The following is a 57,671-nucleotide window of genomic DNA, read 5'->3' as shown; positions in this document are numbered from 1 at the left end:
GTACGCTGTTCAAAAGAGATGATAATAAAAGTTTCGGAGTTTGTCCCGTCAACAGCTGGGTTCGCTTTAAAGTCAGGCACAGAAATAACCGTAAACCCTGGATCATGGGATAACATCTCTTCCTCATTCGGACGAATAAATAATTGATGGACAAACAAATTATGCCAGGCATATTCATTTATTACTTGAATCGGAAGCTGAGTCTTTTTATCAGCACCAGCAAACCCTTTAAAAACAAAAATCTCATTTTTATCTTTTAAATAGTCTAGAACTTTATGATAAAGGTTTGTAAAAGCTTCTTCGGAAATGGACTGATTGTTTCCCCAGTCGATTTTATCTTTAGTGGATTCCTCAACAACAATAAATTTGTCTTTTGGTGAACGTCCTGTATATTTTCCTGTGGAAACCCGGATGGCACCGGTTGAGGATAAGGTCCCCTCATTGCGGAGTAAAATTTTTTCAACAAGTTGAGGTACGGATAACTGGGTCTGGACATGGCTTTCACTCAGTAATTGTTTTAACCCGTTTGGAATATGAACTGAATTCATTTTAAGAATCCTTCCTTTTTTAAGTTTTTTAAATGATCTCTTCTTGGTAAAAAGTATAACACATTTATTTTAATAGTCTATACTAATTAATAAAATAATTGACTTCAATACCACAATTATAAAATTAGGCAAAATTAATGATAATTTACATAGGATTATGCTTCTTTTATATGAAACAATGCGAATTTAGTATGAGTGATTGGGCAATTTTTAATTAAGATTCTTTTCAAAAAAATTATTGACATTGTTCGACAGCGTGGGGTAAGATTGAAAATTGAACGGATACTCTCTTATCCCGAGCTGGTGGAGGGACAGGCCCTATGAAACCCAGCAACCTGCAACAACGAAAATGATCAACAACGGAATTGCTTTATTATTCCATCACATTTTCCGAGCAAAGGTGCTAAACCTGAAGCAAGGCTTGACCTTGGACGATAAGAGTGAAAGGCGCGCAAATCTTTTGCTTTCAACCTTTCCTCATAATGGAAAGGTTTTTTGTATTTTGTGCAGTTAATTCGCTAATCATTTATTTCCATTGTGAAAATACACTAGGGATTGTTTTTCATAAAAACCCCCTATTAACTTCATACTACTAAGGGAATGAGTTCCGTATCATATTATTTCATTTTTAGGAGGAATTCAGATGTCAACAAAACGTCGTTTGTTTACTTCTGAATCAGTAACTGAAGGTCATCCTGACAAGATTTGTGACCAAATTTCTGATTCGATTTTAGATGCGATTTTAGCCAAGGATGCGAATGCCCGTGTTGCGGCAGAAACTTCCGTAACCACTGGTTTAGTCCTTGTAGCAGGGGAAATCACAACTTCTACTTATGTGGATATTCCAAAAATTGTCCGTGAAACGATAAAAGAGATCGGATACAATCGTGCTAAATACGGCTTTGATTCTGAGACTTGTGCTGTATTAACCTCTATTGACGAACAATCAGCTGACATTGCGATGGGTGTTGATCAGGCACTTGAAGCTCGTGAAGGTCAAATGTCTGATGAACAAATTGAAGCAATTGGTGCAGGGGACCAAGGTCTAATGTTTGGTTTTGCTTGTAATGAAACAAAAGAGCTTATGCCTCTTCCAATTTCTCTTGCACATAAGCTTGCCCGTCGTTTAACAGAGGTTCGTAAAGAAGAGATTCTTCCTTATCTGCGTCCAGATGGTAAAACCCAAGTAACGGTTGAGTATGATGAAAATGATAAACCTGTACGGATTGACACCATCGTAATCTCTACTCAGCACCATCCTGAAATTGCCTTGGAGCAAATTCAACGCAATCTAAAGGAATATGTTATTAATCCGGTAGTTCCAAGTGAACTAATCGATGAAAACACAAAATATTTCATTAACCCAACAGGCCGTTTCGTTATTGGCGGACCACAAGGGGATGCCGGCTTAACAGGACGTAAGATCATCGTTGATACGTATGGCGGATATGCTCGTCATGGCGGCGGTGCATTCTCTGGTAAGGATCCTACAAAAGTTGACCGTTCTGCGGCATATGCAGCCCGCTACGTTGCAAAAAATATTGTTGCAGCCGGACTTGCAGAAAAGTGTGAAGTACAGCTGGCTTATGCAATCGGTGTCGCTAGACCGGTTTCCATTTCGGTTGATACATTTGGTACAGGGAAAGTAAGTGAAGAGGTATTGGTGGATTTAGTAAGTGAAAACTTTGACCTGCGTCCAGCGGGTATCATCAATATGCTGAACCTTCGCCGCCCAATTTACAAACAAACGGCTGCATATGGTCATTTTGGCCGTATTGATGTTGACCTTCCTTGGGAGCGTACAGATAAAGCAGACAAGTTACGTGAACAAGCTTCTAATCGATAATATAGCAGGGAGTTGCATTTTTTCATGCAGCTCCCTTTTTATTTGACTAAGGATTCTAAAACAGGTGAAAACTGGATAATATCTTAATTATATTGGAATTCCAGATTGGGAGTGTTGGGTAATCATGTGTGGTTTTATTGGCTGCGTTCATGAACAAACGCAAAGCTACCGGGAAAATCAAAAACATCTATTTAAAAATATGAACGATATCATTACCCATCGTGGCCCGGATGATGATGGATTTTATTATGACGAGCATATTCAATTCGGGTTTCGCCGCTTAAGTATTATTGATATTGAGTCCGGACATCAGCCGCTTACCTATGAAAATGAGCGATATTGGATTATTTTTAATGGTGAGGTATATAACTATGTGGAATTGCGAGAAGAGCTTTTAAAAGAAGGACTGCAGTTTGCAACCCATTCTGATACGGAAGTGATCGTAGCTCTTTACAGCCATTTTAAAGAGAGGGCCGTTGAAAAGCTCCGCGGGATGTTCTCGTTTGTCATTTGGGATAAACAGGAGCAACACCTTTTTGGGGCAAGAGATCCCTTCGGCATAAAACCATTTTTTTATTTTGAAGATGATGACAGAACCTTTTTTGCCTCGGAGAAAAAAAGCATCCTGCTAGCACTTCAAAATGATGTGCTAAATTTCCAGGCCTTGCAGCACTATTTTACCTATCAATTTGTGCCGGAGCCCAATACCTTATCCGCCGGAATCAATAAACTTGAGCCCGGGCACTATTTTACAAAAAAAATTGGTTCTCCTATGAAAATCAAGCAATATTGGAAAGCCCGATTTGCACCCGTAAAAGGATCCGAATCAGATTTTGTGAGTGAGATTAAAAGGGTCTTAATGGATTCAGTGAAAATCCATATGCGCAGTGACGTACCTGTTGGCTCCTTTCTTTCAGGCGGTATTGATTCTTCAATCATTGTTTCAATCGCGAAAGAGTTTCATCCATCCATAAAAACATTTTCGGTAGGGTTTGACCGGAATGGATACAGTGAAATTGATGTGGCGAAGGAAACGGCTGAAAAGCTTGGGGTAGAAAATATCAGCTATTGTATCACCCCGGAAGAATACATGAAGGAGCTCCCGAAAATCATCTGGCATATGGATGATCCCTTAGCAGACCCGGCCTGTGTTCCACTGTATTTTGTTGCTCGAGAGGCGAGGAAACACGTGACGGTTGTTCTCTCAGGTGAAGGAGCGGATGAACTGTTTGGCGGCTACAATATTTATCGGGAACCGCAATCGTTGGAAGTATTTAATAAGGTGCCCGGTGCTGTAAAACAATTTCTGTATTGGACGGCAGGAATGCTGCCAGATGGTGTAAAAGGAAAAAACTTTATTATGCGCGGCGTGACCCCAATGGAGAAGCGGTATATTGGAAATGCGAAAATGTTTTCAGAAGAAGAAAAACAGGGATTACTCACTGTTTATCAGGAAGGTCTGAAATATACTGACATCACAAAACCCTTTTATGAGGAATCTCGAGAGTATGACCCTGTGAATCGGATGCAATATATTGATATCCACACTTGGCTGCGAGGTGATATTCTCCTTAAAGCCGACCGAATGACAATGGCTCATTCACTTGAATTACGGGTTCCCTTTCTCGACAAGTCGGTGTTTGAGACGGCTTCAAGAATCCCTGCAAGTCTCAAAACAGCGAATGGAACGACAAAGTATATCCTTAGGAAAGCGGTAGAAGGGATTGTTCCAGATCATGTCCTTAACAGAAAAAAACTCGGGTTCCCTGTCCCCATCCGTCATTGGCTGAAGGAGGAAATGAATGACTGGGCAAAAAAAATAATCCGTGAAAGCAATACGGATTATTTAATCAATAAAAAATATTTATTAAATCTCCTGGAGGACCATTGCCGAGGAAAGGCCGATTACAGCCGGAAAATTTGGACAGGGCTTATGTTCATTATATGGCATCAAGTTTTTGTCGAAGAAAAGTATGCCTTTCAGCGTCAATTTGCAGGTATTCCTCTAACCACGAAAAACTAAGGGAAACACAATCTCCCTTAGTTTTTATTCATTTTTTTGCAGTGATTTATAAAATTGTGCTTTTTCTGCATATTCCCTTGAGATTCTTTCCATGTCCTTTATATCTTCAGGTGTTAGTTCCCTTATAACTTTGGCAGGTCTTCCAAATGCCAATGTATTTGGTGGAATCTTTTTTCCTTGAGGGACAAGACTTCCGGCTCCAATAAATGCCCCTTCGCCAATCTCGGCATTATCAAGGATGATGGAGCCCATGCCGATTAATGCCTTTTTCCTAATGATACAACTATGGAGAATCACTTGATGTCCTACAGTTACTTCATCTTCTAATATAAGCGGATTATTAGGGCTTTGATGAAGAACAGAATTGTCCTGAATATTGACTTTGTTCCCAATGATCGTCGGGGCAACATCGCCGCGGACCACGGAATTAAACCAGACGCTTGATTCTTCCCCGATGGTAACATCGCCTGTTATGGTTACAAAATCAGCAATAAAGGCAGAATCAGCGATCACGGGATCTTTATCTTTATAGGGATAGATCATAAAAATTCGCTCCTTTTAACATGATGAGTTTATTGTAGCGAAATTGTTCTATAGAGTAAAAGTAATTTGCATTTGATTTCTAGAGTCTTTTGATGCGTGACCTTTGCTTTATTTATGGTAATATAAATAATAATTATTCGGTTTTAGGAGGAAAGAAAATGTGGAAATGGGAAGCGGAAGGGGACGCGAAAGCTGTTATTGTGATGGTTCATGGGGCTATGGAGCATCATCGCCGCTATGGCTGGCTAATTGAAATGTGGCGGTTATCAGGCTTTCATGTCATCATGGCAGACCTCCCTGGACAAGGAATGACCACAAGATCCCTTAGAGGCCATATTGATTCCTTTGATGAGTACATATATGAGGTAAAGGACTGGATTCAAGCTGCATATCGCTATAATTTACCGGTTTTTTTACTCGGACACAGTATGGGAGGATTAATTTCTATCCGTCTGCTTCAGGAGGAGAGAATGAATGTAGCAGGGGTAATCCTTTCCTCCCCATGTTTGGGCTTGGTTCAAACACCATCTAAATTTTTAGATTTACTTTCCCATGGATTGAACATTGTCTTTCCTACTTTTCGGATGAATTCCGGTTTGACGGTAGATATGGCGACGAGGAATTTAGATGTTCGTGAAGCAGATGTGAATGATACGCTCTATATCACAAAGGTATCAGTTAGATGGTATCGAGAACTATTATCGGCCATAAAGCTGGCGTTTCAAAACATGGATAAAATTCAAGATGTCCCCATGCTCGTCATGCAAGGCGGGGATGATAAGATCGTTAATAAAATTACCGTAAAAAATTGGTTTAACCATGCTCCATTATCGGAAAAACGATTTAAAGAATGGCAAAAATGTTATCATGAAATTTTTAATGAGCCTGAGCGTGAGGAAATATTTGAGTATGCCAAGGACTTTGTCCTCGGTCAATTAAAATCAATTGGCTATATTGTATAAAGGGGGCGGGATGGATGCCATTTTCAATGATGCCAATTAGCTTAATGTCAAGGGTTTACCGTAAAATCATTCCAGCTGTGCATCAAGAGCTAAAGGTTTGGAAATCTCGTGCCGAAAAAATCCCAAATCCTGAGCTAAGAAGACAGGCGCTTGCCAGCATTGAACATAAAACGTTTCACTGTGAAGGCGGAGCGATACTTGCGCTAATGGCAAAGGAGCATTATAAAACAGCTGTTAAGTTTATCGTCGCCTATCAAACCATAAGTGATTATTTAGATAATCTTTGTGACCGAAGCACCTCCCTTGACCCGAATGATTTTGCCGCACTCCACGAATCGATGTCTGATGCACTGACGCCGGATGCCGTAGAGAAAAACTATTATCGGCTCCGGGATGACCAAGATGATGGAAATTACTTGAATGATTTATCGAATACATGCCGCACCGTTTTAAAGGAAATAACACATTTTACGTTCATTGAAAATCATCTCATGGAACTCTGCCGTTATTATTGCGATTTGCAAATTCATAAACATGTTATTTTTGAAGAAAGAGTGCCGCGTTTGGAAGAATGGTTCAAGCATTATCAAAGTAAATTGCCCGAAATGGAATGGTATGAATTTTCGGCATGCTCCGGGTCAACACTAGGGATTTTTTGCCTTATTTCTTATGCATTGCGTGATGATTTTAAGGCCCAAGATGCTGAGAATATTCGGAAGGGATATTTCCCGTATATTCAAGGATTACATATTTTATTGGATTATTTTATTGATCAGGAGGAAGACCTTGCCGGTGGAGATTTAAATTTTTGCTTTTATTACGAAAATCAGGAAAAGCTGTTTAGCCGATTAAAACATTTTGTAGTGGAAGCCGACCGCCATACGGAATATCTCCCACATAAAAAATTCCACCAACTGATTAACCGCGGGCTGTTAGGGATTTATTTGTCAGACGGAAAAGTCCGTAAACAAAAGAGCGTTCGCAAGCTGGCAAAGGAAATCATAAAGGCTGGCGGCAGCATAAGTTATTTTTTCTATTTAAATGGCCTTGCTTACCGTTCCTTGCAGCGCTGGATGCCAACGTTTGTAACTCGGTTAATTGTAAAATAAAAGGGTCAGACCCTCTTGTTCAACACTCAAATATAGCGCTTTTAAGATAAGTTCAGCCTATATATTGACGTTGTGGGGTCTGACCCTTTGTTTGTGACAGCCTTTATCTTTTTTCAATCGCTACAATAAAAGGCGGATTGTTTTGTTGATTGATAAATTGGTACTGCAGAACATGCGCGGTTTTTTGATCTATTTTTCGACAGTAATTCAGCAGGGTATCTCGTTCCAGAGATCCTCCCTCATGACCATGATAAATAACGAGTACGATGATTCCTTCCGGTGCCATGATCTTCAAAAGCTGTTCGATTGCGGCAATCGTTGTATCAGGTTTCGTTATGATCGTTTTATCGCTTCCCGGTAAGTATCCGAGGTTAAAAATGGCACCGGTTATCTTCCCATGATCTGTGGCAGGAATATGGTCCGCAAGAGTTTCATGCCCTTGATGCACCAAAACAACCCTCTCTAATAAGCCCTCTTTAATGAGTCGTTCTGAGCTTGCTGCAATGGCTTCTTCTTGAACATCAAAGCCGTATACTCTGCCCGATTCACCCGCTAATTTTGCTAAAAATACGGTATCATGCCCGTTTCCTAATGTAGCATCAACGACGATGTCACCACTTTTAACGGATTTTTCAAGTAAAGTTTTTGCATAAGGGAGAATTCGATCCAAGTGCATTAGGCATTCCCCTGTTGATAAAATTTACCCTGCCAGCTGTTTCGTGCTTTTAGCTCTGCATCAATGGCATTTAAAACTTCCCATTTGTTAACACTCCACATTGGTCCTACCATCAGGTCAATAGGACCATCGCCGGTGATTCGATGGACAATCATTTCCGGTGGTAAAATTTCTAATTGATCACATACTAACTTTACATAGCTTTCTTGAGAAAGAAATTCAAGCATGCCCTTTTCATATTGCTTGACCATTGGTGTGCCTTTCAAAAGGTGAAGTAAATGAATTTTAATTCCCTGAACGTCTAATTTTGCAACTTCACGAGCCGTTTCCATCATCATTTCATTTGTTTCAAGCGGCAAACCGTTAATGATATGAGAGCAAATGCGAATTCCATGCTTACGCAGTTTTTCAACGCCTTCTTTATAGCATTGGTAATCGTGCGCACGGTTTATAAGCAATGCAGTTCGTTCATGGACCGTCTGAAGACCAAGCTCCACCCACAGGTAGGTTCTTTTATTTAACTCGGCCAAGTATTCCACAACATCATCCGGCAGGCAATCTGGACGAGTGGCAATCGATAGCCCAACCACACCTTCCTGCTTGAGGACTGTTTCATATTTTTCCCGAAGAACCTCTACTGGCGCATGCGTATTCGTAAAGGCTTGGAAGTAAGCCAAATATTTGCCGTCCTTCCATTTTGTATGCATTTTATCCTTTATATCTTGAAATTGCTTTTCAAGTGAGTCGACTCGGTTACCAGCGAAATCACCTGAACCTGATGCGCTGCAAAAGGTACAACCGCCGTGTGCAACCGTACCATCGCGGTTTGGACAATCAAATCCACCGTCTAAGGCTATTTTAAAAACCTTATGACCGAATTGCTCTCGAAGGTGGTAATTCCATGTGTGGTATCGTTTATCATCTGTTGCATATCGAAAAGGCTTGGTCTGAAGCATATCAGATGCCTCCTTTTATTAAAAAGTTTTAATCACATAAATTCAATTTTAACATGAAGCCAGAGGCTAATCCAATTGAACAAATTGGCAGCAAATATCTCGGTTCCTTTTGTTTAGGAAAAGGATTGGGGAACAAAATAATAAATGAAGCAGTGTGCTTCAAGAAATAGCAGGTATGAAAGGGGTTTTAAGATGGCTACTCGTGAGTCAATGGAAAATTTAATTCAGCAGTGTGAGGATGCTATTCGATATGCCCAGAACCAATACAAAGAAAGCAGCCTTCAAGAGCACTATAATAATGATGATTACACGCAGGCTTTACAATCTCTTGAAGACACGTATCAGGATATTTGCAAGATGGCGCAATTTGCAAATTCGCAGCAGCGGGAGCAGCTTCACAGAATGAGATTGCAGCTGCAGCAGATCCAAAATACGATGATCCTACAGGGGTATTAAGAGGAGGACAAACTTAGTGAAAAAACGATCAAAACAGCAAAATCCCGAGCAAAAGACACGAAATGGAATCAATAGTAACGATATAGAGCTTGGCCAGGATGTAGATTTAGTCAAGCAATCAAAAAAGAAATACGAACAATCTGGCGGCCAGCCGGTCAAATCGAAAATGCATCAGGAACAAGATCAATCATCGTGATCAAATAAGCCCTCAACATGCTGTTGGGGGTTTTTGTATGTCCTTTAGAAAAAGTATTGCACCCCAATCGAAAACAGGCTAAAATTACCTAGGGAATCGAAATAGTTACTATATAAAGGAGCGATATCATGCCTCGTGCCTTATGGCTCTTAATTATTGGAATGGCAGTGAATTCAACTGGCTCTTCTTTTTTATGGCCGCTAAATACAATCTATATTCATAATCATCTTGGAAAAAGTTTATCTATGGCGGGACTGGTGCTCCTATTCAACTCTGGGGCAAGTGTCATTGGCAATTTGTTCGGGGGAAGTTTATTCGATAAATTCGGTGGCTATAAATCCATTTTACTTGGAATCGCTATTTCCTTGCTCGCCGTGAGCGGACTCTCGATTTGGCATGGCTGGCCCGAATATATTTTCTTTTTAACCATTATTGGACTAGGAACTGGAGTTATTTTCCCATCGATGTATGCTATGGCAGGCTCTGTTTGGACCGAAGGAGGACGGAAGGCCTTTAATGCCATGTACGTTGCTCAAAATGTCGGCGTTGCCATAGGTGCTGCACTAGGAGGCATTGTCGCGGATTACTCCTTCCAATTAATCTTTCTTGCTAACACCCTAATGTATGTGATCTTTTTACTGATTGCCGTTTTTGGCTATAAGGGGATTACAGTGAGTTCTGCAAATCATACGAAAAAACAACAAGAAACCATTGTAAATAACAAAAGAAATGTAAAAGCCCTGTTAATCCTTTGTTCAGGCTATTTGTTATGCTGGGTGGCGTATGTTCAATGGACCACCACCATCGCATCATACACACAGCAGATTCATATTACCTTATCGCAATATAGCTTTTTATGGACTATTAACGGTGCACTAATCGTCCTTGGACAGCCATTATTAAATATGGTATTAAAGCGATTTAATTCCAATTTAAAAGCACAAATGATCATTGGCATTGTCATCTTTATCCTCTCATTTTTGGTAGTAGGGAATTCCAAAGCTTTTACAGGGTTTCTAATTGGGATGATCGTTTTAACAATTGGCGAGATGTTTATTTGGCCGGCAGTACCGACAGTTGCCTTTTCATTGGCCCCTAAGGGACGAGAAGGGTTTTATCAAGGAATTGTCAACAGCACTGCGACTGGAGGAAGGATGATCGGTCCCTTGCTTGGCGGTATGATTGTCGATATGTATAGTATGTCCACTTTGTTTATTGTATTAATTGGTCTATTCATCATTTCGATTATTACAACTTTTATGTACGACCGGGTCCTCAAATCAAAAAAACAAATTGGCGCGAATGCAACAACCGGTTCATTATAAACGAACCGGTTTTTTTATATGTTTAAAATTATTTCCTTCGGCCGATACTGTTTTTAGGCTTTTGTTTTCTTGCAAATCGCAGGAAAATTTAATACAATAACCCTATATCTTTATAATTAAAAACATTGATTAGGATTAGTAATGGTTCATACTCGCAAATAGAGAGTTGACGGCTGGTGGGAGTCAACCGAGTACATCATGAACTCGCCTAGGAGTTGCAGACATGAAATTTGCAGTAATGTTTGCCGTTTTCCGCGTTAAGGATAATGAAGCGAGTGTTTTTGACACTAATGTGGGTGGTACCGCGGGAAGATACATACAATCCTCTCGTCCCTATTTGGGATGAGGGGATTTTTTTATTTTTAGAAGGAGGCAGTACTTATGAGTTTCGATCATCAGCAAATCGAAAAAAAATGGCAAAAGAAATGGGAAGAAGAAAAAACATTTAAAACAAGCGAAGAATTTGAAAAAAGAAAATTCTACGCATTAGATATGTTTCCATATCCATCAGGGGCAGGACTTCATGTTGGCCACCCAGAAGGCTATACCGCAACAGATATCCTTTCTCGTACTAAACGGATGCAGGGCTATAATGTCCTTCACCCAATGGGCTGGGATGCCTTTGGATTACCGGCTGAACAATATGCATTAGACACTGGTAACGACCCGGCTGAATTTACGGAACAAAATATCAACACCTTCCGCAGACAAATTAAATCCTTAGGATTCTCCTATGATTGGGACCGGGAAGTAAACACAACCGATCCCGACTATTATAAATGGACACAATGGATTTTCTTGAAGCTTTGGGAAAAAGGTCTTGCCTATATTGATGAAGTAGCCGTTAACTGGTGCCCGGCACTAGGAACTGTTTTGGCAAATGAAGAGGTGATCGACGGCAAGAGTGAGCGTGGCGGTCATCCCGTTGAACGTCGCCCGATGAAACAATGGATGTTAAAAATTACGGCATATGGCGACCGTTTACTTGAGGATCTTGAGGAGCTTGATTGGCCGGAAAGTTTGAAGGAAATGCAACGAAATTGGATTGGCCGTTCTGAAGGGGCCGAAGTTACCTTCCAAATTGCCGGACATGATGAAACGTTTACGGTATTTACCACTCGACCTGATACATTGTTTGGTGCGACCTACGCAGTGCTTGCTCCTGAACATTCGTTTGTCGACAAGATTACTACAGAAGAACAACGTCCAGCAGTTGATGCCTATTTAGAAAAAGTGAAAAGTAAGAGCGATCTTGAACGAACCGATCTTGCGAAAGAAAAATCCGGAGTATTTACCGGGGCATTTGCGATTAACCCTGCAAATGGCGAGAAGATGCCGATCTGGATTGCCGATTATGTCCTAGTCAGCTATGGAACGGGTGCCATCATGGCCGTTCCTGCACATGATGAACGCGACTATGAATTCGCCCAGCAATTTGCCTTGCCAATTAAGCAGGTGGTTGCAGGCGGTGATATTCAACAAGAGGCTTACACCGGTGATGGTGAACATATAAATTCCGATTTCCTAAATGGGTTGGATAAAGCGGATGCCATTCAAAAAATGATTGCCTGGCTTGAAGAAAAAGGGATTGGGACAAAGAAAGTTACCTTCCGTTTACGTGACTGGTTATTCAGCCGCCAGCGCTATTGGGGTGAACCGATTCCAATTATTCATTGGGAAGATGGCACAATGACAGCTGTATCGGAAGATGAGCTTCCATTGATGTTACCGAAAACGACAGAAATCAGACCATCTGGTACTGGAGAATCACCACTTGCCGTGATTGAGGATTGGGTAAATGTTGTCGACTCGAAGACGGGTAAAAAGGGTCGTCGTGAAACGAATACAATGCCGCAATGGGCCGGCAGCTGCTGGTATTATTTACGCTATATCGATCCAAAGAATGATCAGGCCATTGCGGCTGAGGAAAAATTAAAGCATTGGCTGCCGGTGGATACGTATATTGGCGGTGCCGAGCATGCAGTTCTTCACCTTTTATACGCTCGTTTCTGGCATAAGTTTTTATACGATATCGGCGTTGTGCCTACAAAGGAACCATTCCAAAAGTTATTTAACCAAGGAATGATTTTAGGCGAAAACAATGAAAAAATGAGTAAATCAAAAGGCAATGTAGTGAACCCTGATGATATTGTAAACAGCCATGGTGCTGATACGCTTCGCCTATATGAAATGTTTATGGGACCGCTGGATGCATCGATTGCCTGGTCTACCAATGGTCTTGACGGTTCACGTCGTTTCCTTGATCGGATTTGGCGCTTAATGATAGAAGAAAATGGTGAATTAAATCCAAAAATTCAGCCAAACGAAGAAGCGGCCAATTTGGAAAAAACGTATCATCAAACCGTGAAGAAGGTAACAGAGGATTATGAAGGTTTACGATTCAATACCGCTATTTCGCAAATGATGGTATTTATCAACGAAGCATACAAATCCACTGTTCTTCCTAAAGATTATGTGGAAGGCTTTGTAAAATTACTTTCACCTGTTTGTCCGCATATTGCAGAGGAGCTTTGGGAAAAGTTGGGCCATAGTGGTACAATTTCCTATGAAGCATGGCCTGCATATGATGAAGCAAAACTTGTTGATGAAGAAGTTGAAATTGTCATCCAGGTTAATGGTAAGGTAAAAATGAAGCTATTGGTTCCAACAGATGCAAGTAAAGAAGCATTAGAAGGAATCGCCATGGAAGATGACCGTGTGAAGGAGCAAATCGAAGGAAAAACCGTTCGCAAGGTCATTACCGTTCCGGGTAAACTAGTCAATATCGTAGCAAATTAAAATAACGAGGGGGCTCAAGCAGCCTCCTTTTTTAAAGGGGATGGAATGAATGGAAGAAATTCAAATAATCACACCTGATGAATTGCAAAAAAAGCTCGAGAACGGGGAAAAGCTTGAGCTTGTTGATGTAAGGGAAGATGAAGAAGTAGCTGAAGGCATGATTCCCGGAGCAAAGCATATCCGTATGGGAGACATTCCAGCTAACCTGGATTATTTTGATAAGGATAAAGAATATATCTTTATTTGCCGCTCCAGCCGCCGCAGTGAAAATGTTTGTTATTATCTGCAGGATCAAGGCTATAAAGTCCGTAACATGATTGGCGGCATGCTTAACTGGACAGGAAATGTAAAATAAAAGGATGTCTCAAAGAGGTCTGACCCTTATGTTTGGGGGCAGCCTCTTTATTTTTCTCCACAGCAATCAGTTTTTAGCAGTATTTTCCCCATAATCAGGTTCCACCAGTGGTAGTATCAAAGCTGCGGTGATGCCCAGATGATTGGCTACCATTAGAAAATTGGTCTTGATTCTGCCCAAAGCTATCATTACTATTATCAAAATTCCCGGAATTATCGCTGCCAAATTGGGAGGAATTATCATCACCGAATAAAGAATTAGAATTGGAATTGGCGTCACCCTGCCATTGACCGCTTTGGGAATTGGCATCATTTTGTGATTGCTGATTATTGAACGGCATGTTTTGGCTTGCCGAAGATGGATTGTTTGTCTTATTACCATTTGATAGACCAAGATAGGACATCATCCCTGCGACTAAAGCAAGACTTCCAAAGCTTACGCCCCAAGAAATAAATCGATTTTTTTCCAATTTGAAATGCTCCTTTCTTTCCAAACTAATAGCAGTTTACAAGATAAACCTTAATTTAAACTTAATTTTCCAAAAACTCTATTTTAAAAATTCAGAAAAAAGGAAATGATGATAGAAAAAGGAAAGGGAGAGTAGCTTGATACAGGTTAAGTTGTTTGATCGGGAGCATGAGAAAGATTTGGAGAAGGACATGAATCGATTTTTAAAAGATTTAGATGAAAGAAAATTATTAGATATAAAATATAATGTTGCAGCAATGACAGAGGAAGAAGAGGAAGATCAAATCTACTGTTTTACGGCAATGATTATTTACCGGTCCTGACATGTCAGGACCGGTTTTTTGCTGATAAAGAGGCATTTGTCCCTGCTAATCTGCCGGTAACCAGGGCAGAAGTAATATTATAACCACCGGTATAGCCGTGAATATCAAGAATTTCCCCGCAAAAATAGAGGCCGTTCATTAACTTCGACTTCATGGTTTGCGGCTCGATTTCTTTCACTGATACGCCACCACCGGTCACAAATGCTTTTTCGATTGGAAGTGTGCCATTAACCTTCATCGTAAATTGCTTGCAGCTTTTTGAAAAACTGCGAATCTTTTCATTGGAAATCATCCCGCTCTGTGCACCAGGGTCAATGTCATTTTGAGCAAGCAGAAACAGCAGATATCGCTCCGGAACCAGCCCTTTTAATAGATTTTTGATGCTTTTTTTCGGCTCCGTTTTTATTAGTTTGGAGATTTCCTGAAAAATTTTTTCTTCTGTTCTATCAGGGATAGCATCAAGACTCATCGTCACTTCTGCGAGATTCCATTTTTTCATGGCTTTCACAACAAACTGACTGCATCTCAACACAGCAGGGCCGCTGATCCCAAAATGGGTAAAAATCATATCCATGCGGTGCGAAATAATCGATTTCCCTTTTGGATTTAGGACGCTTAGATTAATATCCCGTAAAGAAAGCCCTTGAAGCGTCTTATTTTGAATAAAAGGTTCATTGGAGGTGACAGGCACCTCCGTTGGAAAAAGATCGGTGATGGTATGGCCCGCTTTTTCCGCCCATGCATAGCCATCACCAGTGGAGCCTGTATGCGGTACAGATTTTCCGCCAACGGCAATGACAATGGATTTCGCGTCAATTTTTCCACCATCCTTCAATAAAACTGACGCTACACGACCATTTTCATAAATAAGATCCTTCACCGAGCAATTCTTAAAGATTCTTACCTTCAGTTTTTCTAACTTAGTCAGCAATGCATCAACAACGGATTGAGCTTTATTGGAAACAGGAAACATCCGACCGTGATCTTCCTCTTTCAAAGCGATTCCGAGATTTTCAAAAAAAGCAATAATATCTTCATTACTAAAAATCGAAAAGGCGCTGTATAAAAATTTACCGTTACCAGGCAAATGCTTAATAATTTCTTCAACAGGCAGGCGATTGGTCACATTGCAGCGGCCACCTCCGGAAATAGCCAATTTCCTGCCCAGCTTGTCCCCTTTGTCAATTAACAGGACACGTGCGCCCTTCTCACCAGCAGCAATCGCAGCCATTAAGCCTGACGGGCCGCCCCCAATGACAATTACATCATAATCCATTATTCCACCATCTTCAGTTAAATTCATTAGAATCGGTTACACTAAGAAATAATTTGACTTATTTACATACAACATCTCATTATAAACATTTCCACTGTAACAGGAAAGCAATCATTCCAACTATGATTTTTTATAAATTTAACAAGATTGTTAGTAGCGTGATAGAGCAAAGAGTTGTAAACTACAATAGTGTGAAAAAAAGTACATGTTGTATTTTTTATGATTTTTCTTCAGGTAGGAAGGGATTCTATGTCATCAAAGCTTTTAAGAGGAACGTTTATACTTACGTTTGGGACTATCTTGTCAAAGGTTCTTGGCTTATTTTATGTCATACCATTTTATCAAATCGTAGGCTCATCAGGGACAGCTCTTTATCAGTATTCCTATGTCCCTTATAATATTTTTCTTAGTATTGCCACGGCTGGTGTACCGCTTGCCGTATCGAAATTCATCTCCAAATATAATGCGCTAGAAGAATATGCCGTCGGTCGAAAGCTATTCAAATCTGGCTTAGTCATCATGATGACAACGGGGTTGGTTTCGTTTTTAGTTCTCTATTTTTCGGCACCTCTTTTCTCTGAGATGATGTTTTCGAAAAATGAGCAGCTCGGATCGAATATAAAAGATATTACAACTGTAATACGGGCAGTTAGTTTTGCCTTGATTGTGGTTCCATTTATGAGTTTAATTCGTGGATTCTTCCAAGGGCATCAATCGATGGGACCATCTGCCGTTTCTCAGGTCATCGAACAAATTGTCCGCATTGCCTTTACACTTGCCGGCGCATATGTTGTCCTTCACTGGTTTCATGGCAGTACCGTCACCGCCGTTAGCGTGGCCACTTTTGCAGCTTTTGTCGGAGCAGTGGGCAGCTTGTTCATGTTATTTTGGTATTGGTATAAGCGGAAGCCCTATTTGGATGAACTTCTTGAGTATGATAAAGGAACACTCAATATTTCCCTAAAAGAAATTTATAAAGAAATCATCCTTTATGCCGCACCGTTCGTGTTTGTAGGGATTAACAACCCGCTGTTTCAAGCGATTGATCAATTTACCTTTTACAGAGCAATGGGCGCCACCGATTTTGCCAAAAATGCATTTTCGATTTTAAACTTTGAGTCACATAAAATTGTTATTATTCCAGTTTCGCTTGCGACAGGCTTTTCATTGGCGCTTGTTCCAAGTATTACGAAATCTTTTATCGCTAAAGATCGTAAAGGATTATATGCGCAGTTAGATCAGGCTCTTCAGATTTTATTGTATTTAACCTTACCGGCGGCAATTGGACTTTCATTATTGGCAGAACCTGTTTATACCGTCTTTTATGCGCATGTTCAGCTTGGAATCGAAGTTTTGAGAGCGTATGCCCCGGTTGCGATTTTGTTTGCCTTATATTTAGTAACCGCATCGATCTTGCAGGGAATCAATGAGCAGCGGTTTACGGTGTTAACTTTGCTTGTTGGGTTATTAATTAAGCTTTCTTTGAATATTCCGTTGATCAAAATGTACGGAACAAGAGGCGCCGTCCTGGCGACCGCTCTTGGCTATATTGCAGCCATTACCATCAATTTTATCGTAATCAAAACCTTTTCCGGTTACAAATATCGATTTGTTTTCCGGAGAAGCTTACTGATTGTCATTTTTGCGGGCATAATGTGGTTAGGGTCCGATCTTGTCTACCGGCTCTTAACATTATTCCTTTCACCGGCCTCAAAGGTTCAAGGTCTTATCATTATCTTAATTACAGGTTTGGTGGGGGGCACGATCTATTTTTATCTCGGTTTGAAGTCAGGACTGATTTCAAAACTATTTGGCGACCGTGTCGATCGTATTAAACAAAAGCTGCGCATTTAGATTTTAGTATATCCTTCCAAAAGGAGGAATTGGAATGAGAATTGATAAACTGCTTGCCAATTTAGGGTATGGAAGCCGTAAGGAAGTTAAGCAGCTTCTAAAAAGCGGAGCAGTGAAAATAGATGATTGTATCGTAAAAGATGCTAAACAGCATGTCGATCCAAATAAACAAACAGTCACTTTAAATGGTGAGGTTATTGAATACAAAGAATTTATCTACCTAATGATGAATAAGCCCCAAGGAGTTATATCAGCTACTGAGGATCATATGGTTGAAACGGTTATTGATTTATTGGAGCTTGAGGATCAGGTTTATGAACCGTTTCCAGTAGGCAGACTGGACAAGGATACTGAGGGATTACTGCTCATTACAAATGACGGACAATTGGCGCATCGTCTGCTTTCACCGAAAAAGCATGTGCCGAAAACCTATTTTGCCGTGATTGACAGAGAAGTGACCGAAGCCGATGTGGCGGCCTTTGAAAAAGGTGTGGTGCTTGACGATGGGTATGAAACAAAACCTGGGGAGTTGAAAATCCTAAAATCCGGAATTCGCTCCGATATTGAGTTGACCATTACTGAAGGCAAGTTTCATCAAGTGAAAAGGATGTTTGAAGCAGTAGGGAAAAAGGTCGTTTACCTGCAGCGGATTACGATGGGGCCATTGGCGTTAGATGAGACCCTGGAGCTCGGCGAATATCGTGAGTTAACGGATGAAGAGATTGAGTTATTGCGGGAGTATCAAGTGAAATAGATTAAAAAAGCAGCCGGGTTCGGCTGCTTTTTTAAATGAAGTTGCTATTGTGAACAAACCATTTAAGAAACAAGTTGTCTGTGCCCTTATGAAGGCTATAAGCGACAAAACAGAAGGGGACGGTCTGTTCACGGACAATACTCGAATGAACAAAAATGCAAAGTGTCCGTAAAGAAGGGGTGTTACGGACAAAACCGAATGAGCAAAAATGCAAAGTGTCCGTAAGAAGGGGTGTTACGGACAAAACTCGAATGAGCAAAAATGCAAAGTGTCCGTAAGAAGAGGTGTTACGGACAAAACCGAGTTAGCAAAAGTACAAAGTGTCCGTAAGAAGGGGTGTTACGGACAAAACCCGAATGAGCAAAAATGCAAAGTGTCCGTAAGAAGGGGTGTTACGGACAAAACCGAGGTAGCAAAAGAGCAAAATGTCCGTAAAAAGAGCTGTTACAGGCATAAGTAAAGAAAAAAGGTGAAAAAGTACGTAACATTTTTTCTGTAAAGTGCAAAAAAACAAAGTATCTAAAGTATTGATACTTTGTTCAAAAAACTATTTTACCAATTCCTGCAGCTCCTCAGTCATTTCCTCCACTAAATCTGGTCTTCCGTGAAACTGGGCTGGCGTGTTTTGAAAAAGTACGATTTCCCATTTGCCATTGTTATTCGCAGCGATAAATGTGTGATGGGTGTTGACATTAGGGTTGATTTTTGACTGCCCCACCGGTACCATGCCTGCGATTGCCCGAAGAATCACTGCATTTTCTCCTAATGAACGAACACTTTTTACTTTTGCGACGAATGGGGCAGTTGCGTGATGGGCAAAGATTGGCTGAAGATTTGCAACAGCTTCTTCTCGCCCAGTATAATGGCTGCCATCGAAACCAATCATTTCTCCATCTTGCGCAAAATGCTCCGTCATTTCCTCCGCATTGCGATTGTTCCAGCCGCTTAATAATTGTTGATAAAGATGCTTGACTACTGACTCAACAGTGAAATCCTGGTTCCCATTTTGGTTCACTTTGTCAACTCCCTCTAATTCCTATTGAAATTATAATGCAGACTCCGTGCATGGACAACTTTAATTTTTACAAATAACAAGCGAATACAATGGGTATTCTAAAAATATTTACTTGAAAGAAAAAGGGGAAGTATAATATGAAGCTAACGCATGAGCAGCGTATTGAATTACATGGTTTTAATAACCTGACAAAATCCCTTAGTTTTAATATGTATGATATTTGTTATACAAGAACGAGAGAAGAACGTGAGGCTTACTTGCATTATATTGATGAACAATATAGTGCCGACCGGTTAACGAAAATCTTAAAGCATGTATCGGATATTATCGGTGCCCATGTATTAAATATTGCCAGTCAGGATTTTGAGCCGGCAGGTGCCAGCGTTACCCTCTTGGTATCAGAAGGTCCTGTTGAGAATAAGCCATCCGAATCATTTGAAGAATCCCCTGGACCACTACCAGAGTCGGTTGTGATGCAGTTAGATAAAAGCCATATAACCGTTCATACATACCCTGAATATCATCCCGATGAAGGCATCAGCACCTTCAGAGCCGATATAGATGTATCGACATGCGGAGAAATTTCACCGCTTAAGGCACTTCATTATTTAATCCGCTCTTTTGAGACAGATGTGATGATTATGGATTACCGTGTTCGTGGATTTACAAGAGATAAAGAAGGGTACAAGCTGTTTATCGATCATGAAATCAGTTCGATCCAGAACTATATTCCAGAGGACGTTGGCGAAATGTTCGATATGATTGATGTCAATGTGTACCAGGAGCATATTTTCCATACGAAATGCAAGCTAAGGGAGTTTGACTTAAATAACTATTTATTTGGCTACACGAAGGAAAAATTACATCCCGAGGAATTAATCGAAATTACTGAAAGATTGAAGACGGAAATGGATGAAATTTTTTATGGGAAAAATATTGTTCAATAAAAAGAGCTCGGTTTCTCCGAGCTTTTTTTGTTGAACTTTATCCATAGAATAAGTGATGTTCGAAACTTTTTCCAAAATAAAACGTAATTGAGATATAAATAGAAATTGGGGGGAGTGAAGAACATGAGCGAACAATCACTTTACTTTAAAGATAATTTTTTTTCAGCAGGCACAACTGAAATTTTTAATAGTTCAAAAGAAAAGGTGGGGGAGCTCGATTTAAAGAGCGCATTTTCTTCGGGGATTGATGTGTTAAATAAAGATGGCAAAAGAGTTGTCAGTGGGAAATTCGCCTTATTTAGTAATAAATGGAAAATATATAATGGAACTGAAGATGAAATAGGGATCCTTAGACAAAAGTTGACTTTCTTTGCAAAGAAATATGAGTATAGCACTTACGGACGTGGGGTATATTTAATTGAGTCTGAGCTGTTTTCGCGGCAATATGAAATTTTCGATGAACAATCAAACCAAATTGCCACCTTTGAAAAAGTAAGCGGCTTCTTCTCTTCTCCCGCTTTTCAATTAATTAATTCTAGTGAAAAGGTTTCAAACGAGGAATTAATTGCAGTTGTCATGGGAGTGAACGCAATTCAAAAAAGAAGAAGAAGCAATGGTGCCCCTGCCGGAGGGACAGGAAATTAATCTTGACATGAAACCAAAAGGTGTTATATAGTCTTAATATGAAACCAAATGGTTTCTTAACATGATTATCTGCAAAATTTTAGGAGGACTATTCAATGACAAATGCAACATTACCAGATATTAAATATACGGAAGTTTACAATGCCCCAATTGAAAAAGTTTGGAACGCAGTTGCGACTTCTGAAGGGATCGCGGCATGGTTTATGCCTGTAATCGATTTTGAACCAGTAGAAGGACACGAGTTTCAGTTAAATGCCGGACAATTTGGCATGTCACCATGTAAAGTAACCCAAATCGATCCTCCTAATCGCTTTTCTTTCAATTGGGGAAAAGATTGGACGCTGACGTTTGAATTAAAGGGTCTTGAAGGAAAAACAGAATTAACGCTTATTCACGGCGGCTGGGATGCGAATAAAGTCACTGAGTTTGGTCAACCGCATACGCCAATCCGCGAACACATGAATCAGGGCTGGGCAGGGCTTGTTAAAAAATTGCAGCAATATGTTGAAGCATAAATGGCAGCTTCCTCGGCTAAACACGATGTCTTTCAAGCCATCGCTGATCCAACCCGTCGAAGGCTGTTAAAACTTCTAAGCCAACAAGAAATGCCAGTAAATGCAATTAGTGAGCAATTCCCAATAAGCCGCACGGCTGTCTCTAAGCACTTAAGAGTATTAGCCGATGCCGGGCTTGTCAAAGAGCGGAAAGTCGGCAGGGAAACAAGGTATAAGCTTGAGGCGGAACCACTTCATGAATTAAAGGATTGGCTCCAATACTTTGAAATCTTTTGGGAAAATAAACTGGCTGCTCTTAGGCGCTTTGTTGAGTCCGACGAACAAGACACCGACCAGCCTACAGGGCCATTGAATGTCATAAAACCAAATAAATAACAAAAAAGTGATACCACATTACATTGTTTGATGAATGGGTATCACTTTTTTTTATTTAATTTTTTTGGGCTTCTTTTTTACAATAAATGAAATGAATATTAAGAAGCTTAAGATTACAAGGCAAACAGTTGTGCCAATCAGGTTGTTTCGATTTAAAAGAAAAGCTAAAAAGATGATGCTTAATAGGAAGATGGCAAAAATAGTTGTGTACGGATACCATTTCACCTGAAAAATTGGTCTGGTTTTGTATTGAGCTCGCAGCTTTAATTGTGCCCCGCAAATGGCAATCCAGATTAACATTACAGTAAAACCAGGGATGGTCATGAGATAACCAATAATCTGTTCAGGAGTTATATAGGCTAAAAATACTCCAGCTAATATACAGAGACTAGTAACCAAAATTCCTTTCAGAGGAATCCCCGTTTTCGTAACTATTAAAAAGCCTTTAGGGGCAACCCCGCTTTGTGCCATGGAATAAAGCGTCCTAGATGTGGCATAAATGCCTGAGTTGGCAGCTGATAGGACGGCTGTTAAAAGGACAAAATTCATTATATGCGCAGCGCCGGGTAATCCAGTGATACCAAACACCTGAACGAACGGACTGTCCGCGCCTGAAACCTTGTTCCAAGGCATCATTCCACAAATAATCAGAATAGGAAACAAGTAAAAGATGATAACACGCCATACAGCGCCTTTAATGATTTTTGGTAATACTCGTCCGGAGTCTTTTGTCTCTGTTACCGCAACGCCAATTAATTCTGCACCGCCATAGGAAAACATGACAACCAAAAATGCGCTCATCATTCCCTTGAAACCATGTGGGAAAAAACCGCCATGTTTCGTATAGTTTGCAATGGGATCGTGGACCGAGCTTGGTATCACACCCACTAAAATGAATAGACCAAGAATAATAAAAGCGGTTAAAGCTAAAATCTTAATGCCTGCGAACCAAAACTCCAATTCGCCATAATACTTTACCTGAAATAAATTGATTCCAATGATGATTACAGCACATAGTAAGCTTAATAACCATAGTGGTGTGGAAGTGAACCAATATTGCAGGAAGCTTCCTCCAGCTAATAATTCAACAATGGTGACAAGAATCCAATTGATCCAATATAGCCAGCCGATGATAAAGGATATTTGGGAGCCAAAGGCTTTGTTTACCAAATGTTGTACATTCAAACCCGGAAATTCAAGAGCAAGCTCACCTAATGCAGCCATAACGATAAATAACAATAAGCCCCCAATTAAATAAGTAATGACGACACCAGGGCCTGCTAAGTTCAGAGTATCAGAGCTCCCTTTAAAAATTCCTGTCCCTATCATCCCAGCTAATGCAATAAATTGGACATGCCTTGGCAGCAATCCCTTTTTTAAATCTTGTTGAGTGTTTTTCATAGTGCTCCTGCCTTTTTCTTTTTCGCTTAAACGCTTTTAAGTGTTAAAGTATTCTATATTAATATAACAAAATTTTAATTCCTGTCAACCTATGAAAAATTAATAGCTTTGTATAGTTTGTTCAAAAATTCCCCAAAGGAATTTTTTTTGGTCAAAGGCAACTTTTTATTGAGAATGAATACTATATAGTAAAATTGGAGGCTGATCGAAATGGGGACAACACCGAGAATCCAAAGAAAAATAATTAAGTATTCCTGTCTTTTTAAAATGCTGGGAATAATAAGCAATCAGGAGTTTAAAGCCATAACTGGTTTCGATAATTTAAACGGGCGGCACTAAAAACAGAAAAAGCACGCAGGGCGCGTGCTTTTTCTGTTTATCGAATGAATTCTAAATGTTAACGATCTTTTATATTATGACGTCATTTTAACTTTCTTTTCTGTAATGGTCCATTTTCCGCGGCTTGGACTTATTACCAAGTCATTGTAGGCTAAGACATTTAAATCTCGTTGTATGGTGCGAGGAGTGATACCAAATTCCTCTACAAGTTCTTGCGTTGTGACTGTGCCGTTATTACGGATAAACATGTAGATACATTTGATTCGGTTTAACATCCGGTTAGTTGAAGGTTTCAAAGAACCACTCCCTATCCTTTTTTCAAACCTATGGCAATATCCTGCTACCGACAGCCTCTTTGAAGAATCATCTTCAAGAATATGTAGTTTTCTTTTCCGCAGACATCTCCTTTTCTTGGATGATTGCAGTGGGATCATTAGATGTCATACATCTACCATTATTGTACCCACAATTTCTGAAAATTTCCACCATTAGGCTAAATTTTACAAAATATTAATGTTTAGCCCGCTATTCTTCTAGGTTTTCCTCCTCCCTTCAACTTCTCTTAATTTAACTTATGGGGAAACAAGCTTTAAATATGATTAATTATTAGAATTTTTAGTAAATTTTTAGAACCAATATAAAATCCAAAATTAAATTGCGCTTTTTTAAAGAAAATTGATAAGATATTTGCCATAATGATATTGTCATCAAAAATATTTTGAGATAGGGAGGACCACCAAAATTGATAGATTGGCTTAATGAAGTGGAGAAAAGAAAAGGCGACCTAATTAAGGATGCACAAGGATTATTACATATAAAAAGTATATTAGACGAAGAAAATAAAACGCCCGATGCTCCCCTCGGCAAAGGTGTGAAAGAAGCGCTCGACTTTATGCTCCATCTAGGGGAACGGGATGGATTCATTCCTAAAAATGTTGGAAATTTAGCGGGTCATCTTGAATTTGGTGAAGGGAAAGAATTAGTAGGGATTCTTTGCCATGTTGATGTTGTACCTGAGGGTGATGGATGGACAAGCGACCCATACGGTGCAGAAATTCGCAATGGAAAACTTTATGCACGCGGCGCCCTCGATGATAAAGGGCCGACGATGGCAGCCTATTATGCGATGAAGATTGTTAAGGAGCTGGGCATGCCATTAAAAAAGCGGGTCAGGATGATTATTGGTACGGACGAAGAAAGTAATTGGCGCTGTGTGGAGCATTATTTTCAACATGAAGAAATGCCGACACTGGGCTTCGCACCTGATGCAGATTTTCCAATCATTAATGCGGAAAAAGGAATATCAGACTTTGATATGGTTCAAAAAACAGTTGGCAAGGGTGAAACAAAGGGAGCTGTTGAAGTAATGAGCTTTGCTTCCGGACTTCGATATAACATGGTCCCTGATTATGCCAGGGCATGTCTCCTCTCAAATGAAAATCAATCAGAACTAATTCAAAGATTTACAGAGTTTATGAATCAACATGAAGTTGAGAGTAACCATAATGTTGAAGATGGGAAGTTGATTTTAGAGGTCAAGGGTGTTTCTGCACATGGGATGGAGCCGCGTAATGGAAAAAATGCAGGCTTATTTTTAGCGGAGTTTCTTTCTAAGTTAAATCTTGACGCTGGTGCCCAACATTTTTTCCAATTCATTTCTCGTTATTTCTTTGATGACTCAAGAGCGGTAAACCTTGGGGTGGCATATGCAGATGAAATCTCAGGCGAGTTAACGATTAATGTCGGTAAGTTTTCTTTTGAAAAAGTAATCGGCGGGAAAATTGGAATGACATGTCGTTATCCTGTAACCAATAAGATGGAGGAAACGAAACAGAAGTTGGATGACTTGTTGGTAACAGAAGGTTTTGCCATCGAAAATTTTTCAGATTCCAAACCCCATCATGTAGATGAACAGGAGTTTCTGATTCAAACCTTGAAAAAGGTTTATGAAGAGCAGACTGGAGAAAAAGCAGAATTGATTGCAATTGGCGGCGGGACATATGCTCGATCTCTTAAAGCCGGCGTTGCATTTGGGCCATTATTCCCCGGCAGACCGGATATTGCCCACCAAAAGGATGAATATATGTTTATCGAGGACTTATTGAAAGCTACCGCCATTTATGCACAGGCCATTTATGAACTGGCTAAAGCAGAATAAAAAACAAAGGAGAATTCGGAGATGGAATTTGCTCTTTTAAACGGGGAAATAATCTCGCGGAATGAAGCGAAGATAGATGTCGAAGACCGCGGTTATCAATTTGGGGATGGCATTTATGAAGTAATCCGGGTTTATAATGGTAAAATGTTTACTGTAAAAGAGCATTTAAGGCGCTTCGAAAAAAGTGCCCAAAGCATGGGAATGACTATTCCATTCAGTGCAGAAGAGATCACAGAAATGCTGAATTGTTTAATTGAAAAAAACAATCTAAAGCTGGGAATTGTTTATATGCAAATGACACGGGGAATCGCACCAAGAAATCATGCCTTTCCAGCAGGCAATGTTACTCCTACTCTTGTTGCGTATACCAGTGAAATAGAACGTCCATTGAACGCACTGCAAAATGGCGTAAAAACAATTTTAACAGAGGATATTCGCTGGCTCCGCTGTGACATCAAAAGCTTAAATTTGCTTGGAAATATTCTTGCAAAACAAAAAGCTGCTGAAAAAGGATGCTTTGAAGTCATTATGCATCGGGGAAATGATGTGACTGAAGGAAGCTCGTCGAATATATTTATCGTGAAAAATGGAGCCGTTTTGACCCATGAGTCAAATAATCTGATATTAAAAGGGATAACAAAGGATGTCATCCTACAGTTGATATCCGAAAATAATCTTCGTTTAGTGGAGCGGACCTTTTCACTTGATGAACTCGATGGAGCAGAGGAAGTTTTTCTTTCAAGTACAACAGCAGAAGTTATGCCGATTATTGAAATCGACGGTAAAAAAGTGGGGAGTGGTGCTCCTGGCCCCATCACCAGAAGGCTCCAAGAATTGTTCTTAAATGAAATCGAAAAACAATGCGGCCCAATTTAATTAAGAAAACACGTGCTCGTTTCGGCACGTGTTTTTTAGAATATTAAAACTGGAAAAGATCGCTTGATAGATATCTTTCTCCGGTATCACAGGCGATACAAACCACTACATCATCCGGTGAAAGACTCTTTGCTAATTCCAAGGCCGCAAAGCAAGCTGCTCCGGATGATGGACCAACCAGAATTCCTTCCTCACTAGATAACCTGCGAGTAACATCATAAGCATCTTCATCGGAAATCTGCTGAATTTCATCGTATACATGTTGATTTAATATGGCAGGGATAAAACCGGGACTTGTCCCAACAAGCTTGTGCTTTCCGGGTTTTCCGCCAGATAATACCGGGGAGCCCTTTGGTTCGACAACGTGCACGATTAAATTTGGATAATGCTCTTTTAATGATTCTCCTGTACCAGTAATCGTCCCGCCTGTTCCGGCCGTTGCAACAAAAGCAGTGAGAGGTTTGTCAATCTGTTTCATGGCTTCAATAATTTCAAGGGCGGTTGTATGACGGTGGGCATCAGGGTTTGCTTTGTTTTCAAACTGCATCGGTATAAAGCTATTTGGGATTTCATTCGCCAGCTCCTGCGCCTTTTTTATGGCCCCTGGCATTTTTTCATCCCCTGGTGTTAAAACAACTTTCGCACCATAAGCCTTTAAAATATTGATACGCTCTTGTGTCATTGTATCGGGCATCACGATAATTGATTTGTAGCCTCTTGCGGCTGCATTCATCGCAATCCCAATCCCAGTGTTTCCACTCGTTGGCTCAATAATGGTAGAATCCTTTGTGAGTTTTCCTGCTTTTTCTGCTTCAAGTATCATATTTAATGCAGCCCGGTCTTTCACACTTCGGCTAGGATTATAAAATTCAAGCTTTAAGTAAACATTAGCGCCATTTTTTGGAGCTAAGCGATTTAGCCTTACAAGCGGAGTCTCACCGATTAATTCAGCTATATTGTTCACAACTTTCATGGTAGTCATCCTTTCAAGGTTCCTCAATATTTTCTTTGTCCCTTTAATCATAAATAATTTTTTTGCTGAAGTAAAAAATATCGGATAATTGTCCAATTGCCAATAGATACAATTCATCGGAAATAGTCTAAAATTGAGAAAAGGAATGATTCATTTCATGGAACCTCAAACTCATTTTTTCTTTGCCGTCCGTATTTCTGAAGGGCCAAAGATCATCATGAAGGAACATTGTGTCAAATTGAAAAATTTACTTCCCTTTGGGCGCTGGGTACATTTTGAAGATTTACATATTACCTTGGCATTTCTTGGTTTTGCCCCCTTGGAAAAACTCGAGGACGCGAAAGGAAGGGTTAAGAAAGCTCTATTCGATTCAAATTCCTTCCCATTAAAAATCAATCAATTAGGAATTTTTGGGGATCGGAAATCTCCCCGTATTTTATGGGCGGATACACTGGAAAGCAAGGAGCTGCAATTGGTAAGAAGTAAAGTGTATTCAGCCTGTGTCGAAGCTGGTTTTCAGCTTGAAACAAGACCATTTCGGCCGCATATCACGATCGCTAGAAAATGGGTCGGAAATGAACCATTCCATGAAGACTTGCTCCATATTTGGGAAGAGCTGCAGCCAGAGCCGCTTGTATTTGAAGCGAAGGAGATCGTTTTATATCAAACCCATCTACAAAATACTCCTAAATATGAAGCGAAAGCAGTGTTTCCTTTAATCCAATAAAAAGGTTGATTATATTGAAAAAGCTCTATTTTATTATCAATCCAAAGGCCGGAAACGGAAATTGTATGACCATCTGGAGAAAAATCGAAGCTGTTTTAAAGAGTAAACAGCTTTCTTATTTAGCATTTTTTACAGAATACCCTGGACATGCCAAGGTTTTGGCCAATCAAATTGGCAAAAAAACTCTTGAGCAATCGACCATTATCGCCGTTGGCGGTGATGGAACTGTACATGAGGTAATGAACGGAATAATCCATTTGAAGCATATTTCGCTCGGATTTATCCCAGGTGGTTCCGGAAATGATTTTTCAAGAGGGTTCAATATTCCCTCTGACCCGGAAGAAGCACTTAAGGTGATGATCCGCTTGCTGAAAAAGGATGCATCTTTCATAGATATCGGACAAATCCTCTTACAAGACCAACCCGATCATTATTTTATTAATAATATGGGAGCTGGCTTTGATGCATTGATTTCCTATGAAGTCAATCAATCGAGAGTGAAAGTATTATTGAATAAACTTTCGCTTGGAAGATTAGTTTACGTCTATTTTCTTTTAAAAAAGCTTTTTACTTATAAAACCACAACAATTGATTTATCAATTGATGGGCATTCGCATATATTTGAACATACATGGTTTGTTACGGTTTCGAACCAGCCATACTATGGCGGCGGAATGAAAATAGCCCCTTCTGCCGAAACTGACGATGGACTTCTTGATATTACTGTTGTACACAATTTATCAAAGTTAAAGCTATTAATGGTTTTTATCAGCGTTTTCTCAGGGAAACATATCCATTTCAAGGAGGTAGAGACCTTCAAAGGGAAAGATATTTCCATTCAATCATCCGCTTCCTTATTCGTGCATGCAGATGGAGAACATGTCGGGTATACCCCGCTTACGATTAAGCTTCAGCCATATGCTATAAAAGTAATAAAGAGAACATATTCAGAGGAAGAAGTTGATTTGAAAGAGAGGGATTCGTATGATTTCGAATGATCGGAAATTCTTTGCCTATTTGGATGAGATGACTATCATTACGATTCTTCTGCCCCTTTCATATCATCAAGGTTTGTCATCATCATTTACCTTATCAAGCGATCATCAAAAACAATCATTGGAAATTGTTAAGAAAATCCAAATAGAAAACAATTGTAAATATACATGTTTGCTGGCTGATGAAATCAGTTTTGAAGAATCCTATTACATTATCAATGAGCATGGAGACAAAACAGACCTCCAAATGGGAGCCGTAATCCGAACAGAGGCATTTGATGAAAAATTTTATTATCAAGGGAATGACCTGGGGGTGATTTGTGAGGAAGGGCAAACACAATTTAAGCTTTGGGCGCCTACGGCCCTCCAAGTGAAATTGAAATTGCGGCCGCCTAACAATACATTTTCGGAAATCGTAAAAATGAAACGGGAGGATAAAGGGGTATGGTCAGTCAGCTTAAATCGTGATTTAGAATACTTTCATTATAGCTTTCTCATTTTGATTAATCAGGATTGGCGGGAAGCGGTCGATCCATATGCAAACGCTTTATCAGTTAATGGCGAATTAGGGGTAGTCATAAAGCTTGATAAATTGCGAACACCGAAGCCTTCCTTGCCAAAGTTCGTAAATCCCGTTGATGCGATTATCTATGAAACCCATATCAGAGATTTTACCATTCACCCAAATAGTGGGGCATCCCATAAAGGTTTATACCTTGGTTCAGGAGAACTGAATACAAAAGGGAAAGAAGGCGAACAAACCGGTCTATCGTATTTACAGAATTTAGGGATTACCCATATCGAATTCCTTCCTTTTCATGATTTTGCTGGAGTTAATGAATTAGATAGGCTAAAAGAGTATAACTGGGGATATAACCCTATTCATTTTAATGCACCTGATGGCAGCTACGCCACAGACCCAACGGATCCCTATTCACGGATTTATGAACTTAAACAATTAATTGATCAAGTTCATAGTATTGGTATTCGTGTCATTATGGATGTAGTTTATAACCATGTATATAAACGTGAAACCTCTTCTTTTGAAAAAATAGTCCCAGGATATTATTTTCGACATAATGAGTATGGTTTGCCGTCAAACGGAACTGGAGTTGGAAATGATATTGCCTCTGAGAGAAAAATGGTTCGAAAATTTATCATAGACTCGATTCGCTTTTGGATGGAATTTTACCATATTGATGGTTTTCGCTTTGATTTAATGGGGATCTTGGATGTGGATACCATGGTTGAGGTGAAGGCCGCATGTGATCGTATTGCAGAAAATACACTGCTGATTGGTGAAGGCTGGAACTTGAACACACCACTTCCAATCGAAAAAAAAGCGATTATTCGGAACCAGGCAAAAATTCCTTATATCGCCCAATTTAATGATCGCTTCAGGGATACGATTAAAGGGAATACCTTTAATATCTTTGACCGAGGATATGCTTTTGGAAATGATCATTATTATCATGCAGCATGCGAGGTTCTTGCCGGTAGTATCGGTTTCCAAAAGAAAGAAAATGGGCTTTTTAATGAACCCTTTCAATCTGTAAACTATGTGGAATGTCATGATAATCACACCATGTGGGATAAACTGGTCTCGTGTTATCGTGATCATGATGATGCCCTTCGTAGAAAATACCACCTTCTTGCTACAAGTCTTGTGATCTTGGCACAAGGTGTACCATTCCTGCATAGTGGTCAGGAATTCTTCCGCTCAAAACGGGGAGACGGAAATAGTTATCGTTCACCAGACTCCATTAATCAACTTGATTGGGATCAAATGGTTGAATATAAGGATAACGTAAATTATATTAAGGGTTTAATACAGATTCGGAAGTCATTTACTTGTTTCCGATTGAGGTCTGCAGCCGAGATTCGCAGTAAAATGGGGCTTTTACCATTAACTCCTCCACTTATAGGTTTTTCATATCAAAATCAAGGCAGCGATTTTCGCGAAGTTTTGTTGTTGATTAATCCGCTGCCAATCAAACAGAGGATTCCGCTGCCTGAAGGTGATTGGTGGATTCTTGCTGATCACATGGGAACTACTGGAAAAAATCAAAAAGCTAAAAAAGAGATTATGGTAGAATCTGTCTGCCTCAATATTTTGGCAAAAAAATAGTTTCTCCAGATGTACTTGACGAAAAAAGCCTATTGGAGATAAAATTTATTAGGATAGCTATTGTGTGGAATGATATCAATAGCTTTTTTTTATTTTTTTGAATCCAAGCTGTTGAAGAAAAAATGTTATTGCTATACCTTCTTAGCAGCATAGAAAACATAAGCAGAATGAAATGGACTTGAAACCCCATTAGAAGGCATAAATTGAAGGTGAACAATTTTGGAACATTTACTTGGACAAGAGTGGGAAGTTGTCCCTGCTGGAGGCGCAACTGGAGAGGCCTTTTATGCACAATATGAAGATCAAAAGCTTTTTCTCAAGCGCAATTCCTCGCCCTTTCTTGCCGTCTTATCAGCAGAAGGTATTGTCCCTAAGCTTGTTTGGACAAAACGATTGGAAAACGGGGATGTCATATCAGCACAGCAATGGCTTTCCGGTCGAGAGCTTAAACCAGCTGAAATGAATATGGAGCAGGTTGCCAAGCTGTTAAAGAAAATTCATCGGTCAGAGCCAATGCTTGGCATGTTAAGCCGATTAGAAAAAACAGCCGTATCGCCTGAAACGATCTTTCAATCAGTCGTTGATCTATTAGATCGGGAAGTCCTCAGCTTGCATGTGGTACAAAAGACTTTGAATTTTCTTAAGAAAGAAGTTACGAATGTTTACTCTGAGGAAAAGGTCGTATGCCATGGAGATGTCAACCATAACAACTGGCTGCTTGCCGAAGACAACCAGTTGTATTTAATTGATTGGGACGGTGCAAGTATTGCAGACCCGGCAATTGATTTGGGGCTACTACTTTATTGGTATATTCCCGAGGAAAACTGGGATCAATGGTTAGGTATGTACGGAAAAAAACTAACGGATCGTCTCAGGCTCAGAATGAAATGGTATGTCGCCCTTCAAACGTTATCCTCCATCCAATGGCATAAAGATAAGAATCGGCTGGAGGAAATGGATAAATGGGTAAAGTTTTTAAATGAAATTCTTTGATTAAGAAAATTGATCAATATTGCTGACCCATTCAGAAAGGTTTTCCTGATTAGAAAGGATATGCTGATTTAAATCCGCTGTCCCTGCTCCGTGCTGGCTGTATTGATAAACTTCCTGTAAAATGTTTTTTACGTTTTGATCAACTTGTCCATTGACCATGAGGGATTTCACTAACCGTTCCAATTGTTCACATTCTGAAACAGAACCGCAGCAATCCGTTTGATGGTTGGTTAATATATCTTTAAGTAAGGTAACTTGGTCTTGATGACTTAATGGCATAAAGGAACACCCTTTCAAGTGAAAAATAAAAAGAATTCACAGTTAGGTTGTGAATTCTTTTTTTGTTTATACACCGTTTCCTTATTTTCCAATAAGATTAACTTGAAAGAAGACAAGCACCATGTTATCGTTTGAACGAAATTATTTTTAGGAGTGTATGTATGAGACTTAGACATAAACCATGGGCTAAGGAGAAAATAGAACAATATCCACAATTTATTGTCCCCAATCCGGAATTGCATAAAGGCAAATGGCATGAAGCCTTTGAAAATAGACAACCGCTTCATATTGAAGTGGGAACTGGAAGAGGCCGTTTTATTACAGAAATGGCCAAAGCGAATCCAAGCATTAACTATATGGGAATTGAATTATACGATAGTGTAATCGTGGATGCATTGGATCGGTTAATTGAAGCCGATTTGCCCAATTTAAAGCTTTTAAAAGTAAATGCAAATGATTTAGGAAAGTACTTCGAAAAAAATGACGTAGACAGAGTCTACCTGAATTTTTCCGATCCATGGCCAAAAGTTCGTCATGAAAAAAGACGTTTAACCTATAAAGACTTTTTAAAGCTTTATGAAAATATTTTAGTGGATGGCGGCGAAATTCATTTTAAGACAGATAATCAAGGATTATTTGAGTATTCCTTAATGAGTTTTTCTGCATACGGTCTTTTATTGAAATTTTTGAGTCTTGATCTTCATAAGAGTGAATTTGAAGGAAATATCATGACAGAATATGAACAGAAATTTTCCGAAAAAGGGAATCGTATTTATCGCTGTGAAGTAAAATATCAAAATGAACCAGTGGACAGTTCTTTATAAGAGCTGTCTTTTTTGTTTTTCCTAATTATCAGACAATGCTAAAATAATAGATGAGGAGGAGTGAGAAATGGATACATTAAAAATTGGAAAGGTTTCATTAACATGGTTATCTGGCGGGGTTACGAACTTAGATGGTGGAGCGATGTTTGGTGTTGTGCCGAAAATGCTTTGGGCAAAAAAATACCCGCCTAATGATAAAAACCAAATTGAATGTCCCACTGATCCAATCTTAATTCAAGTCGATGGAATGAATATTTTAGTTGAATCCGGAATAGGCAAGGGCAAGTTAACGGAAAAACAATTACGAAATTTTGGGGTAACAATGGAATCCGAACTGGAAGATTCACTAGGCAAATTAGGAATAAATCCGGAAATGATTGATTATGTTTTAATGACCCATCTCCATTTTGATCATGCCTGCGGTTTGACAACACTTTTAGATGGCGAATATGTTTCTACTTTCCCGAATGCCAAAATCATTACCTCCCAAGTAGAATGGGACGAAATGAGAAACCCAAATATTCGTTCAAAAAATACATACTGGAAAGAAAATTGGCAGGCAATAGAATCACAAGTAATCCCTTTTTCGGAAAAGTGGAATATGGGACCAATCACGATGATTCATACAGGCGGTCACAGTAATGGTCATTCCATCATTATGATTGAAGATGGCGGAGAAATAGCTGTTCACATGGCAGATCTCATGGCAACACATGCCCACCAACATGTATTGTGGGTAATGGCTTACGATGACTATCCAATGGACTCAATCACAGCTAAAGAAAAATGGATGCCATATGGAATAGAAAAAAATTCCTGGTTTACGTTTTATCATGATGCATTTTATCGGGCGGTAAAGTGGGGACCGGATGGGCAAATCGCAGAAAGTCTAAAAAGAAGCCGTTAACGGCTTCTTTTTAGAGATCATTTGATAAAGAACGGATGTCAATTAAGGTTCCCGTTGCGGCATCAGCAATAAATTCGTACTGTTCCGTTTTTCCATGGTTATTTTTTGAAATACCGCCCTTATAAACACGAAATTGAACCTGATGTTTTTCGTATGGCTCAGCTTCCATATGTATCCATGATCCGCTTAAAGGACCACTTTGTTTAAACTTTTTTTTCACATTCTCTAATACTTTATCAGCTGAGAGCGTTGCCTTTTGAGAAATGATTTCTTTTGCTGCAATACCGCCAATTGCACCAAAGACAACACCAAGAAAGAAAGATTTCCAATTCATAACGGGCACCTCCCCTAAGTTTTATCTTGCTATTAGTATATCGTATTAGAAGATAAGAACATAATATTACCATTCTGATTTGAAATATTGGTCAGCGCTTTGATGTTTCTGTAAAATAAACCCTATACATAAATATGAATTGAAGGAGCCTGAACATGAACGAACAAACATTAAAGCTTTTCCAAACCTTAACAGAGCTGCCCGGAGCCCCCGGCAATGAACATTTAGTAAGAAAATTCATGAAAGAACAATTAGCCCAATACACAGATGAAATCGTTCAGGATAATTTGGGAAGTGTTTTTGGTGTGAAAAAAGGAACGGGACAAGGTCCAACAGTGATGGTGGCTGGTCATATGGATGAGGTCGGTTTTATGGTCACGTCTATTACAGATAATGGAATGATCCGTTTCCAGACCCTCGGTGGCTGGTGGAGTCAGGTTCTTTTAGCACAGCGAGTACAAATTATGACCAAAAGCGGCCCCGTCATCGGGGTAGTCGGATCGATTCCTCCCCATTTACTTGATGAGTCAAAGCGAAACAAACCAATGGACATCAAAAATATGCTTATTGACATTGGTGCAGATGATAAAGCGGATGCTGAAAGAATTGGTGTGAAGCCCGGCCAGGCTATCCTGCCAATTTGTCCGTTTACTCCAATGGCCAATGAAAAAAAGGTTTTAGCAAAAGCCTGGGATAATCGCTATGGCTGTGGACTTGCGATTGAATTACTTCAAGAGCTTAAGGAAGACACACTGCCAAATATTCTTTATTCCGGGGCGACTGTCCAAGAAGAGGTCGGCCTCCGCGGGGCACAAACGGCAGCATCGATGATTAACCCGGATATCTTTTTTGCCCTGGATGCCAGTCCGGCAAATGATATGACAGGTGATAAAAATGAATTTGGCCAATTAGGAAAAGGAACACTATTACGGATCCTCGACAAATCGATGGTAACACACCGGGGAATGCGCGAGTTTGTTCTTGATATGGCAGAAACCCATCAGATTCCATATCAATATTTTGTTTCCCAAGGCGGTACAGATGCTGGAAGAGTACATCTTTCGAATGAAGGTGTGCCAAGTGCGGTAATCGGTATTTGTTCAAGGTATATTCATACGCATGCTTCCATCGTGCACGTTGATGATTACGCCGCTGCCAAAGAATTATTAGTTAAACTGGTTAAGGCTTGTGACCAAACAACAGTGGATACAATTAAAGCAAACAGCTGATTTGAAAAGGGGGGCATGGAAACATGTCTTCTTTTTTGGGGAAAAATGTATTTTGGAAAAAAACCCCTAAGTGTCCATGAAGAAAGAGCTCGAGGACACTTTGGGTAAAAATTAAAATCGAAGTGTCCTTGAACAAGACGCTCGAGGACACTTCGGGTGAAAATTTGAGCCAAATGTGTCCTTGAACAAGGCGCTCGAAGACACTTCGAGTAAAAATATGAGCCAAAGTGTCCTTGAACAAGGCGCTCGAGGACACTTTGGGTAAAAATATGAGCCAAAGTGTCCTTGAACAAGGCGCTCGAAGACACTTCGAGTAAAAATTAAAGCCAAAGTGTCCTCGAAGAAAGAACTCGAGGACACTTCGGGTAAAAATTAAAGTCCAAGTGTCCTCGAACACGATAAAAATTGATAATCATTAAATGGAGCTTTTAAAAAAAGAGGTTTAAAATATGAAAATTATTATTGGCACAAAGAATCCTGCTAAAATTACGGCAGTTAAAAATGCTTTTGCTCAAACAAACGCTGAGTTCATTTCCTTGGATATTCCCTCAGGGGTAAGTGCACAGCCGTTTTCGGATAAAGAAACAATACAAGGGGCGATTAATCGTGCTGTAGGTGCTTTACAGCAAGGAAATGGGGATATCGGTATTGGCCTTGAAGGTGGAGTGCAGGAATCTGAACAAGGCTTAATGATTTGTAACTGGGGGGCTCTTGCCGTTAACAGAATGGAACCAATTATAGCTGGTGGTGCCAGACTCCTTCTTCCCGAGGAAGTGGCCGTCCGATTAAGAGCGGGTGAAGAGCTTGGCCCGGTTATGGATGACTATGCCAAAAAGAAAAATGTACGGAAGCATGAAGGGGCAATCGGTATTTTTACGGACGGATTAATTAATCGAGATGACATGTTTACCCATCTCATGAAGCTGTTAATTGGACAATATAACTATAAAATGATTCAAAATGGGCAATCTATTCAAGGCAAATATTTGGACTAACAAATATTTGGATTGATATGATGGATGTAACAAACTACAATTATTTTCGGGGGCGTTGAATTTGAAGCATCTAGAATCAATGGAACAATTTGAACAACTTCGCGATAATGGAAAAACCATTTTTATGTTTTCTGCAGGCTGGTGTCCGGATTGCCGAGTCATTGAGCCGGTACTTCCTGAAATTGAAGAAAAGTTTAAAGAATATACTTTTCTTCATGTGGACCGAGATGAATTTATCGAATTATGTCAGCAATTAGATGTTTATGGCATTCCAAGCTTTATCGGTTTTGAAAATGGAAAAGAGCTGGGGCGTTTTGTCAGCAAAGATCGAAAAACACAGGAAGAAATTGAAGGCTTCATTTCCAGCCTATAAAAATGCAGCAAAAAACCTCCATCTCCTTTTGAGGCGGAGGTTTTTCATGTTAAAATAAATACCGCATCCTTTTTCCTGGAGGGATAGAGATGAAAATGGATAGTAACAAAATGAAAAAAGAACTGGAGTTGCGCTTATCGTCGGGCGATAGACAGATTACCTTTGACCGTAAAAAAGATGAACTAAGGATCGAAAGTTATACGAGCGGCAAGGGGATTACAATTTCCTTAGGGGGAATTGTAGCCAAATGGCATGTAGAAAAAGAAAAAGCCATCGATGAAGTAGTATACTATGTCGAAGAGGGCTTGCGTGCCATGGAGAACACCATCCAGTTAACGGACCTTGAGAAAAACATCTTCCCTGTTATTCGTTCCGCTTCTTTTCCAGCTGAAGCAGAAGAGGGAGTTCCATTATTAATAGATGAACATACGGCGGAAACCAAGATTTACTATGCCGTGGATATGGGAAAAGCTTTCCGATTAATCGATTCCCGTTTAATTGAACAAGAAAGCTGGGATCCCAGCCGGATAAAGGAAATTGCCCTCTTTAATGCAAGGTCACTTCCTACTCCATTAAAAGAGGATATCGTTGCTGGAAACGTTTTTTATTTTCTAAACACCAATGATGGTTACGACGCAAGCCGTATTTTAAATAAAGGCTTTTTAAATGACATGCAGAAAAAAATGGTGGGAACAATGGTGTTAGCCATTCCTCATCAGGATGTCCTGATTATTGCCGATATCCGAAATAATACCGGCTATGATATATTAGCCCAAATGGCGATGAGCTTCTTTGCAAATGGACGTGTCCCAATTACGGCATTGTCATTTTTGTATGAAGAGGGTGAATTAGAGCCAATATTTATTTTAGGGAAAAACAGGTAATAAGGATGAGAAGGGATCACATCTTTTAGTGGTCTTTTTTCATTTGTATTTTCAAATTCTATTATATTTCGACTGATTTTGAGAATTTATGTCGATATGTAATCAAATACTGCTAAAATAGAATCATAGATGAAAGTAGAAAGAGTGATAGTTTTGAGTTGGATCCAAAACCTTTTACAAAGGCTTAAAAATGATGATGAAGACGAATGGATTGAGTCTGACATACATAGTGAAACTAGAGAAAAACAGACGGTCATTAGAAATTTTGAATATGCAAGGGATATTGAAGCTCGAATCTCGTACCAATATCCAAAGACTGCCTTTCGCCTCCCTGTAAAGACAGAAGAAAAATCAAACCCAAAATTAACACCAAAACCAAAATCAACACCAACACCAAACCAAAAACCTGTAAAAGAACCCTACAACTATAGAAGAACTGAAACACATATAAATCGAAAAAAGCCGGAACAAACAGAAGAACCATCGATTAAAACTGAAATGGCAATAACCAGAAGAGAACAGCCGAAAGTAAAGAGCAGCCCGTTTCATCCAACAGATATTCCTTCCCCTATTTTTGGATTCGAACGGCCAAAGAAGAATAAGCCGGAATTAATTGAGCATGAGCTTAGTCATTTTTATAATGAAAAGGAAGAACCGGTCTTTTCGAAAGATGAAAAGGAGGTTAAGGCTGAGTCAATTCCAATCATGATAAATTTGGTCAACCATGAGTCTAACCAGAATGTGATTGAGGAGCCTCCTCAAGAGGAAAAAGTCGAGATTCTTCCTGTTCCTCAAGTGGATACACCTGCCTTACATACACCAGAGGAATCAGAAGCAACGCCTGTCTTACATACACCTGAAGAACCAGAAGCACCGCCTGTCTTAGATGAACCGGCCCAAGAACTTGTAATGGAAGAATCCCGGTCCAAGAGATCTCATCTGCCTTTTAATGTCATGATGTTAAAGCAGGATAAGCTTAAATGGGAAGAGAAAAAAAGAAATAGAAAAGTAGAACAGTCTGCTAGTAAACCTGTGGAAATGAAACAGGTGGAAATGAAACAGGTGGAAATGAAACAGGTGGAAATGCCACAACAACTTTCGCCTGTAGAGGAAGTGCATAAAGAAGAACGGGAGATTCCTTCCTATAATGGAGATTACGAGTTCCCAGTGGCAGAGCTTTTAAATCCGCCGATTTCGGAAGGAATAGATACTGAATGGATCCAATTGCAAGAGGAATTGCTCAATCAAACATTAAAAAACTTTAATGTTGGGGCTAAGGTGGTAAATGTGACCCAAGGTCCTTCTGTAACGCGTTTTGAAGTGCAGCCTGAGCCAGGGGTAAAGGTTAACAAGATAACAAACTTAAGTGATGATATAAAGCTTAGTCTAGCTGCAAGAGATATTCGGATTGAGGCACCTATTCCTGGAAAGCATACCATTGGGATTGAGGTTCCAAACCAAAAATCCCGTCCAGTGTTAATCAATGAAATTATTCAAAGTGAAGTTTTTAAAGAATCGCTTTCCCCGTTAACAGCTGTATTGGGTCTTGATATTTCCGGCAAGCCCATTGTGACAGATTTAAAGAAAATGCCCCATGGCTTGATTGCCGGGGCCACAGGTTCAGGAAAAAGCGTATGTATTAACTCAATTCTTGTCAGCCTATTATATAAAGCAAGTCCTGAGGATTTACGCCTTTTATTGATTGATCCAAAAGTGGTGGAGCTTGCACCGTATAATAGGATTCCACATCTTGTAAGCCCCGTCATTACGGATGTAAAGGCGGCAACAGCTTCATTAAAATGGGCTGTGGATGAAATGGAGAGACGCTATGAGCTTTTTGCTCATACAGGTGTCAGGGATATTAACCGCTTTAATGAAGTAGCAATAAAGCATAAGCGATATTCTGATAAGCTTCCGTTTATAGTGATCATTATAGATGAATTGGCGGATTTAATGATGATGTCGCCGGCAGATGTAGAGGAAGCAATCTGCAGAATTGCCCAAAAAGCCAGAGCCTGTGGCATTCATTTGATTGTCGCAACGCAAAGACCTTCTGTCGATGTTATAACCGGCTTGATTAAAGCGAATATTCCGACACGGATTGCCTTTTCCGTTTCATCGCAAATTGACTCACGAACAATTATTGATATTAGCGGGGCTGAGAAGTTACTTGGTCGTGGCGATATGCTCTTCTTGGAGAACGGTTCATCAAAACCGGTACGTCTCCAGGGAACGTTTGTGTCAGATGAAGAAATTGATCTGGTTGTCGAGCATGTAAGAGAACAACAGGAGCCGCAATATTTATTTGAGCAGGATGAACTTTTAAAGAAGGCTCAAATTACTGAAGAAGAGGATGAACTTTTTTATGAAGCCTGTGAGTTTATTATCAGCCAGGGAGGAGCATCGACTTCAAGCCTGCAGCGCCGCTTTAAAATTGGTTATAATCGGGCGGCCAGATTAATGGATATGCTTGAATCTAACGGTTTTATTTCCGGAGCAAACGGCAGTAAGCCACGTGAAGTGCTCATTACAGAAACCGAATTAGAATCATTACTGGATGCCAGTATGGTTTTTTAACATTTGTTTTCCAGATGTCTGCGAAAAAAATCTATGAAATACAAGTGAAAAAAATTGGGTTAGTTTTTATGTTTGGACAGTGTTATAATTATCTAATGTGATTCTAATATTATTGTCTAGCTGCAGCGCCTAGGGGCTCGAGGTCAAAAGCCAATCCGTCAAGAAGGTTAAAGAACAACCTTCCCGCCGGCTCGTCTTTTGCTTGTCGCCCCTGGACAAGGCGCTTCCGCTTTTCTAATAGCAATTATTGCGAGATGTCATATACTGTTTTACAGATAGACGTTGTTGGAGGTTCTTTATATGACTATTTACCATTTTGTAGGTATAAAGGGGTCTGGAATGAGTGCGCTGGCTCAGGTTCTGCATGATATGAATTTTAGTGTGCAAGGCTCCGATGTCGAGAAGCGCTTTTTTACTCAACTTGCCCTTGAGCAATCAGGAATAAAGATCCTTCCCTTTCAAAAAGAAAATATTAAGCCGGGAATGACCATTATTGCGGGAAATGCTTTTCCAGATACCCATGAAGAAATACAAGAGGCTATGAAGCTTGGGCTTCCGATTGTTCGCTACCATCGTTTTTTAGGTGATTTTATGCAAAATTTCACCAGTGTAGCGATAACAGGTGCACATGGGAAAACGTCCACGACGGGTTTATTAGCCCATGTTATGGAAGGGGCAAAACCTACATCCTTTTTAATTGGCGATGGTACTGGAAAAGGCCAAAAGGGCGCTGAATATTTTGTTTTCGAAGCCTGTGAATATAGAAGACATTTTCTGTCTTACTTTCCTGACTATGCCATCATGACGAATATTGATTTTGACCATCCTGATTATTTTGCCAATATTGATGATGTTTTTTCAGCATTTCAAGAAATGGCCCTGCAAGTAAAGAAGGGCATTTTTGCTTATGGTGATGATGAGCAGCTTCAAAAAATCCAAGCAAAGGTACCAGTATTATTTTACGGCTTTGGCGATGAAAACGATTATCAGGCTAAAAACATTGTAAAAACAACAGAAGGAACAAGCTTTGATGTATTTATCCGCAATACGTTCTATGATAGTTTTACCATACCAACATTTGGAGATCATAGCGTGTTAAATTCACTTGCAGTTATCGCTCTATGCCATTATGAGGAAATAGATACTGCAGTAGTGAAGGAGCAATTAACGTCGTTCCGAGGTGTAAAGAGAAGATTCTCTGAAAAAAGAATCGGCTCCCAAATCCTGATTGATGACTATGCCCATCATCCGACTGAAATTAAAGCAACGATTGATGCGGCTAAGCAGAAATATCCGGATAAAAATATTATCGCAGTTTTTCAGCCCCATACTTTTACAAGGACACAAGCCTTTTTAGAAGATTTTGCAGAAAGCTTGCGTAAAGCGGATAAATCGTTTTTATGTGAAATTTTTGGCTCGGCTCGTGAAAATCATGGAAAGCTTTCCATTAAGGATTTACAGGATAAAATTGCCGGAGCAGAAATTTTATCAGAAGATCATACATCAGTTCTTCAACAATATGACGACAGTGTGATAATTTTTATGGGTGCGGGAGACATTCAAAAGTTCCAGGACTCATATGAAAAGCAATTATCATAGAAAAAGGATGCCGACGCCGGCATCCTTTTCTTACTTATTTAAGATTTTCTGGGTTCAAGCCTTCTAATTCCGGAATGACAAATAATCCATCCTTGCGAATGAGTACATCATCGAAATAGATTTCACCGCCGCCGTACTCTGGGCGCTGTATATTTACCATATCCCAATGGATATTGGAATGGTTTCCGTTAAAGGCATCATCATAACATTGTCCTGGAGTGAAGTGAAAGCTGCCGGCTATTTTCTCATCGAAGAGAATGTCCTGCATTGGGTTTAAAATAAATGGATTTACTCCAATCGCAAATTCTCCAATATAACGAGCTCCCTCATCCGTATCGAAGATTTTATTAATGCGTGCAGAGTCATTTGCCTCAGCTTCGACAATTTTTCCATCCCTAAAGGTAAGTTTCACATTTTCAAATGTAAAGCCCTGGTATGGTGATGGAGTATTGTAAGTAACAACACCGTTAACCGAATCACGAACAGGAGCGGTATAAACCTCGCCATCAGGAATATTTAATCTTCCTGCGCATTTAATTGCCGGAATATCTTTAATGGAGAAAGTAAGATCCGTACCAGGACCAGTAATCCGGACTTTGTCCGTTCTATTCATAAGTTGCTCAAGGCTGTTCATGGCTTGATCCATTTTTCCGTAATCCAAGTTACAGACATCAAAATAGAAGTTTTCAAAGCCTTCTGTGCTCAATTTTGCCAATTGCGCCATTGAAGTGGTTGGGTAACGAAGAACAACCCATTTTGTTTTAGGAACACGGATGCTAGTATGAACTTTTTTCCCAATAGTATTGCCATGAATCTTCATTTTGTCATCTGGAACATCGGCAAGTTCATTGATGTTATCCCCGGAACGTAATCCTATGTATGCATCCATTTTGCTCATCACATTTGCTTCAAATTCTGCCATCATATCAAATTGCTCTTCCTCAGCACCTAAAAGAAGCGAACGATCGACTTGCTGATCTTTTAATAAAACAAATGGATATCCCCCGGCAAGATATGCTTCTTTCACAAGTGCCGTAACGAGCTCTCTCTGTAGGCCGAAGTTTTCAATTAAGACTTTTTCGCCCTTTTGGAGCTGTACAGAATAGTTAATCAGATTTTTAGCCAGCTTCTCAATTCGTGGATCTTTCAAGTAAAACGCCTCCAACTATATTAAGTAACACACATTTCTATTGTAACCGATTTCTTATGAGAATGTTGAAGAATTACTATATTAAGAAAAGAGTAATTATTTTTAACAAATGGCAGGAAAACAAGACAAAATTATTGAAGTAGTATAAGATTATTAGCGAGGTTTATACCCTATTGTCTTGGGTAATACATATTGATAGAGGTACGGAGGTGCAAGATGATAATCATTTTATATTTGAGTGTTGCTTTGATAGCGGTGGCATTTTTAATCCTGGTTATATATGTGTCCAAAATGCTAAAATCCCTTCAAAAAACGCTTACAGATGTCTCAAAAACGCTCACAGGATTAGAAAATCAGCTGCAAGGGGTTACGTCAGAAACGACGGTGCTTTTGCGTAAAACGAATGCAATTGCAGATGATTTCCAACAGAAAGCGGAGAGTTTGAACAGTGTGGTTGAGGCCGTTAAAGAGGTGGGAACAACGGTTAATAAATTTAATGGATCCTTACAGAACATGGCAAATTCTTTTGATAGACAAGTAGAGCAAAGTAAAGAAAAAATCACGCAAATTGTCCAATGGAGCAATGTAATTCTTGAATTAAAAGATAAGTGGAAAGCTAAAAAAGAGACCGGTGATGAAGCACCAACTGATGAAAGAAAAAGGGTAAGAGCAAGATAGATATTGGATGGGAGTGATGTTTATGTCAAGCAGAGATTTTGAATCCAGAGAAAATACTCAAATTAGAAAAGAGAAATCACAAAATAATTTTTTGCTTGGAGCATTAATTGGAGGATTGGCCGGTGCTGCGGCAGCACTATTATTTTCTCCGAAATCGGGAAAAGAACTTCGAAATTCAATCAATCATCAAACAGGCTCAATAAAGGATAAAACGGTTCAGCTTCGAGAAAATGTGATCATCAAAAGTAATCAAATTTCAACTAAGACATCATCACTTACCCAAGGTCTAGTAAATCAATCAAATGATATTTTGAAAAAGCTGAAACCAACGAAAAGTGATGAAGATGAAGAAAAAGAGATCAATTATATTCCTCTTCAAACTCCTGCTGAAAAAATAACGACCAAAAACGTAATGATCCCAATTGATTCTGATGATATTAGAAGAAAATTGGAAGAGGCTCAAAGAGCATTTGATGAAGAAGAAAACAAAGTAAAGCACTAAGTTTTTTCGGTGTTTTTAAATCTGAATATTTGTTATAGGAACGGTGAAGTGATAAAATGACTTCACCGTTTATTAATTTTGGAGGTATCAAAAATGCTAGAAAAAATAGACACACTAGAACAGTTTGAAGAAATTTTGAAAGATCAGAAGACCTTTTACTTCTTAAAGCATAGTTTAACATGCCCAATTAGCCATGCTGCCTACCAAGAATATCAAAAATATGCCGAGGCCAACCAATCCGTTCCAACCTATTATTTAGCTGTGCAGGATTCAAGGCCATTATCCAACGAAATTGCAGAGAAGTTTCAGATTAAACATGAGTCCCCGCAGGCAATTCTTTTCTCAAATGGTGAAGCTCGATGGAATGCTTCTCATTGGAAGATCACCAATCGATCTTTAGCAGGTGCTATCACTGAAAATCTATAACAGCCCGTCGGAAAAATTAATAAAACAGGTTATTTTAGCGAACCTTTAATGAAATAAAAACATATATTAATTTAATATACCTAAAGGCTGCTTTAGCGCTTAAAAGCGTTTAATTATTAAAGAAAAAATGCGTGACAAAAAAAATTATATCCGCTATAATTAAGCCTAATTATATGAAAATGAAGAAAATTCGCTGATTTAAACCTTCAACGAAATCAAAAATTGCACTTATGCATTCAGTATTTAATGGGCAATAAAGCTGACTTGCAAGTGAAAGGACGGGAACAAAATTGGGCAAAAATGAATTGGATCAATTAAGAGCGCGTGTGGATGAATTAAACTTGGAATTGTTGAGGCTTATTAATGAGAGAGCCCAACTCGTCCAAGAAATCGGTCAAGTTAAAGGGAACCAGGGAGTTTACCGTTATGACCCTGTTCGTGAAAGAAAAATGCTTGAGGTTATTAAGGAGAATAATGATGGTCCCTTTGACAATTCAACCATTGACCATATTTTTAAAGAAATCTTTAAAGCAGGTCTTGACCTGCAAAAAGATGACCATAGCAAGGCATTGCTGGTATCAAGAAAGAAAAAGCCTGAAAATACGATTGTTACTTTAAAAGGAGAAAATATTGGTGACGGGAAGCCTCACTTCGTATTTGGTCCTTGTGCCGTAGAGTCCTATGAGCAAGTGGCGACAGTGGCTAAAACGATGAAGGAAAAAGGCTTGAAGCTTCTTCGCGGCGGTGCCTATAAACCAAGAACCTCACCATACGATTTCCAAGGCTTAGGTGTTGAAGGGTTAAAAATCCTTAAAAAAGTTGCAGATGAATTTGATATGGCGGTTATTAGTGAAATCGTAAGCCCTGCTGACATTGAAATGGCAGTTGATTATTTGGATGTTATTCAAATCGGTGCACGTAACATGCAAAACTTCGAGCTATTAAAAGCTGCTGGTGCAGTGAACAAGCCAATTTTATTAAAAAGAGGTATTGCCGCTACGATTGAAGAATTTATCAATGCAGCTGAATATATCATGGCTCAAGGAAATGGTCAAATTATCCTTTGTGAGCGAGGAATTAGGACATACGAGAGGGCCACAAGAAATACGCTGGATATATCTGCAGTACCGATTTTGAAGCAAGAGACACATTTGCCAGTATTTGTTGACGTTACTCATTCCACTGGAAGAAGGGATTTGCTCCTTCCAGCTGCCAAAGCTGCTATTGCCATCGGTGCAGACGGAGTAATGGCTGAGGTACATCCAGATCCTGCCGTTGCACTTTCAGATGCACAGCAGCAAATGGATCTTAAGCAATTTGATCAGTTTTTCAATGAATTGCTATCTTCAAATTTTGTAAAGATTTAATGTCAGAGGTAACGGATAACTGAGAAAAAAACCTTCTGCAAATGTCTGCAGAAGGTTTTTTTTGATTAATAGCAGAAAATAAGGACGAATATAATTGTTTCTTTCATATTCTTGTCGTATCATTAAAATACATAACTAAGATTGTTTACTATATCACAAATAGAAAAGCCCGAGATTAAAGGGACTGGAACTATACAAAAGAAAATGACTAGGTTATTGAAATCTGCTGTAAAATAAAGAAAATAATGTTTCGTTTTTAAGGAGAGTGTAGGCAATGAATGTGACAATTTATGATGTTGCCAGAGAGGCAAACGTTTCCATGGCAACTGTTTCACGTGTAGTTAATGGGAACCCAAATGTCAAACCGGTGACCCGCAAAAAAGTGGTGGAAGTGATCGAAAGATTAGGATATCGGCCAAATGCTGTGGCAAGGGGATTGGCGAGCAAAAAAACAACAACAGTCGGTGTCATTATACCAGATATTTCTAACATCTTTTTTGCAGAATTAGCCCGTGGTATTGAAGATATCGCAACCATGTACAAATATAATATTATTTTAAGCAATTCGGATCAAAACAGGGATAAGGAATTACATTTAATCAATACCATGCTGGGAAAACAAGTGGATGGACTTGTCTTTATGAGCGGTAATATTACCGGGGAGCATGTTGAAGAATTCGAAAAATCCCCGGTTCCAATTGTCTTGGCAGGCTCCATTGAGAAGTCTGAAACGATTCCGTCTGTTAATATCGATTATGAGCAAGCAGCATACGATGCCGTGAACGAATTCATTGAAAAGGGCCATAAAAACATTGCCTATGTTATTGGGCCGCTTCATGAACCGGAAAATTCAGAGAAAAAATTAAACGGGTACAAGCGGGCACTTCAAGAAGCGGATATTCCATATAGTGAAGAATTAATTGTCGAAGGGGATTATACCTATGATTCCGGGATTGAGGCCTTTGAAAAATTATTGGAAGTATCTGAAAGACCGACGGCTATTTTAGTCGGTTCAGACGAGATGGCACTCGGAGTGGTTCACGGTGCAGAAGATAAAGGATTTCGTATACCAGAGGATTTTGAGGTAATCACCTCGGATAATACAAGGCTGGCACTGATGGTTCGCCCGCAACTTACCACCATTGTGCAGCCATTATATGATATCGGTGCTGTTGCCATGCGCTTACTGACAAAATTAATGAACAAGGAAAAAGTGGAGCAGCATATTGTGGTATTACCTCATAGAATAGAGCATCGACAATCAACTAAATAATATGGTATTCCAAAAAGGGTCAGTCCCCTTGTCCAACATCAATTTATAGCCGCTTTTAAGCTAGTTCAGCTATATATTGACGTTGTGGGGTCTGACCTTTTGTTATGGGATATTATCTACTATATTGATTCACTTTTTTGATGGTTACGAATGGGATAAAGGGCTTTTTCAAGTGTTCTTAAATTTTTTTCCGTAATTTCTGCCTTCCTTGGAATGGGGGTATATAGATTTATGGGATCTCCCCACTGTTTCGGTAATTCTACCGGTGAATCTTTTTGCCAGAAGGCTGCCCAGTCAGAAGGTAAATTTCCATAACAATTCGAGTTTTCAGTCATTTCCATCCAAATAAGCGCCCATGCTCTTGGAACTACCCTCCATATATCATAGCCCCCACCGCCGACTGCTATCCATTTGCCGTTACAATATTGGTGAGCAATCTCATGGGCAAGCCTGGGAATCTCTCGATAGATGTTCATTGTTGCTGATAAATGAGTAAGCGGGTCGTAATAATGTGAATCTGCTCCATTTTGGGTAAGAATAACATCTGGTTTAAAGAACTCTGCAATCTCCTTAAACGCTGAAGTATAGACGTGAAGCCAGGATTCATCTTCTGTGAAAGCATCTACAGGTATATTGAATGAATACCCGTAGCCTTTTCCTTGGCCGCGCTCATTAACATTTCCTGTTCCGGGAAACAGATATCTTCCAGTTTCATGAATGGAAAGGGTACAGACGTCAGGATCATCATAAAATGACCATTGAACCCCATCTCCATGGTGGGCATCGGTATCCACATATAAGACACGGGCATTGTATTTCTTTTGCAGATATTTAATGGCAACCGAACTATCATTGTATACACAGAATCCTGAGGCTTTTCCACGGAATCCGTGATGCAGTCCTCCACCAAGATGAAGGGCATGTACGGCTTTTCCTGTCATGACTTGATCGACTGCCTCCAGCGTCCCTCCAACCAGCAAGGCACTAGCTTCATGCATGTTGGGGAAAATCGGAGTATCCTCCGTTCCCAAGCCATAGTTTTCTGCAGTTTCTTTTGGGAGCTGTCCATGTCCGGCAGCTTTGACGGCAGCGATGTAGCTTGGGTCATGGACCAGTGCCAGTTCATCCATTGTTGCCACCCTTGGAGGAATCATTTGTTCCGGATTTAAGGCATTCATTTTATTTAATAAATCAACGGTTAATTTTAATCGGAATTGGTTGAAAGGGTGATGACTGCTGAACTTATAATTCAGCAGTTCCTCTGAATAAACAAACGAGCATTTGTCCGTCATAGCGAATTCTCCGGAAGATGTGGCCATAGAACTTGATGTCCTGCTTTTTTTAGATCTTCAATCAGTCCGACAGGATTCATTAATTGTACCCGAATAACCAGTATTTTATATTGCTCATCCTTTTTATCGGGGTATACAAGGACACTTAGAATATTCGCTTTTCTTTTGCTGAAAATGTTGGCTACATCACTTAGGATACCGGCGATATTTGGAACCTTTACTTCGATTTGCGACCCTGGCTGATGAGCCCCTGTTAACTCAACCATCGTTCTTAGCAGGTCTGTTTCTGTAATGATTCCGACGAGTTTATTATCTTTTGTTATGGGAACGCAGCTGATCCGATGCTCATAAAACACCCCAGCCAGCTCTTCTACGAAATCAAGCGGATGTCCAGTAATCACATCTTTTTTCATTATGGTTTCAACGGGCTTTTGCAAATCTTCTATATGTTCATCTGCATGAAAAATGGATGGGAGGCAATCCCGGATATCCACAGCTGTTACTAATCCAACTAAATGAGCCTCTGAATCGATAATTGGAACATGACGGATCTTTTGGGCTTCCATAAGCCTTAGTGCTGCCTCAATTGAATCGGTAGGGAGAAGTGTCGCCACTTTTGTTTTCATAATCTCTTCAGCTATCAACTTAAAAACCCTCCTTTATATAGAAAAATAACATTAGTACATAAAGCGGTTCATAAAACGAAGTCGGTCAAAGCTTTGAAGTGAATCAGAATCGATATTATTTCCGACCTTGACCATTAAACAGTTGGCAGGATGTGAACAAATTTCAGGATCGTCTGTTGCATACCAAACAAGACCTCCCGCATTCATCATTTTTTCCATTATTTTTCGGTATTCCCATACATTTAACCCAGTTCCTTTTAAATCCCAATGCCAATAATATTCAGTTGTAATGGTGATATAATTCTCCATTGCTTCATCCATCATTGACACCGTTAAAAGATTTTTGCCGACTGCACTTCCTCGAAATTGGGGGATGACTTCAATGGCCCCTAATTCTATTAAATTATCCATTTTTCCCTCCGACCATCGCTCAAGGGGGTCAGGGTATAGAAAAGTAACATATCCAACAATGGTATGACGGTATCTGGCAATAATAATTCTGCCTTCTTCAAGACCGGCAATCCCGATTAACGCTTGATGCTGCTGTATTGCAGGTCGAAAGGCTTTTAGGTCTTCGTGAAAATCAAGACCTGCTAGTTTATCCGGTGAAATAGGACCTTCGATAATGATGTTCCCATGTGGGGTTTTTAATTCTTTTGCATTGTACGTTTTTTTATGTTCCATTTAGTCACCTTCTTGAAAACATTCGATTTTCAATTCTATTATACATAAAAACTATTATGAAAAACCGACTTCACAAAATTTTCAGTTTTATGCGAAAAGTATTATTGTTATTTAGAGTGGTTGATTTCCGCTCCAGGATGCTCACTTTCCGCGGGGCGGGCGGTGAGCCTCCTCGTCGCTTCGCTCCTGCGGGGTCTCACCTGTCCCGCTGCTCCCGCAGGAGTCTCGCACCTTCCGCTCCAATCAACTTCTCATATAACCTATTTAAAAACAACAATCTTTTAGAAAGCCATTTTTAAAAAAAGTTCATTCAAGAATAATATTGTAATAATTTTAAAATTGAGAATAGTTACTATTTGTACTATAATTATCTCAACCGATCAAGAAGGGGGATTTATATATGAAAGTGGAAACGCTGCCAGTGGTTCAGGGGGACCATAATTTACGCAATTATGAAGAAATGTACGAGCAATTTAGCTGGAAAGATGTTGAAAAGGAATTTAGCTGGTCTGAAACAGGTCTTGTGAATCTTGCGTACGAGGCCATTGACCGTCATGTCAAAACGTTCCGGAAAAATAAAATTGCACTTTACTATCGTGATGGCTCAAGAGATGAAAAGTATACCTTTAAAGAAATGAAGGAGCTTTCAAATAAGGCTGGGAATGTTTTAAAGACCTACGGTGATGTTGAAAAAGGGGACCGCGTCTTTATTTTTATGCCCCGCTCACCAGAGTTATATTTTACTGTTTTAGGTGCCATTAAGCTGGGCGCAATTGTCGGCCCATTATTTGAAGCATTTATGGAGGGCGCTGTTAGAGACCGCTTGCAGGACAGCGGTGCAAAAGTCCTTGTGACTACTCCGGAATTATTGGAGAGGGTTCCTGTCGGCGATCTGCCAGAATTGAAGCATATTTTCCTTGTTGGGGAAAATATTGTTGAAGAAGGCCCTTATATTGACTTTTTGCAAAAGCATAAAGAAGCGAGAAATGATTTAAGAATTGAATGGGTAGACAGAACCGATGGTTTAATCCTGCATTATACATCCGGTTCTACAGGAAAACCAAAAGGTGTATTGCATGTACATAACGCCATGCTTCAGCATTATCAAACTGCTAAATGGGTTCTGGATTTAAAAGAAGATGATGTGTACTGGTGTACGGCTGACCCGGGCTGGGTGACAGGCACCTCTTACGGAATATTCGGCCCATGGTTAACAGGTACCTCCAATGTGATTATTGGCGGACGGTTCAGCCCTGAAAACTGGTATAAAATGATTGAAGATTTCGGGGTAACGGTTTGGTTCAGTGCGCCTACTGCCTTCAGAATGTTAATGGGCGCAGGTGATGAAATTGTCAAGAAGTTTGATTTGAGCAGCCTCCGCCATGTTCTTAGCGTAGGGGAGCCATTAAATCCTGAGGTTGTCAAATGGGGAGCAAAAGTATTTAATAAACGAATTCATGATAACTGGTGGATGACGGAAACAGGTGCTACGCTTATTTCCAATTATCCATGCATTCCGATTAAACCAGGTTCAATGGGAAAACCAATTCCGGGAGTAACAGCAGCGATTGTCGATGACCAAGGAAACGAGCTGCCTCCATACCGCATGGGTAATCTTGCAGTGAAAAAAGGCTGGCCTTCCATGATGCATACGATTTGGAATAATAAAGAAAAATATGAGTCTTATTTTATGCCAAGCGGCTGGTATGTTTCCGGTGATTCTGCCTATATGGATGAAGAGGGATATTTCTGGTTCCAAGGTCGAATCGATGATGTGATTATGACATCCGGTGAACGCGTTGGACCATTTGAAGTGGAAAGCAAGCTTGTTGAGCATCCGGCAGTTGCAGAAGCCGGTGTCATTGGCAAGCCGGACCCTGTCAGAGGAGAAATCATTAAAGCGTTTGTTGCATTGCGGGAAGGGTATCACCCTACGGATGAGTTAAAAGAGGAAATCCGGCAATTTGTGAAATTGGGGCTTGCCGCTCATGCTGCGCCAAGAGAAATTGATTTCCGCGATAAGCTTCCGAAAACAAGAAGTGGTAAAATCATGAGACGCGTCCTAAAAGCATGGGAATTGAATCTCCCAACTGGTGACCTTTCTACTATGGAAGATTAATCCTAATGGCTCTGTTAAAGGCGAATGCTGATTTTTTACAACTGTTGATTGGAGTGGAGGGCGCTCGACTCCTGCGGGATGAAGAGGTCACGGGAGACCCCGCAGGCGCCTAAAGCGCCGAGGAGGCTCCCGGACCTCCCCGCGGAAAGCGAGCGCCTGGAACGGAAATCAACAACTAAGTTTAAAAGAGCCGAATAAAAAATAAAACCGCATTGGAGTAACATCCAATGCGGTTTTATTATAACTTAACTGGTTTGATTATTTAAGTGAATTAGCCGGATCTGTTCCGACTTCAGAAGTATCGCTAATATCTACTAAATTAGATGGAGCGGATTCCTTGCCTGCTATATCAACAGCCGTTACAAAATAAGTCCCAGGCAGTGCTGTATAGGATAAGCTTGACCCGCTTTTTATGTTGGCAATCTTTGAAGATAAGAGCCCTGTATGATAAACCCGATAGCCGATAACATCATTATCAAGTGACGCTGACCAGGATAGATGATTTCCGGTGGCAGCTAATTTTACAGGGTCTGGGACTTTGCCGTTATCAACAATCTTGGCGTTCGGAACAAGAATGTTTGCCCAGCGGCTTCGTTTTGGGATAAGCTGACTGGGATTGCTAAAGTTTTTGCCTACCATACGTGTAATAAAATCAGGATTTAAAATAAGACCTTTTTGAACAAATTCAGCTGGAGTAGAATCCAAAGCCAAATACTTTCTTGTGCCAACGGTGACATAGTTGCCTTCAATTAAGCTATCATCGACTTTTGTCGGGACGTACTTTGCATTAAAGTAATCACTATCGACCAGACCAGCTTGTGTGCAGGCTGCTGATGGAAGCATGCCTGATACAGCACAAATGGAACGTCTTACAATCCCATTTGGCATTTTAAATGGTTGTTTCGGTGCGATCAAAGATGGCTTAATCTTATAGGCTGCATTAATTAAGGCTACCCATAAATTATTAGTCCGCTGGCTATATGACATATAACCGGAAGACTTTAAGGATTTTGGCGTATCATAGCCCGTCCAGATACCAAACGTCACATTCGGATTGGTCCCAACCAACCAGGAGTCTTTATAATCAACTCCGGTTCCTGTCTTTCCTGCCCAATCCGTACTAAACTTAAGTCTGGAATTAATTCCGGCGGCTGTCCCCATCCGAATAACATCGCGCATCATATCTAATGTTAGATAAGCTGTTTGTGGTGTAAAAACGTTAACAGGCTTTGTTTGATGCTGATAAATAACTTTTCCATGTTTATCGGCAATTTTATCAATTAAATAAGCATCAATAAATTTCCCGCCATTGGCGAATGTAGTAAATGCATTCGTATTCTCTTCAACGGTAACGCCATCTTTCATAGAGCCAATCGCGGTTGCCAGGTTGGTATAATCCTCGTTGCGAAGAGAGGTAAAGCCCATTTTTTCTAAATATTTTGCCGGGCGGTAATTGATGATTTCACTGTATAGCTTTACAGCAGGGACATTGTATGACCAAGCAAGGGCGTATCTTGCAGAGACCAAACCGCTATACCTTAAATCATAGTTATGCGGCCATGGACTGTTGCTTGCTGGATTAAGTTTTAAGGCAACATCGGGTAAAGTAGTGCCAGGAGCAGCTTTTCCCATTTCAATTGCCGGACCGTAAACAAGGAGCGGCTTCATAGTTGAGCCGTTTTGCCTGATTGAACTTGTTGCATGATTAAGCTGTTGTTTTTTATAATTTCGTCCGCCGACAAAGCTTAAGATCTTACCGGTCTTATTTTCAATCAGCATGGCTCCTACTTCCACAGGCTCCATGACTGTTTTCATTTTACCAGTATCGGGATCCTTTTTTTCCTGCGGTTTATCCGGACCATAATAAGGATAATGATCCTTTGCCTTCTGCATGGCATCATAAATGTTTTTGTTGATGGTTGTATGAATTTCGTATCCATTTTGGTGCAGGTCATGGGCAGCTAATGTTTGGTATTTGTAAACAAGATTTTTATCCTTTTTTAATACAGCTTCGCTGTACCCATCTTTTTTCGCCAAGATTCCGGCGATAATATCAATGGAGCGCTTTTCAATTTCAGCTGTAAGCCAAGGGTATTTTTCCGTAGGACTTGGTTTTGGCGGGATAAAATCCTTCGTAATGTTATAGGACGAAGCTTCTGCATATTGCTTGTGATTTATGTAACCGCCATCATACATCCGTTTTAAAACTGTTTTCATCCGGTTCAGCCCAGGCTGCAAATTGCTTTTTACTTTCCCATCTCTCGTAAATGGAGTATATCCAAAGGGGCTTTGTGGCAATCCTGCAATAAAGGCTGCTTCCGGCAGCGTTAACTGACTTGCATTCTTTCCAAAGATCCCTTTTGCCGCGGCTTGAACGCCGGCGATATTCCGACCTGAGGAATTTCTGCCGAATGTGGAGACATTTAAGTAGGCTTCAAGAATTTGATTTTTGGTGAAAAATTTCTCTACTCGAAGTGCAAGTAATATTTCATTTGCTTTCCGCTGGAAAGAAACTTCATTTGTTAAAATCTGATTCTTTATTAGCTGCTGGGTAAGAGTGCTTCCTCCAGATTGAACAGAAGAGTTCGTGACTTCCTGAAAAAGTGCCCGTAGAACCGCTTTGGGGACAACACCATTATGTTGGTAAAAATATTGGTCCTCTGTTGCGACCACCGCTTTTTTTAAATAATCCGAAACTTGATTAAGGCTGACTTCCTCACGTTCAAGATCGGATCTAAGTTTTCCGATGTATACATTATCTGCAAAATAGAGGTCAGAGGTTTCATTATAATTATAAATGTCTTTCTTTAAACTGTTATAAGACCGGACAGGCTCATCTTTAACCAGTGAGGCAAAATAGCCTGCACCAACGCCTGTCGCAAAAGAGCCGCCAAGAATGAGAACGGTAAGAAAAAGAAGTAAAAGATTCCAAAAAACTCCATAAGTGATCCTGGCACTTTTCACGGTCTTTTTATGTGTTATCAAATTAAGTAAGGACTTTAATTTTTCTTTCCAAGCATGTAGCTTATCCTTCATTAATAGCATCACCTCGACTAAAATCACCTAATTATAGCATATCCCTCTTTGAAAAAATGACAATCTTCTACATTTATCTTAATTTTCCAATTTGGGTTTGACAGATACTATGTAAATGTGGTAAAAGTAGCTATAACAAATTTATATTTTATAGCTGTGAACGGAATCAATTGTAGAACTTCTATCCCTGTTTAAAGAGAGTCAGCGGATGGTGTAAGCTGACACAAATAGAAGATCGAATTACATCCGGGAGCTTTCTCTGTGAACTTTGAGTAACAGAGAACGGTCAAACCGTTAACTTTTCGAGTTGGAGGAAATTTTCCTCAAGCTGGGTGGTACCGCGATCATTTCGTCCCTGCAATATTTGCAGGGACGTTTTATTATTTTATTGGAGGTTTTTTTATGAATTTATTGCAGGATTTAGCTTGGAGAGGGATTATTTATCAGCAGACCGATGAAGAGGGATTAAAGGATGTTTTAGCAAGTGAAACGATTTCATTATATTGCGGAGTAGACCCGACTGCAGACAGCATGCACATCGGACACTTACTTCCTTTTTTAACCTTAAGAAGATTTCAAAATGCAGGACATCGGCCGATTGTTCTGGTTGGGGGAGCTACAGGTTTAATTGGCGACCCAAGCGGTAAAAGTGAGGAGCGAAAGTTATTAACATTGGATACCGTTCAGGAAAATGTTGCTGGAATCAAGAAGCAATTAGAATCGATCTTTGAGTTTTCCGGTGAAAATGGTGCAATTATGGTCAATAACTATGATTGGGCAGGTTCTATGGATATTGTTTCATTCCTGCGTGATATCGGCAAGCATATTGGTGTTAACTATATGCTTGCCAAGGATACAATCGCCTCCCGTCTCGAAACAGGTATTTCCTTTACGGAATTTACTTACACGATTCTACAGGCGATGGATTTCAATCATTTATATGAGCATCACAATTGTAAATTACAAATCGGCGGCAGTGATCAGTGGGGGAATATTACCTCAGGGCTTGAATTAATTCGTAAAATGCAGCCAGAAGGCTCAAAAGCATTTGGTTTGACGATCCCGCTCGTGACAAAAGCGGACGGAACCAAATTTGGAAAAACTGAAGGCGGGGCAGTTTGGCTGGATCCAGAAAAGACAACGCCTTACGAATTCTACCAATTCTGGATTAACACGGCGGATGCGGATGTTGTCAAATACTTGAAATTCTTCACTTTCCTTTCACATGAAGAGATTGAACTGCTGGAAAAAGCGGTGGAAGAAGAACCACATATACGGAAGGCGCAAAAGGCATTAGCAGAGGAAATGACCCGTCTTATTCATGGCGAGGATTCATTACAGCAAGCAATTAAAATTTCACAGGCATTATTTAGCGGCGATGTTAAAGATCTTACGGCTGCCGAAATTAAGCAAGGATTTAAAGATGTTCCTTCTTTTGATGCATCAAAATTTGAAGGGAATCTTGTTGATTTATTGGTTACCGCAGGCATTTCTCCATCCAAACGCCAAGCGCGTGAAGATATTACAAATGGAGCCGTCTCCATTAACGGGGAACGCATCACAGACAATGCCTATACCTTAACCGAAAGCGATCGAATTGAAGGGCAATACACAATTATCAGAAGAGGGAAAAAGAAGTATTCTTTAATTAATTTTTAAGCTGTGTTAAAGGTGAATGTTGATTTTTTATAGCTGTTGATTGGAGCATAGGGCCCTCTCCTCCTCGAAAATGCTAACGCATTTTCTTCGTGCGGTGAATATTCGAGGAAGCTTATTCAATGTCCTGCAGGATGAAGAGGTCACGGGAGACCCCGCAGGCGCCTAAAGCGCCGAGGAGGCTCCCGGACCTCCCTGCGGAAAGCGAGCGCTCGGAGAGGAAATCAACAACCAAGTTTAAAATACCCTCTACCAATAAAAAACTCCAAAACCAATTGGTCTTGGAGTTTTTTTATAAATGGAAA

The 57,671-nt window shown here is 39.9% G+C and carries 54 protein-coding genes, 1 riboswitch and 2 other annotated features (1 of these 57 running past the window's edge); of the genes, 37 read left to right on the top strand and 17 right to left on the bottom strand.

Annotated elements, in window-relative coordinates; all coding sequences use genetic code 11:
- Positions 1 to 548, bottom strand: partial view of a phosphoenolpyruvate carboxykinase (ATP) gene (pckA, locus tag ACZ5XR_RS22015; RefSeq protein WP_464498630.1) — the 5' end (the start) only. The gene continues 1,036 nt to the left of window position 1, outside the view; the window shows 548 of its 1,584 coding nt (coding positions 1-548); its start codon is at positions 546 to 548; its stop codon lies beyond the left edge, outside the window.
- A 287-nt stretch (positions 549 to 835) separates the two neighbouring features.
- A riboswitch (SAM riboswitch) is annotated at positions 836 to 989 on the top strand.
- A gap of 202 nt (positions 990 to 1,191) precedes the next feature.
- Here pckA and metK point away from each other — a divergent pair.
- Entirely contained in the window at positions 1,192 to 2,394 is a 1,203-nt protein-coding gene (gene metK / locus ACZ5XR_RS22010; RefSeq protein ID WP_464498628.1) for a methionine adenosyltransferase, read from the top strand.
- A 124-nt stretch (positions 2,395 to 2,518) separates the two neighbouring features.
- Positions 2,519 to 4,417: an asparagine synthase (glutamine-hydrolyzing) gene (asnB, locus tag ACZ5XR_RS22005; RefSeq protein WP_464498626.1), complete on the top strand. Its 1,899-nt coding sequence runs from the start codon at positions 2,519 to 2,521 to the stop codon at positions 4,415 to 4,417.
- Positions 4,418 to 4,441: 24 nt separating this feature from the next.
- Here the strand turns inward: asnB and ACZ5XR_RS22000 are convergent, their stop codons facing one another.
- Entirely contained in the window at positions 4,442 to 4,960 is a 519-nt protein-coding gene (locus tag ACZ5XR_RS22000) for a gamma carbonic anhydrase (RefSeq protein ID WP_464498625.1), read from the bottom strand.
- 158 nt (positions 4,961 to 5,118) lie between these two features.
- Here ACZ5XR_RS22000 and ACZ5XR_RS21995 point away from each other — a divergent pair, with 158 nt between their 5' ends.
- Both ACZ5XR_RS21995 and ACZ5XR_RS21990 read left to right on the top strand, forming a co-directional pair.
- Positions 5,119 to 5,922, top strand: a complete 804-nt coding sequence (locus tag ACZ5XR_RS21995) for an alpha/beta hydrolase (RefSeq protein WP_464498624.1) — start codon at positions 5,119 to 5,121, stop codon at positions 5,920 to 5,922.
- A 14-nt stretch (positions 5,923 to 5,936) separates the two neighbouring features.
- Complete coding sequence (locus ACZ5XR_RS21990; protein WP_464498622.1) at positions 5,937 to 7,031, top strand: tetraprenyl-beta-curcumene synthase family protein; 1,095 nt, start codon at positions 5,937 to 5,939, stop codon at positions 7,029 to 7,031.
- Positions 7,032 to 7,134: 103 nt separating this feature from the next.
- Here the strand turns inward: ACZ5XR_RS21990 and mnmM are convergent, their stop codons facing one another.
- Both mnmM and mnmL read right to left on the bottom strand, forming a co-directional pair.
- Positions 7,135 to 7,707, bottom strand: a complete 573-nt coding sequence (gene mnmM, locus ACZ5XR_RS21985) for a tRNA 5-(aminomethyl)-2-thiouridylate-methyltransferase MnmM (RefSeq protein WP_464498621.1) — start codon at positions 7,705 to 7,707, stop codon at positions 7,135 to 7,137.
- Positions 7,707 to 8,663, bottom strand: a complete 957-nt coding sequence (gene mnmL / locus ACZ5XR_RS21980) for a tRNA modification radical SAM protein MnmL/YtqA (RefSeq protein ID WP_464498619.1) — start codon at positions 8,661 to 8,663, stop codon at positions 7,707 to 7,709. The genes mnmM and mnmL overlap by 1 nt, the downstream gene beginning before the upstream one ends.
- 192 nt (positions 8,664 to 8,855) lie before the next feature.
- On the opposite strand from mnmL, the gene ACZ5XR_RS21975 reads away from it, so the two are divergent.
- The 5 genes from ACZ5XR_RS21975 (at position 8,856) to ACZ5XR_RS21955 (ending at position 13,794) form a co-directional block, all read left to right on the top strand.
- Positions 8,856 to 9,119: a YtzC family protein gene (locus ACZ5XR_RS21975; RefSeq protein WP_464498618.1), complete on the top strand. Its 264-nt coding sequence runs from the start codon at positions 8,856 to 8,858 to the stop codon at positions 9,117 to 9,119.
- 16 nt (positions 9,120 to 9,135) lie between these two features.
- The gene (locus ACZ5XR_RS21970; protein WP_464498617.1) at positions 9,136 to 9,315 is read left to right on the top strand and encodes a glycogen biosynthesis protein GlgD; all 180 of its coding nucleotides are present in this window, start codon (positions 9,136 to 9,138) and stop codon (positions 9,313 to 9,315) included.
- Positions 9,316 to 9,443: 128 nt separating this feature from the next.
- Positions 9,444 to 10,640 carry an MDR family MFS transporter gene (locus tag ACZ5XR_RS21965; RefSeq protein ID WP_464498616.1) on the top strand — a complete coding sequence of 399 codons (1,197 nt, stop codon included), beginning with the start codon at positions 9,444 to 9,446 and terminating at the stop codon, positions 10,638 to 10,640.
- A gap of 116 nt (positions 10,641 to 10,756) precedes the next feature.
- Positions 10,757 to 10,978: a binding site (T-box leader), on the top strand.
- A gap of 43 nt (positions 10,979 to 11,021) precedes the next feature.
- Positions 11,022 to 13,439 (top strand): leucine--tRNA ligase, encoded by a 2,418-nt coding sequence (leuS, locus tag ACZ5XR_RS21960; RefSeq protein ID WP_464498614.1) that lies wholly within the window; start codon positions 11,022 to 11,024, stop codon positions 13,437 to 13,439.
- A 49-nt stretch (positions 13,440 to 13,488) separates the two neighbouring features.
- Positions 13,489 to 13,794 (top strand): rhodanese-like domain-containing protein, encoded by a 306-nt coding sequence (locus tag ACZ5XR_RS21955; RefSeq protein WP_464498612.1) that lies wholly within the window; start codon positions 13,489 to 13,491, stop codon positions 13,792 to 13,794.
- 94 nt (positions 13,795 to 13,888) lie between these two features.
- On the opposite strand, the gene ACZ5XR_RS21950 is transcribed toward ACZ5XR_RS21955, so the two are convergent.
- The gene (locus ACZ5XR_RS21950) at positions 13,889 to 14,263 is read right to left on the bottom strand and encodes a hypothetical protein (protein ID WP_464498611.1); all 375 of its coding nucleotides are present in this window, start codon (positions 14,261 to 14,263) and stop codon (positions 13,889 to 13,891) included.
- A gap of 136 nt (positions 14,264 to 14,399) precedes the next feature.
- Between ACZ5XR_RS21950 and ACZ5XR_RS21945 the strand changes: the two genes are divergently transcribed.
- Positions 14,400 to 14,585: a sporulation protein Cse60 gene (locus tag ACZ5XR_RS21945; protein ID WP_464498610.1), complete on the top strand. Its 186-nt coding sequence runs from the start codon at positions 14,400 to 14,402 to the stop codon at positions 14,583 to 14,585.
- A 4-nt stretch (positions 14,586 to 14,589) separates the two neighbouring features.
- Here ACZ5XR_RS21945 and ACZ5XR_RS21940 read toward each other — a convergent pair whose 3' ends face one another.
- The gene (locus ACZ5XR_RS21940; RefSeq protein WP_464498609.1) at positions 14,590 to 15,861 is read right to left on the bottom strand and encodes a BaiN/RdsA family NAD(P)/FAD-dependent oxidoreductase; all 1,272 of its coding nucleotides are present in this window, start codon (positions 15,859 to 15,861) and stop codon (positions 14,590 to 14,592) included.
- Between the two features lie 249 nt (positions 15,862 to 16,110).
- Here ACZ5XR_RS21940 and ACZ5XR_RS21935 point away from each other — a divergent pair, with 249 nt between their 5' ends.
- Together ACZ5XR_RS21935 and ACZ5XR_RS21930 are read left to right on the top strand one after the other, a co-directional pair.
- The gene (locus ACZ5XR_RS21935) at positions 16,111 to 17,715 is read left to right on the top strand and encodes a putative polysaccharide biosynthesis protein (RefSeq protein WP_464498608.1); all 1,605 of its coding nucleotides are present in this window, start codon (positions 16,111 to 16,113) and stop codon (positions 17,713 to 17,715) included.
- A gap of 34 nt (positions 17,716 to 17,749) precedes the next feature.
- Complete coding sequence (locus ACZ5XR_RS21930) at positions 17,750 to 18,469, top strand: pseudouridine synthase (protein ID WP_464498606.1); 720 nt, start codon at positions 17,750 to 17,752, stop codon at positions 18,467 to 18,469.
- 547 nt (positions 18,470 to 19,016) lie between these two features.
- Here ACZ5XR_RS21930 and ACZ5XR_RS21925 read toward each other — a convergent pair.
- Positions 19,017 to 19,484, bottom strand: coding sequence for an SgcJ/EcaC family oxidoreductase (locus tag ACZ5XR_RS21925; RefSeq protein ID WP_464498604.1), 468 nt, complete (start codon positions 19,482 to 19,484; stop codon positions 19,017 to 19,019).
- Positions 19,485 to 19,621: 137 nt separating this feature from the next.
- On the opposite strand from ACZ5XR_RS21925, the gene speD reads away from it, so the two are divergent.
- The 4 genes from speD (at position 19,622) to ACZ5XR_RS21905 (ending at position 21,966) form a co-directional block, all read left to right on the top strand.
- Positions 19,622 to 20,431 carry an adenosylmethionine decarboxylase gene (gene speD / locus ACZ5XR_RS21920; protein ID WP_464498603.1) on the top strand — a complete coding sequence of 270 codons (810 nt, stop codon included), beginning with the start codon at positions 19,622 to 19,624 and terminating at the stop codon, positions 20,429 to 20,431.
- 123 nt (positions 20,432 to 20,554) lie between these two features.
- On the top strand, positions 20,555 to 21,076 hold the full coding sequence (locus tag ACZ5XR_RS21915; RefSeq protein ID WP_464498601.1) for an LURP-one-related family protein: 522 nt from the start codon (positions 20,555 to 20,557) through the stop codon (positions 21,074 to 21,076).
- A gap of 95 nt (positions 21,077 to 21,171) precedes the next feature.
- On the top strand, positions 21,172 to 21,591 hold the full coding sequence (locus ACZ5XR_RS21910) for an SRPBCC family protein (RefSeq protein ID WP_464498600.1): 420 nt from the start codon (positions 21,172 to 21,174) through the stop codon (positions 21,589 to 21,591).
- Positions 21,592 to 21,966: an ArsR/SmtB family transcription factor gene (locus tag ACZ5XR_RS21905; RefSeq protein WP_464498599.1), complete on the top strand. Its 375-nt coding sequence runs from the start codon at positions 21,592 to 21,594 to the stop codon at positions 21,964 to 21,966. It begins immediately after the preceding gene.
- A 51-nt stretch (positions 21,967 to 22,017) separates the two neighbouring features.
- Here the strand turns inward: ACZ5XR_RS21905 and ACZ5XR_RS21900 are convergent, their stop codons facing one another.
- Positions 22,018 to 23,367: an amino acid permease gene (locus ACZ5XR_RS21900; RefSeq protein WP_464498597.1), complete on the bottom strand. Its 1,350-nt coding sequence runs from the start codon at positions 23,365 to 23,367 to the stop codon at positions 22,018 to 22,020.
- Between the two features lie 413 nt (positions 23,368 to 23,780).
- Positions 23,781 to 24,002, bottom strand: a complete 222-nt coding sequence (locus ACZ5XR_RS21895; RefSeq protein WP_464498596.1) for a DeoR family transcriptional regulator — start codon at positions 24,000 to 24,002, stop codon at positions 23,781 to 23,783.
- 449 nt (positions 24,003 to 24,451) lie between these two features.
- Here ACZ5XR_RS21895 and pepV point away from each other — a divergent pair, with 449 nt between their 5' ends.
- A complete protein-coding gene (pepV, locus tag ACZ5XR_RS21890; protein WP_464502403.1) occupies positions 24,452 to 25,864 on the top strand; it encodes a dipeptidase PepV in 1,413 nt (470 codons plus the stop codon).
- Positions 25,865 to 25,885: 21 nt separating this feature from the next.
- Entirely contained in the window at positions 25,886 to 26,740 is an 855-nt protein-coding gene (dat, locus tag ACZ5XR_RS21885; RefSeq protein WP_464498594.1) for a D-amino-acid transaminase, read from the top strand.
- A gap of 43 nt (positions 26,741 to 26,783) precedes the next feature.
- Here dat and cysK read toward each other — a convergent pair whose 3' ends face one another.
- Positions 26,784 to 27,713 (bottom strand): cysteine synthase A, encoded by a 930-nt coding sequence (gene cysK, locus ACZ5XR_RS21880; protein ID WP_464498593.1) that lies wholly within the window; start codon positions 27,711 to 27,713, stop codon positions 26,784 to 26,786.
- Between the two features lie 157 nt (positions 27,714 to 27,870).
- On the opposite strand from cysK, the gene thpR reads away from it, so the two are divergent.
- From thpR to ACZ5XR_RS21860, 4 genes are all read left to right on the top strand, one after another.
- A complete protein-coding gene (thpR, locus tag ACZ5XR_RS21875; protein WP_464498592.1) occupies positions 27,871 to 28,440 on the top strand; it encodes an RNA 2',3'-cyclic phosphodiesterase in 570 nt (189 codons plus the stop codon).
- A 14-nt stretch (positions 28,441 to 28,454) separates the two neighbouring features.
- Positions 28,455 to 29,438, top strand: a complete 984-nt coding sequence (locus ACZ5XR_RS21870; protein ID WP_464498591.1) for a diacylglycerol/lipid kinase family protein — start codon at positions 28,455 to 28,457, stop codon at positions 29,436 to 29,438.
- Complete coding sequence (gene pulA / locus ACZ5XR_RS21865) at positions 29,425 to 31,563, top strand: type I pullulanase (protein WP_464498590.1); 2,139 nt, start codon at positions 29,425 to 29,427, stop codon at positions 31,561 to 31,563. Before ACZ5XR_RS21870 ends, pulA begins: the two co-directional genes overlap by 14 nt.
- Positions 31,564 to 31,782: 219 nt before the next feature.
- Entirely contained in the window at positions 31,783 to 32,556 is a 774-nt protein-coding gene (locus ACZ5XR_RS21860; RefSeq protein WP_464498589.1) for a phosphotransferase, read from the top strand.
- On the opposite strand, the gene ACZ5XR_RS21855 is transcribed toward ACZ5XR_RS21860, so the two are convergent.
- Positions 32,557 to 32,835 carry a YtzH-like family protein gene (locus ACZ5XR_RS21855; protein WP_464498588.1) on the bottom strand — a complete coding sequence of 93 codons (279 nt, stop codon included), beginning with the start codon at positions 32,833 to 32,835 and terminating at the stop codon, positions 32,557 to 32,559.
- A gap of 161 nt (positions 32,836 to 32,996) precedes the next feature.
- Here ACZ5XR_RS21855 and trmB point away from each other — a divergent pair, with 161 nt between their 5' ends.
- Entirely contained in the window at positions 32,997 to 33,659 is a 663-nt protein-coding gene (trmB, locus tag ACZ5XR_RS21850) for a tRNA (guanosine(46)-N7)-methyltransferase TrmB (protein WP_464498587.1), read from the top strand.
- 67 nt (positions 33,660 to 33,726) lie between these two features.
- Entirely contained in the window at positions 33,727 to 34,566 is an 840-nt protein-coding gene (locus ACZ5XR_RS21845) for a YtnP family quorum-quenching lactonase (RefSeq protein ID WP_464498586.1), read from the top strand.
- 10 nt (positions 34,567 to 34,576) lie between these two features.
- On the opposite strand, the gene ACZ5XR_RS21840 is transcribed toward ACZ5XR_RS21845, so the two are convergent.
- Entirely contained in the window at positions 34,577 to 34,900 is a 324-nt protein-coding gene (locus ACZ5XR_RS21840) for a PepSY domain-containing protein (protein ID WP_464498585.1), read from the bottom strand.
- Between the two features lie 155 nt (positions 34,901 to 35,055).
- Between ACZ5XR_RS21840 and ACZ5XR_RS21835 the strand changes: the two genes are divergently transcribed.
- The 6 genes from ACZ5XR_RS21835 to murC all read left to right on the top strand — a co-directional run bounded on the left by ACZ5XR_RS21835 (position 35,056) and on the right by murC (position 42,557).
- Entirely contained in the window at positions 35,056 to 36,129 is a 1,074-nt protein-coding gene (locus ACZ5XR_RS21835) for a M42 family metallopeptidase (RefSeq protein WP_464498583.1), read from the top strand.
- Positions 36,130 to 36,578: 449 nt separating this feature from the next.
- The gene (locus ACZ5XR_RS21830; RefSeq protein WP_464498582.1) at positions 36,579 to 37,124 is read left to right on the top strand and encodes a DUF84 family protein; all 546 of its coding nucleotides are present in this window, start codon (positions 36,579 to 36,581) and stop codon (positions 37,122 to 37,124) included.
- Between the two features lie 61 nt (positions 37,125 to 37,185).
- The gene (locus tag ACZ5XR_RS21825; RefSeq protein ID WP_464498581.1) at positions 37,186 to 37,497 is read left to right on the top strand and encodes a thioredoxin family protein; all 312 of its coding nucleotides are present in this window, start codon (positions 37,186 to 37,188) and stop codon (positions 37,495 to 37,497) included.
- A 95-nt stretch (positions 37,498 to 37,592) separates the two neighbouring features.
- Positions 37,593 to 38,381 (top strand): DUF1444 domain-containing protein, encoded by a 789-nt coding sequence (locus tag ACZ5XR_RS21820; protein WP_464502402.1) that lies wholly within the window; start codon positions 37,593 to 37,595, stop codon positions 38,379 to 38,381.
- 153 nt (positions 38,382 to 38,534) lie between these two features.
- Entirely contained in the window at positions 38,535 to 40,958 is a 2,424-nt protein-coding gene (locus ACZ5XR_RS21815; protein ID WP_464498580.1) for a DNA translocase FtsK, read from the top strand.
- Between the two features lie 300 nt (positions 40,959 to 41,258).
- On the top strand, positions 41,259 to 42,557 hold the full coding sequence (murC, locus tag ACZ5XR_RS21810) for a UDP-N-acetylmuramate--L-alanine ligase (RefSeq protein ID WP_464498578.1): 1,299 nt from the start codon (positions 41,259 to 41,261) through the stop codon (positions 42,555 to 42,557).
- Between the two features lie 34 nt (positions 42,558 to 42,591).
- Here murC and ACZ5XR_RS21805 read toward each other — a convergent pair whose 3' ends face one another.
- Positions 42,592 to 43,707: an aminopeptidase gene (locus ACZ5XR_RS21805; RefSeq protein WP_464498577.1), complete on the bottom strand. Its 1,116-nt coding sequence runs from the start codon at positions 43,705 to 43,707 to the stop codon at positions 42,592 to 42,594.
- Positions 43,708 to 43,923: 216 nt separating this feature from the next.
- Here ACZ5XR_RS21805 and ACZ5XR_RS21800 point away from each other — a divergent pair, with 216 nt between their 5' ends.
- The 5 genes from ACZ5XR_RS21800 to ccpA all read left to right on the top strand — a co-directional run bounded on the left by ACZ5XR_RS21800 (position 43,924) and on the right by ccpA (position 47,953).
- Positions 43,924 to 44,385, top strand: a complete 462-nt coding sequence (locus tag ACZ5XR_RS21800; protein ID WP_464498576.1) for a DUF948 domain-containing protein — start codon at positions 43,924 to 43,926, stop codon at positions 44,383 to 44,385.
- A gap of 22 nt (positions 44,386 to 44,407) precedes the next feature.
- Complete coding sequence (locus tag ACZ5XR_RS21795) at positions 44,408 to 44,887, top strand: YtxH domain-containing protein (RefSeq protein ID WP_464498574.1); 480 nt, start codon at positions 44,408 to 44,410, stop codon at positions 44,885 to 44,887.
- Between the two features lie 93 nt (positions 44,888 to 44,980).
- A complete protein-coding gene (gene ytxJ, locus ACZ5XR_RS21790) occupies positions 44,981 to 45,313 on the top strand; it encodes a bacillithiol system redox-active protein YtxJ (protein ID WP_464498572.1) in 333 nt (110 codons plus the stop codon).
- 290 nt (positions 45,314 to 45,603) lie between these two features.
- Positions 45,604 to 46,680 carry a bifunctional 3-deoxy-7-phosphoheptulonate synthase/chorismate mutase gene (locus ACZ5XR_RS21785; protein ID WP_464498571.1) on the top strand — a complete coding sequence of 359 codons (1,077 nt, stop codon included), beginning with the start codon at positions 45,604 to 45,606 and terminating at the stop codon, positions 46,678 to 46,680.
- Positions 46,681 to 46,954: 274 nt separating this feature from the next.
- Positions 46,955 to 47,953, top strand: a complete 999-nt coding sequence (gene ccpA / locus ACZ5XR_RS21780) for a catabolite control protein A (RefSeq protein ID WP_464498570.1) — start codon at positions 46,955 to 46,957, stop codon at positions 47,951 to 47,953.
- Between the two features lie 119 nt (positions 47,954 to 48,072).
- On the opposite strand, the gene ACZ5XR_RS21775 is transcribed toward ccpA, so the two are convergent.
- The 3 genes from ACZ5XR_RS21775 to ACZ5XR_RS21765 are packed head-to-tail and all read right to left on the bottom strand — an operon-like array spanning position 48,073 to position 50,555.
- The gene (locus ACZ5XR_RS21775; protein ID WP_464498568.1) at positions 48,073 to 49,245 is read right to left on the bottom strand and encodes an acetoin utilization protein AcuC; all 1,173 of its coding nucleotides are present in this window, start codon (positions 49,243 to 49,245) and stop codon (positions 48,073 to 48,075) included.
- The gene (locus ACZ5XR_RS21770; protein ID WP_464498566.1) at positions 49,242 to 49,889 is read right to left on the bottom strand and encodes an acetoin utilization AcuB family protein; all 648 of its coding nucleotides are present in this window, start codon (positions 49,887 to 49,889) and stop codon (positions 49,242 to 49,244) included. The genes ACZ5XR_RS21775 and ACZ5XR_RS21770 overlap by 4 nt, the downstream gene beginning before the upstream one ends.
- Positions 49,890 to 49,922: 33 nt before the next feature.
- A complete protein-coding gene (locus ACZ5XR_RS21765) occupies positions 49,923 to 50,555 on the bottom strand; it encodes a GNAT family N-acetyltransferase (RefSeq protein WP_464498564.1) in 633 nt (210 codons plus the stop codon).
- A gap of 400 nt (positions 50,556 to 50,955) precedes the next feature.
- Here ACZ5XR_RS21765 and acsA point away from each other — a divergent pair, with 400 nt between their 5' ends.
- Positions 50,956 to 52,674 (top strand): acetate--CoA ligase, encoded by a 1,719-nt coding sequence (gene acsA, locus ACZ5XR_RS21760; protein ID WP_464498563.1) that lies wholly within the window; start codon positions 50,956 to 50,958, stop codon positions 52,672 to 52,674.
- 258 nt (positions 52,675 to 52,932) lie between these two features.
- Here acsA and ACZ5XR_RS21755 read toward each other — a convergent pair whose 3' ends face one another.
- Positions 52,933 to 55,710: a transglycosylase domain-containing protein gene (locus ACZ5XR_RS21755; protein ID WP_464498562.1), complete on the bottom strand. Its 2,778-nt coding sequence runs from the start codon at positions 55,708 to 55,710 to the stop codon at positions 52,933 to 52,935.
- A 147-nt stretch (positions 55,711 to 55,857) separates the two neighbouring features.
- Positions 55,858 to 56,070, top strand: a binding site (T-box leader).
- Between the two features lie 42 nt (positions 56,071 to 56,112).
- On the opposite strand from ACZ5XR_RS21755, the gene tyrS reads away from it, so the two are divergent.
- On the top strand, positions 56,113 to 57,369 hold the full coding sequence (gene tyrS, locus ACZ5XR_RS21750; protein ID WP_464498560.1) for a tyrosine--tRNA ligase: 1,257 nt from the start codon (positions 56,113 to 56,115) through the stop codon (positions 57,367 to 57,369).
- Positions 57,370 to 57,671: the final 302 nt, after the last annotated feature.

This window comes from Neobacillus sp. Fa239, from assembly GCF_055395235.1.
This window is presented reverse-complemented; position numbering and strand designations above follow the sequence as displayed.

Bases quoted from the DNA above. Each gene is read 5' to 3' on its own strand.
- ACZ5XR_RS21955 (WP_464498612.1), top strand. From the start codon at position 13,489: ATGGAAGAAATTCAAATAATCACACCTGATGAATTGCAAAAAAAGCTC.
- ACZ5XR_RS21965 (WP_464498616.1), top strand. From the start codon at position 9,444: ATGCCTCGTGCCTTATGGCTCTTAATTATTGGAATGGCAGTGAATTCA.
- thpR (WP_464498592.1), top strand. From the start codon at position 27,871: ATGGAACCTCAAACTCATTTTTTCTTTGCCGTCCGTATTTCTGAAGGG.
- ACZ5XR_RS21840 (WP_464498585.1), bottom strand. From the start codon at position 34,900: ATGAATTGGAAATCTTTCTTTCTTGGTGTTGTCTTTGGTGCAATTGGC.
- dat (WP_464498594.1), top strand. From the start codon at position 25,886: ATGGAATTTGCTCTTTTAAACGGGGAAATAATCTCGCGGAATGAAGCG.
- ACZ5XR_RS21775 (WP_464498568.1), bottom strand. From the start codon at position 49,245: ATGACGGACAAATGCTCGTTTGTTTATTCAGAGGAACTGCTGAATTAT.
- ACZ5XR_RS21765 (WP_464498564.1), bottom strand. From the start codon at position 50,555: ATGGAACATAAAAAAACGTACAATGCAAAAGAATTAAAAACCCCACAT.
- leuS (WP_464498614.1), top strand. From the start codon at position 11,022: ATGAGTTTCGATCATCAGCAAATCGAAAAAAAATGGCAAAAGAAATGG.
- tyrS (WP_464498560.1), top strand. From the start codon at position 56,113: ATGAATTTATTGCAGGATTTAGCTTGGAGAGGGATTATTTATCAGCAG.
- metK (WP_464498628.1), top strand. From the start codon at position 1,192: ATGTCAACAAAACGTCGTTTGTTTACTTCTGAATCAGTAACTGAAGGT.
- ACZ5XR_RS21845 (WP_464498586.1), top strand. From the start codon at position 33,727: ATGGATACATTAAAAATTGGAAAGGTTTCATTAACATGGTTATCTGGC.
- ACZ5XR_RS21830 (WP_464498582.1), top strand. From the start codon at position 36,579: ATGAAAATTATTATTGGCACAAAGAATCCTGCTAAAATTACGGCAGTT.
- pulA (WP_464498590.1), top strand. From the start codon at position 29,425: ATGATTTCGAATGATCGGAAATTCTTTGCCTATTTGGATGAGATGACT.
- ACZ5XR_RS22000 (WP_464498625.1), bottom strand. From the start codon at position 4,960: ATGATCTATCCCTATAAAGATAAAGATCCCGTGATCGCTGATTCTGCC.
- ACZ5XR_RS21975 (WP_464498618.1), top strand. From the start codon at position 8,856: ATGGCTACTCGTGAGTCAATGGAAAATTTAATTCAGCAGTGTGAGGAT.
- ACZ5XR_RS21800 (WP_464498576.1), top strand. From the start codon at position 43,924: ATGATAATCATTTTATATTTGAGTGTTGCTTTGATAGCGGTGGCATTT.
- ACZ5XR_RS21795 (WP_464498574.1), top strand. From the start codon at position 44,408: ATGTCAAGCAGAGATTTTGAATCCAGAGAAAATACTCAAATTAGAAAA.
- ACZ5XR_RS21905 (WP_464498599.1), top strand. From the start codon at position 21,592: ATGGCAGCTTCCTCGGCTAAACACGATGTCTTTCAAGCCATCGCTGAT.
- ACZ5XR_RS21910 (WP_464498600.1), top strand. From the start codon at position 21,172: ATGACAAATGCAACATTACCAGATATTAAATATACGGAAGTTTACAAT.
- ACZ5XR_RS21855 (WP_464498588.1), bottom strand. From the start codon at position 32,835: ATGCCATTAAGTCATCAAGACCAAGTTACCTTACTTAAAGATATATTA.
- murC (WP_464498578.1), top strand. From the start codon at position 41,259: ATGACTATTTACCATTTTGTAGGTATAAAGGGGTCTGGAATGAGTGCG.
- ACZ5XR_RS21995 (WP_464498624.1), top strand. From the start codon at position 5,119: ATGTGGAAATGGGAAGCGGAAGGGGACGCGAAAGCTGTTATTGTGATG.
- ACZ5XR_RS21900 (WP_464498597.1), bottom strand. From the start codon at position 23,367: ATGAAAAACACTCAACAAGATTTAAAAAAGGGATTGCTGCCAAGGCAT.
- ACZ5XR_RS21915 (WP_464498601.1), top strand. From the start codon at position 20,555: ATGAGCGAACAATCACTTTACTTTAAAGATAATTTTTTTTCAGCAGGC.
- ACZ5XR_RS21835 (WP_464498583.1), top strand. From the start codon at position 35,056: ATGAACGAACAAACATTAAAGCTTTTCCAAACCTTAACAGAGCTGCCC.
- ACZ5XR_RS21755 (WP_464498562.1), bottom strand. From the start codon at position 55,710: ATGAAGGATAAGCTACATGCTTGGAAAGAAAAATTAAAGTCCTTACTT.
- ACZ5XR_RS21990 (WP_464498622.1), top strand. From the start codon at position 5,937: ATGCCATTTTCAATGATGCCAATTAGCTTAATGTCAAGGGTTTACCGT.
- ytxJ (WP_464498572.1), top strand. From the start codon at position 44,981: ATGCTAGAAAAAATAGACACACTAGAACAGTTTGAAGAAATTTTGAAA.
- ACZ5XR_RS21820 (WP_464502402.1), top strand. From the start codon at position 37,593: ATGGATAGTAACAAAATGAAAAAAGAACTGGAGTTGCGCTTATCGTCG.
- trmB (WP_464498587.1), top strand. From the start codon at position 32,997: ATGAGACTTAGACATAAACCATGGGCTAAGGAGAAAATAGAACAATAT.
- speD (WP_464498603.1), top strand. From the start codon at position 19,622: ATGAAGCTAACGCATGAGCAGCGTATTGAATTACATGGTTTTAATAAC.
- mnmL (WP_464498619.1), bottom strand. From the start codon at position 8,663: ATGCTTCAGACCAAGCCTTTTCGATATGCAACAGATGATAAACGATAC.
- ACZ5XR_RS21930 (WP_464498606.1), top strand. From the start codon at position 17,750: ATGAGAATTGATAAACTGCTTGCCAATTTAGGGTATGGAAGCCGTAAG.
- ACZ5XR_RS21935 (WP_464498608.1), top strand. From the start codon at position 16,111: ATGTCATCAAAGCTTTTAAGAGGAACGTTTATACTTACGTTTGGGACT.
- asnB (WP_464498626.1), top strand. From the start codon at position 2,519: ATGTGTGGTTTTATTGGCTGCGTTCATGAACAAACGCAAAGCTACCGG.
- mnmM (WP_464498621.1), bottom strand. From the start codon at position 7,707: ATGCACTTGGATCGAATTCTCCCTTATGCAAAAACTTTACTTGAAAAA.
- acsA (WP_464498563.1), top strand. From the start codon at position 50,956: ATGAAAGTGGAAACGCTGCCAGTGGTTCAGGGGGACCATAATTTACGC.
- cysK (WP_464498593.1), bottom strand. From the start codon at position 27,713: ATGAAAGTTGTGAACAATATAGCTGAATTAATCGGTGAGACTCCGCTT.
- ccpA (WP_464498570.1), top strand. From the start codon at position 46,955: ATGAATGTGACAATTTATGATGTTGCCAGAGAGGCAAACGTTTCCATG.
- ACZ5XR_RS21940 (WP_464498609.1), bottom strand. From the start codon at position 15,861: ATGGATTATGATGTAATTGTCATTGGGGGCGGCCCGTCAGGCTTAATG.